The following is a 53155-nucleotide window of genomic DNA, read 5'->3' on the forward strand; positions in this document are numbered from 1 at the left end:
CGGGTCCTCGGCCGGCTCCTCCACCGGCTCCTCGGTCAGCTCGTCGTCGCCGAGTGGGTGGCCGACCAGGCGCTGGTCGCGCAGCTTGCCGGCGGCGTACGCGCCCCGGGCGGCGGCGAGCATGCCGACCCCGGCGGCCACGGCGATGCCCAGCCGGCCCTCGAAGGGGACCAGGCCGAGGGCGCCGCCGGCCACGAAGGCCAGCATCAGCGCCGTCTCCGAGTGGGCGAACGAGCTGGCCCGCAGCCGTTCCGGGATGCGTTCCTGGATGGAGGCGTCGACCGCGAGCTTCGCCACGCCGCTGGACAGGGCGGTGACCAGGCAGAGCAGGGCCACCATCGGCAGCGAGAACTGGATCGTGGCCAGGACGGCCGTGCCCGCCACGATGATCGTGCTGCTGGACTGGATCGCGGCGGGGCGGTGGATGCGCAGCCGGGTGCCGACCGCGGTGGCCAGGAAGCCGCCCACCGCCAGCGCCCCGCCGACCAGCCCGAGCGCCATCTCGGCGCTCAGGTCGCGCCCGAAGAACTCGGTGGTCAGGTCGCCCTTCTTGAGCGCGAACGCGAGGAAGAGCAGCAGGAAGCCGAAAACTGCGCGGAGCAGCGCCGCGCCGAGCAGGCTGGCGATGACGAGGCGACCGGCCGGGCGTCCGCGCCCGAGCGGGCGGTCCCCAGCGGCCCGCCGGCCCAGCGCCCGCAGCGGGCGGGGGACCCGCTCGGGCGGCTCCGAATCGGCCCGGGGCGGCAGCCGCAGCGCGATGACCATGCCGACCAGGAAGATCACCGAGGCGACCCGGAGCGGCCACTGGGGGCCGAACCAGAACGCGGCCAGCCCGATCGGGGCGACGAGCCCACCGGCCAGCGTGCCGTAGACGCTGGCCCGCGCGCCGATCTGGGACAGCCCGACGCCCTCGGGCAGCAGCCGGGGCACGGCCGCCGAGCGGGCCACCCCGTACGCCCGGGAGAGCGCGAGCACCCCGAAGGCGGCCGGGTAGAGGCCGAAGCCGTGCATGTAGTCGGAGATCAGCCAGGCCAGGAAGGCGCGGCCGAGCATGGTGGCGGCGAGCGCGTACCGCCGGCCGTGCCGGAAGTGGTCGAGCAGCGGGCCGACCACCGGCGCGAGCATCGCGAACGGCACCATCGTGACCAGCAGGTAGAGCGCGACCTTGCTGCGTGCCTCGCCGAGCGGGACGTTGAAGAAGATCGTCCCGGCCAGGCCGATCGCGATCAGCGTGTCCCCCGCGCAGGAGAGGGCGTGCAGGTCGAACAGGCGCACCATGCCGATCTCGCCGCCCGCGCCCCGGGCCCGGGCCGAGCCGGCCCGGCGGGTCATCCAGCGCCCGCCACGCGCGGAGCCGCGCAGCAGGAGGCGGACGGCGCGGATGCCGGTGCCGACGGTCCGCCCCAGCACGGACCGCTCGGAGCGGGAGAACAACGGCATGTGCACCATCCTCGCCCATGCACCCCACCCCCGCGCCAGGGCCGCCGCAGAAACGACCCCCGGGAGTGCCTGTCGGTCTTTGTCGCCCATGGGGAACAATGGTTGCGTGACCAGGCCCGCCTCCGCTCGTGCCGCCCGCCTCGACCAGGTCTGCGCCGCCGCCGTCGAGGCGGCCCGCGACGCCATCACCGAGGTGGAGCCGTCCGACATCGGTGACCACCTCCAGGTCGTCGCCGAGGGTGACCGGGTCGTCACCCACTACTTCGACTGCCGGCTGTCCGGTTACCGGGGCTGGCGGTGGGCGGTCACCGTGACCCGGGTGCCGCGCAGCCGCAAGGTCACCGTCTGCGAGACGGTCCTGCTGCCGGGCCCGGACGCGTTGCTCGCGCCGGGCTGGCTGCCCTGGCAGGAGCGGCTCCAGCCGGGTGACCTCGGCCCCGGCGACCTGCTGCCCACCCCACCGGACGACGAGCGCCTCGCTCCGGGGTACGTCCTGTCCGACGACCCCGCCGTCGAGGAGACCGCCTGGGAGTTGGGCCTCGGCCGGCCGCGGGTGCTGTCCCGGGAGGGGCGCAGCGAGGCCGCGCAGCGCTGGTACGACGGCGACCACGGCCCGTCCGCGCCGATCTCCATGGCCGCCCCGGCCGCCGCCCGCTGCGGCACGTGCGGCTTCTACCTGCCGCTGGCCGGCGCGCTGCGGCAGTCCTTCGGCGCGTGCGGCAACTTCTACGCCCCGGACGACGGCCGGGTGGTCAGCGCCGACCACGGCTGCGGTGCGCACTCGGAGACGCTGATCGAGACGCCCGAAAGCCCGGTCGACGAGCTGCCCACGGTGTACGACGACAGCGCCGTCGAGGCGGTGTCGGTGAGCCGCGCGCCGGGCTCGGTGGAGGCGGCGGAGCCGGGCGAGCCGTACGGCCACCCCTGAGCGGGCGGGGTCAGTGGCCGGTGTCGGCCGGTTGACCGGCGCGTGCGGCAGCACGGCGGCGACGCCGCTTGGCGTCGTGGCGCATCATCACGGCAAGGCCGGGAAAGCCCCAGAGGAAACCGGCTAGGCAGGTCCAGAGCCAGTTCTGGTGCCCGTGCTCGGTGAGCCAGCCCCGGAAGAAGATCAGCAGCACCAGGCCGGCGACCGCCCAGGCGACCAGCCCGGCGACCACGAATGGCACCATCGGCGGGTCGAGCGGCTCAGGCCGCGGCGGTTGCTCCTGTCGCACGGGGGCAAGCGTACGCGACCAACCTTCCCAGCTGGCCGTGTGATCTGCGACGATGCGCGGACCAGACGGATGATCACCTGCGAGGACCTGATGGCCATTGCGCCGCCGGACAACGGCACTCCACCCGATCCCGCTCACCCCCGCAATGCCTTCGACCGCTTCTTCGAGATCACCGCCCGAGGTTCGACTCCGGGTCGGGAGGTCCGGGGCGGCCTGGCGACCTTCTTCACGATGGCGTACATCGTGGTGCTCAACCCGCTGATCATCGGCAGCGCTGCCGACGGTGACGGAAAGAAGTTGGCCATTCCGGCGCTGGCCGCCGCGACGGCGCTGGTCGCCGGCCTGATGACCATCCTGATGGGGGTGGTCGGCCGGTTCCCGATGGCGCTGGCCGCCGGGCTGGGCGTGAACGCGCTGGTGGCGTACGAGATCGCCCCGCAGATGACCTGGGCCGACGCGATGGGCCTGGTGGTGATCGAGGGTGTGCTCATCGCGATCCTGGTGCTCACCGGCCTGCGTACGGCGGTGTTCCGCTCGGTACCCACGCAGCTCAAGACCGCGATCGGCGTCGGCATCGGCCTGTTCCTGACGATCATCGGCCTGGTCGACGCCGGCTTCGTCCGGCGGGTCCCGGACGCGGCCAACACCACCGTCCCGGTGGGGCTGGGCATCGGCGGCAAGATCGTGAGCTGGCCGATGCTGGTCTTCGTGGTGGGCCTGCTGGTCACGATCGTGCTGGTGGTGCGCCGGGTGCGGGGCGCGATCCTGATCGGCATCCTCGCCTCGACCGTGCTGGCGATCGTCGTGGAGGCCGTGGCGAACGTCGGCCCGTCCTTCGTCGACGGCAAGCCCAACCCCAAGGGCTGGTCGCTGAACGTGCCGGAGTTGCCGAAGACGGTCGTGGACGTGCCCGACCTGTCGCTGCTGGGCAACTTCAACGTGCTGGACTCGTGGACCCGGGTCGGCTGGCTGGTCCCGCTGATGTTCGTCTTCACGCTGCTGATCACGGACTTCTTCGACACGATGGGCACGATGGTCGCGATCGGCCAGGAGGGGGACATGCTCGACGAGCGGGGCACCCCGCCGCGGGCCAAGGAGATTTTGCTGGTCGACTCGATCGCCGCGGCGGCGGGTGGCGCGGCGAGCGTCTCCAGCAACACGTCGTACATCGAGAGCGCCGCCGGTGTCGCGGAGGGTGCCCGCACCGGCGTGGCCAACCTGGTCACCGGCGCGTTGTTCCTGCTGGCGATGTTCCTCGCGCCGCTGGCGGTGGTGGTGCCGTTCGAGGCGGCGTCGACGGCGCTGGTGGTGGTCGGCTTCCTGATGATGACCGCGGTGCGCACGATCGACTGGACCGACTACGAGATCGCGATCCCGGCGTTCCTGACGATCACCCTGATGCCGTTCACGTACTCGATCTCCAACGGCATCGGCGCGGGCGTCATCACGTACGTGATGATCAAGCTGGCGAAGGGGAAGGCCCGGGAGGTCCACCCCCTGCTGTACGCGGTGGCGGTGCTGTTCGCCCTGTACTTCCTACGCGGGCCGATCGAGTCCGCCGTACTCTGACGCCCCACACGCGTCCCGGGTCGGGGTGCCGAATCGGGTACCCCGACCCGGGAGGGGCAAACTCCCTGGTGAGCATGGTCATATCGGCTGTCGTTAGCCAGGCTCATTAGTTAGGCTAACTATCGTGACGGAGCGGACGGTGACGGCGAACAGCGTGCCACCGGCGCAGCTGGCTCCCCAGTTGCGTGATGCGATCACCCGGCTCAACCGACGGGTCCGCCAGGCCCGACCGGTCGGCGACCTGACGGTCACCCAGCTCTCCGCGCTCACCAGCCTCGTGCTGGCGGGCGCGCTGACGCCCCGGGAACTGGCCGACGTCGAACGGGTGCAACCGCCGACGATGACCAAGATCGTCGCGAAGTTGGAGGACCGCGGCCTCGTGGGCCGCACCCCCCACCCGACCGACGGCCGGCAGGTCATCCTCTCGGCGACCGAGGGCGGCCGGGCCGTGCTCGACCAGTTCGAGCGGGCCCGCAACGAGTGGCTGGCCCGCCGGCTAACCGAGCTGCCCGAGTCCGACCGGGAGACCCTGCAACGGGCCGCCGAGATCCTTCAGCAGCTCGCCCGCGCCTGACCGCGCCCGCGCCCACCGGGGTGCCGCCGCCTGGCCCGCGCCGTCCGCCGTCGATGAGGCGTACGACCGCGAGGAGGCGCACCCAGGGTGCAGGCGAAGCTGAGCACGATGTTCCAGTCACTACAGGTCCGTAACTACCGGCTATTCGCATCCGGGCAGCTGATCAAGCTGATCGGCGTCTGGATGATGTTCATCGCCCAGGACTGGCTCGTCCTTGAGCTCTCCGACGACTCCGCCACCGCCCTCGGCGTGGTCACCGCCCTCCAGTTCACCCCGGTGCTGCTGCTCACCCTGCTCTCCGGGCGGCTCGCCGACCGGTACGACAAGCGCCTGCTGCTCTTCGTCGCCAACGCGTTCTGGACGGTGCTGTCGTTCGGGATGAGCCTGCTGGTGCTCACCGGCCTCGTCCAGCTCTGGCACGTCTTCGTCTTCGCCGTCCTGCTCGGCGTCGCCAACGCGGTGGAGACGCCCGTCCGGCAGGCGTTCGTCTCCGAACTCGTCGGTACGTCGCTGCTGCCCAACGCGCTGTCGCTCAACGCGGCCGTGTTCAACTCGGCCCGCATCGTCGGCCCCGCCGTCGCCGGCCTGGCCATCGCCGCCGTCGACGTCGGACCGGTCTTCCTGTTCAGCGCGCTCAGCTCGCTGGGCCCGCTGGCCACCGTGGTCCGGATGCGCCCCGCCGAGCTGCACCGCAAGGATCTCCTCCCGGTCGCCGAGCGGGACTCCGCCCGGGTCGTCGACGGCCTGCGGTACGTCGCCCGCCGCTCCGACCTGCTGCTGCCGATGGTGGTGATGTCGGTGATCGGGATGAGCCTGTTCAACTTCCAGCTCACCCTCGCCGCCCTGGCCAAGACCGTGTTCAACACCGGCGCCGCCTCGTTCGGCCTGTTCAGCACCGCCCTGGCCGTCGGCGCGCTCGCCGGGGCGCTCGCCGGCACCGGGCGGCGCAGCCGTCCCTCGGTGTGGGTGGTGCTCGGCGCGGCGATCGGGTGCGCCGTCTTCGGCACCCTGGTCGGGCTCGCCCCGGCGTACTGGATGGTGGTGGCGCTGCTGCTGCCCGCCGGGTTCTTCATGGTCTTCTTCGCCCAGGCGGCCAACCAGCGGGTGCAGCTCGGCACCGACGCCGCGTTCCGGGGCCGGGTCATGGCGCTGTGGGTGCTGGTGTTTCTCGGCACCAACCCGGTGGGCGCCCCGGTGATCGGCTGGGTCGCCGAGACGTACGGCGCGGGGGCGAGCATCTGGATCGGCGGGCTGATCTCGCTGGCCACGGCCCTGCTGGCGCTCACCTGGCAGCTTCGCCGCTCGGGTGCCCGGCTGCGCCTGCGGATGCTCCCGTCCCCCCGCTTCTACGTCGCCGAGTAGCGCAAGGAGGGGCCCCCTGTTAACGCATTCTGTATGGCAGGGGCCCCTTCTTAACCCCGCTGGGTGGCTCGCGGCCTGCCCGGCGGCTCCTGCGGGGCGGCGCGAAATCGAACAGAATGAATGTCAACAAACCGGTGGCGGTGAGGCTCGCGGGGACATAGCGTCGATACGTGGAGGTAGGCCGAGCGATGCTTCTTGCCCTGGCGGTCGTCGCTGTCGCGAGTCTCCCGGTCGCCTTCGCGCTGGTGTTCTGCGCCGACGAGATCATCGACCGGGTCGCCTGCGGCTATGCCGAGTGGCGCGAACGACGCCGAGAACGCCGCACCATCGCCCGGCTGGACCGGGCCGTCGACGCCGATGGGCTGACCCGGGGCATCGACCTCACCGAGTTCGACCGGGAGGAGCGCCGGTCCCTCCAACAGATCGCCGCCGACCTGCACCGGTTCGCCGAGCATCGGGTCAACCCGGGCGGCCGGGCCGTGATCTGGCACGCCGCCGTCGTCGACGCGTACGACGAGCACCTGCGGGCCGCCTGCCGCTGCCTCGGGCTCACCGAGCACCTGGGCGAGCTGGAGGGCGTCGACCGGCAGATCGAGCGGGTCAGGGTCGAGGGGATGCTGCACGCCGCCGGGCTCACCCTGCCGGCCGCCCGCCCCCGGCACCGCCAGCGGCACCGCTGACCGGCCGGGCCCACCGTTGACCGGGGCCACCGCACCTGACCCGCCGGGGGCATCGGCGACCGGAACCGCCGCACCCGGCGCGAGCGCCGGCCTGCGGCTCTTCGTCGCCGTCCACCCGCCGCCCGAGGCCGTCGCCGACCTGAGCGCCCGGGTGGCCCGGCTCCGGGTCGCCCGCGCGGCGGCGGCCGGCACCGACACCCGGCTCACCGACCCGGCGCAGGCGCACCTCACCGTCGCCTTCCTCGGTACGGTCGACACGGGCCGCCTCGTGAAGGTCGAGAGCGCCCTCGGCCTCGCCGCCGAGACGTTCCGCGGGGGCCGGTCGGCGCAGCCCGTGCTGCGGCTCGGCGGCGGGGGGAGCTTCGGCCAGGGCCGGTCCACGGTCCTCTGGGTCGACGTGCGCGGGGAGGTCGAGGCGCTGCGGGTCCTGGGCCGGCTGGTCCGGTCCGGGCTGCGCCGGGGGCGGCTGCCGTGCGACGAAAGGCCCTTCACCCCGCACCTCACCGTCGCCCGCCCCGGCGACCGGATCGACCCCGCCGACGTGGCCGCCGACCGGGAGGCGTTGCACGGCTACCTGGGGCCGCCGTGGCCGGCCACCGAGTTGGTGCTGGTCCGCAGCCGCCAGGGCCCCCGGCCGGCGTACGACCGGGTGGCCGCCTGGCCCCTCTAGGCTAGGTGTCGTCGACGGCTGAGTGCGCGACAGTGACCGTGACGACGCCGTTGGCCGTCCCATGAAGCGCCGACGCCATGGCGATCTCATGGGCCTTCTGGAGCAGGGGTGCCCTGAAGGGGAAGCCTCGCCGAACCGATTCGCTCTCCACGGTGGGGTGGCCCACCTTCGATGCGAGGGGGATGTCCCGGCTGTGACGTAGCCGCTTCCGCCTGGCCTGCGACAGCGCCGGTCCGGTCCGGTCACAGTGGCCCTGTGGTCAGCGAATCGAGTTGTCGAATCGGTTCGTCAAACGCTTGTCTTCAGCACGCCGCGGGAGCCTGTCGAGTCACCGGCTGGCCGACGCCATGCCGGTCGGCGGTCGTGCGGCGGTCTCCAGGGCGCGTGGGTCGGTGGCCGTGGTGTCGGGGGGCCGGTGTGGTGCGGGCGCGGCGCTGATGCCGAGGGCACAGCAGGGAGTTGCCTCTCACGATGCCGGCACGGGTGAAGCGCCGTGGGCTGCCGGCCGACGCCGGCAGCCCACGGCGGGGCTCAACTCACGGAACAGGTCAGCGTCGGGGTGGTGCCGGCTCCGCCAGCCACGAGCATCCCGAAGGTGGTGCTGGCTCCCGGTGCGAGACTCCCGTTGTACGAGACGTTGGTGACCGTGGCGGTCCCGCCGCTGGTCGTCAGCGAACCGTTCCACACCTGGTCGATGGTCTGTCCGGACCCGATTGCCCAGCTCACCCGCCAGCCCTTGGTGACCGTCGAACCGCTGTTGGACACCGCCACCTCGGCCTGGAAGCCGCCGGGCCAGCTGTTGATCACCTGGTAGGAGGCGCCGCACCCCGAGCCGCCCGGGTCGGGGGTGGTCGTCGAGGGCGACGGTGTCGGGGACGACGGTGAAAGCGTCGGCGTCGGCGTCGTTGTCGGCGACGGCGGCAGAACGGTGATGGTGTACGCGTCGTTGATGTCGTTGTTGGCGATGTTCACGACGGTGCCGGTGCCGTTGAGGGTCACCACCTGGTCCTGGACGGTGGTGGGGCCGGTGACCGCGCCGCCGTTGTTGTAGGGAATGCGCTGCACCAGGATGCGCGCCCGGTTGTCGCTCACGATGCCGCTGGTGCTGTTCAGCCCCTGCAGGTTGACGGCGATGTTGCCGGTGGTCCGGCCGCCGCCGACCAGGACCTTGGCGTTGCCGGCGTCCTTGGTGGCGTACGCGTCGTACCCGGGGGACGCCGTGGTGGCGACGGCGATGCCGGTCTGCTGGGCGTAGAAGCGGTAGACCCACCACTCGCCCTTGGGCTGGTATTGGCCGGCCGAGTTGTGGGTGAGCAGGTTGCCCAGGTCGTTGTGCAGGTTGCCGCCGCTGGCCCAGTTGGCGCGCAACCCGTCGGCACCGGCCCGTTCCAGCCGGGTGATGTACCAGGCGCCGTCGCCGGGGTTCTGCTCGTTCGAGGCCCCGTACTCGTTGATCTGGTAGGGCCGGGGGTGCGGAATGCCCCGCGAGTCGAGCGTCGTGTTCGCCGCGGCGACGTTGGCCACCGGGTCGCCGGGCAGGGAGTGCCAGCTCACGATGTCTGGCACCGCGTTGTTGGCCTTGACGTAGTCGAGGTACTGGTTCCACCAGCCGCCGGAGGTGGTGGGTACGCCGGCCAGGCTCGGACCGACGATCAGGGTGCCCGGCATGTCCGCCCGGAGGCGCTGATAGGTCCGCCGCCAGAGCTCGAAGTACTGGGCCTGGGGGCGATTCCAGAACAGGGTGAGGTTTGGTTCGTTCCAGATGTCCCATTCGACCGGGACGCCGGTGGCCTTCACATCGTTGATCACCCGGGTGAGGAAGTTGTTGTAGTCGGTCCAGTTGCCGTTGTCGCCGGGGAAGCGGGAGATGGGGGCACCGTCGGCGCCCCAAAGGTCGTGGGCGAGCAGGACGAACTTGCCGCCGAGCGCCTTGGTGCGCAGCATCTGGGCGCGGGTGGCGTTCCATCGCCGGTCGTATCCGCCGCCGACCCAGCCGCCGCCCGGCAGTTGGGCGCCCCCGGCCCGCATGGCCTGGTATTTGATGTCGGTGAAGAAGTGGTCGGGCGGTGCGGTGCCGTTCTCGGTCATGCCGTAGATCCACCCGGATGCCCGGTAGGTCGGCGCAGTGGTGGTGGCGGCGAAGTTCACGCTGAGGCTCTGGTTGTCGGCATGGGCCACGGTGGGTGCGACCAGCAGGCCGGCGGCGGCCAGCGCGCCGGCGAGGAGGTAGCCGGCACGAAGGCGTGGCCGGGACAGAAAACTCACGGGCTCTCCAGGGACGGTAGGGGTGGGGTGTGGGCGGCCCGGGGGCGTCGCCGTCAGGGCGAGGCCGGTGCCGTGGCGCAGCGAGATGGACGAGCGGGCGCAGCGGGTGGCGGCGATCTCGGCCCGGGGCCCGGCGTGGTGCGGTCCGGTTTCTGGGTCGACACTGCTTCGAATCGATTCGAAAGTACGGTAGACACCGATTCTCGTCGATGTCAACGTCGCGTTGTCCGAGTGGGCGTCGTGTTCTGGGCGCAGCGAAGGTCGCCGGGCCCGTGCTGGTGGGCGAGGTGGCCTTCCGCTGAACCCGGCCCGCCTGCCCCGGCCCCCACCCCGCTGGCGGGGCGGGGACCGGGAACGTCAGCCCGGGGTCACCAAGCCCATGCCTCCGGGCCGGGGCCGCCCTTGCCCACCGGCGGAAGCGCCACGTCCGCCGGGTCGTGACCGAGGTCGGCGCAGAACTTCTCGTACGCCTCGATGGTGGGCCGGTGCGCGGCCAGGCTTTCGGCGGCGTGGCCAGAGGTGCTGCGGGCGGCCCCGCCCTCGGCCATCTTGCGCAGCACCCCGGAGAACAGGCCGCCGTGCAGGGGTGACCAGGGGATGATGCCGAGGCCGTAGTGCTGGGCGGCAGGTATCACCTCTATCACCTCCAACTCGACGTGCCGGGTCAACAGGTTGTAGATCGACTGCTCGGAGACGAGGCCGAGGAAGTTGCGCCGCTGCGCCGCCGCCTGCGCCTGCCCGATGTGCCAACCGGCGAAGTTGGACGATCCAACGTAGACGACCTTGCCCTGGGCGACCAGGGTCTCCATCGCCTGCCAGATCTCCTCCCACGGGGTGGCCCGGGAGACGTGGTGCATCTGGTACAGGTCGATGACGTCGGTCTGGAGCCGGCGCAGCGAGTCCTCGCAGGCCCGGACGATGTGCCGGGCGGACAGGCCCTGCTCGTTGGGCCAGTCGCCCATCTTGCCGTAGACCTTGGTGGCCAGCACCACCTTGTCCCGCCGCCCTGGGCGAACCAGCGGCCGATGATCTGCTCGGTGATCCCCTCGCCGGTCTGCGAGCCGTACACGTTGGTGGTGTCGAAGAAGTTGATGCCATGCTCGATCCCACCCTGCCACGGGGCGGCGTAGGGCGCCTCGCCGTCGCCGGGCAGCGCGCGGGGTGCGCCGCCCGGCAACGGGGGGTGGATCAGGAGGACTCGCGGGCCGCCGGGCCGCTGCCGAACAGCACGTCGTCCCAGCTCGGCAGGCGCTTGCGCGGCTTACCGGAGGCGTCGGTGGACTCGCCGCCGGAGGCTGCCGCAGCGCCCGTGCGGCGGGGCCGGAGCACCGCCAGCGACGGCACAGCCGGGACCTCCTTCGGCGCGTCCGAGTCGTCGTCGAACGCGGAGCCCTGGCCGCCGCCGAGCAGGGCCGCCGCCCCGCCGCCGACCGGCCGCTGCCGGGGCGCGTCCGACCCGGCCAGCGCGGCCGGGGTACGCGGCTCAAGGCCCCGCCCGGACGTCGAGCCGAGCGGCCGGTCCAGCGAGGCGAGCAGGGCGTCGCGCCCGGCGCGGATCGGGTCCCGACCCGGGCGGCTGTGCTCGCCGGCCGCCGCCGGCACCCCGTGCCCGCCCCGGCCCGGCTCGGCGCGCGACGGGCCGGGCAGCGCGTGGCCGCCCCGCTCCGGGGCCGGCTCCTGGCCGAGAATCGGGGTGGGGCGCTCGGCGCAGAGGTATTGCGCCATGTCGTCGTGCGGGACGACGTGCTGCCGGGTCTTGTCCAGGTCCCACACCGCCTGCGCGGTGGCCTTGCCCGACGGCCAGGTGGCGATGATCCGCCAGGTGCCGTCGTCGCGGCGGTACGCGTCCCAGGAGATCTTCTCGGTGTCGATCCCGTGCTGGGCAAGCCGGCCGTTGACCACCTCGGCCAGTGAGGTCGGCTTCTCCGCGCCCTTGAGCCGGGTACGCCGGGCGTGCTGGGCGAGCATCGCCCGCTCCTGGAGCACCGGGCCCGCGTACCGCAGCACCCGGTCGACCGGGACGCCCGCGACGCGGGCCACGTCCTCGGCGGACTCGCCGGAGCGGATCTTGGCCTGGATGTCACGCGGGGACAGCGACGGCAGGGGGTCGGCGGCGTTCGGCACCACGGCGAGCGGGGGTGCGCCCGGCTCGTTGTGCAGGGCACCGGCGATGCGCTCGTCGATGGGCAGGGCGAGCAGCCGCCCGACCTCGTCGGCGAGCACCAGAGCCTGGCCGTCCTCCGAGAGGGCGACGAAGCGTACTGGGCGCATGAGCGTTGCCTCCGTCCCGCTTCGCTGGCCGCGCGCCACGGGTCGGCCACCCGGGCGTCCCGCACCACGGTACGCCCATCCGCAACCAGGTGGGGGACGCGACACCCGCATGTCGCGGATGAGCTGCGAAGATGATCACACTGGGTGGCTGCCGGCGCTGCGGCGGCCACCCAGTGTGACGATGCCTAGAGTCGCTCGACGACGTAGTCGATCGAGGCGGTCAGCGCCTCCACGTCGGCCGGCTCGACGGCCGGGTAGAGCGCGATCCGCAGCTGGTTGCGGCCCAGCTTCCGGTACGGCTCGGTGTCGACGATGCCGTTGGCGCGCAGCGCCTTGGCGATCGCCGCCGCGTCCACCCCGTCGGCGAAGTCGATGGTGGCGACCACGTTGGAGCGCAGCGCCGGGTCGGTGACGAACGGGGTCGCCACGGCGGAGCGCTCGGCCCAGCCGTACACGATGCCGGCGCTCTCGGCCGTGCGCTTGGCCGCCCAGGCCAGGCCGCCCTGCTCGTTCATCCAGTCGGTCTGCTCGGCGGCCAGGAAGATGGTGGCCAGCGCCGGGGTGTTGTACGTCTGCTCCAGCCGCGAGTTGTCGATCGCGGTGACCAGGTCGAGGAAGGCCGGGATGTACCGGCCCGACGCCTTGATCTCGGCGGCCCGCGCCAGGGCGGCCGGCGACATCAGGGCCAGCCAGAGGCCGCCGTCGGAGGCGAAGCACTTCTGCGGGGCGAAGTAGTAGACGTCGGTCTCGGCGACGTCCACCGCCAGGCCACCGGCCGCCGAGGTCGCGTCCACCAGCAGCAGCGCACCCTCGTCGGCCCCGGCGACCCGGTTGATCGGCACCGCGACGCCGGTGGAGGTCTCGTTCTGCGGCAGCCCGTACGCGTCGACGCCGGCCTCGGCGACCAGCGCCGGGGCGCTGCCCGGCTCCGACTTGCGCACCGTGGGTTCGCCGAGGAACGGCGCGTCCTTGACCGACTTGACGAACTTCGCGCCGAACTCGCCGAAGCTGGCGAACTGCGCCCGGTCCCGGATCAGGCCGAACGTCGCGACCTCCCAGAATGCGGTGGTGCCGCCGTTGCCGAGGATCACCTCGTACCCCTCGGGGAGGGAGTAGAACTCGGCGATGCCGCGCCGCAGCCGGGCGACCTGGTCCCGGACGGTCTTCTGCCGGTGCGAGGTGCCCAGGAAGCCGGTCGCCGCGTCGGCGAGGGCGGAGACGGCCGCCGGACGGACCTTGGACGGCCCGCAGCCGAACCGCCCGTCGGCGGGCTTGATGTCGTCGGGAATCCGGATGGTCGGTGCGTCAGCCACGGTTGTCGAGATCCTTCCGCGTGGGCGGGGCCCGGTCAGGTGGTGGGTGAGCGGGCGCGGAGGATGGACGCGTGCGTGGGCGCACGGGCGGCCGGATCCGAGCCCGGTCCGGCGGCACTGCCGAGCCCCCATCCTCGCACCCGGGCGGGCCCGGACACCCGGGGGTCCCGCCGTCGGAGCTGAGGCGTTTGACACATCCGCCCGGTTACGCCGCCACCTGACGCCCGGTCCCGCAGCGTCGCCCGCCTCCCGGTCGGGGACCTTCCGCACCCGGTCCCGTGGGCGTCGCCCGCCTCCCGGTCGGGGACCTTCCGCACCCGGGTACGCGGAGGGGCCCCGCCGAACCGGCGGGGCCCCTCCCGTCGCTGCGTCGACGGATCGGACGGGCGTCGCGCACCCAGGTGGTGGGTGTTAAGAGGGGGCCCCTGCTATGCCGAAAGCGTTAACAGGGTGCCCTTCCTACACGCCGTGCGGGATGGCGTCCCAGCCCTCCACCTGCTGCGGCTTGCGGCTGCCCGGGCCGACGTACCGCGCGGACGGGCGGACCAACCGCTGGAGCTTCACCTGCTCCAGGATGTGCGCACTCCAGCCGCCCATCCGGGCGCAGGTGAACATCGAGGTGAACATGTGCGCGGGCACCTCGGCGAAGTCCAGCACCACGGCCGACCAGAACTCGACGTTGGTGGCGAGCACCCGGTCCGGGCGGCGGGCCTGCAGCTCGGCCAGGGCCGCCTTCTCCAGCGCCTCGGCGATCTCGAAGCGCGGCGCGCCCAGTTCCTTGGCGGTGCGGCGCAGCACCCGGGCGCGCGGGTCCTCGGCCCGGTAGACCCGGTGACCGAAGCCCATCAGCCGCTCGCCCCGGTCCAGGACGCCCTTGACGTACCCCTCGGCGTCGCCGCTGCGCTCGACGGCCTCCAGCATGCTCAGCACCCGCGACGGCGCCCCGCCGTGTAGCGGGCCGGAGAGCGCGCCGATGCCGGAGGAGATGCAGGCCGCGGCGTCGGCGCCCGTGGAGGCGACGATCCGGGCGGTGAAGGTGGAGGCGTTCAGGCCATGCTCGGCGGCCGAGATGAAGTACGCGTCGACGGCCTTGACGTGGCGCGGGTCGGGCTCGCCTCGCCAGCGCTTCATGAAGCGCTCGACGATCGTCTCCGCCTTGTCGATCTCCTTCTGCGGCACGGCCGGCAGGCCCAGGCCGCGCGCGGACTGGGCGACGAAGGAGAGCGCGGTGACCGAGACCCGGGCGAGGTCCTCGCGGGCCTGCTCGTTGGAGATGTCGAGGAGTTGGCTGAGCCCCCAGTACGGGGCGAGCATCGCGACGGCGGACTGCACGTCGACCCGGATGTCGCCGGAGTGCACGGGCACCGGGAACGGCTCGGCCGGCGGCAGGCCGGGGCCGAAGCGGCCGTCGACCAGCAGCGCCCAGACGTTGCCGAAGGAAACCTGACCGATCAGATCCTCGATGTTCACGCCGCGGTAGCGCAGCGCGCCCCCCTCGCGGTCCGGTTCGGCGATCTCGGTTTCGAAGGCTACGACGCCCTCCAGGCCCGGTTTGAAGTCGGCCATGTCGCTCTCTCCTGGATCTGCTCGGTGCGCCCGCCTGGGCTCATCCGGCCGGCCGGCCGAGCGCCTTTAGGCGACCCTCAGGGATGTGTTCGTGACATCTTGCCTGCTGGGTAACCGAGTCCGCGACCCACTGCGACTGTGCTGCACACGACATCCTCGCCGGTGGACAAGCGTGTGAGCTCGGTGAGACTGGGCGGGAGGGGCTGGCCAGCGTCGCCGAGGGTAACGAGGCCACCGAGGGGGAGGTTAGCTGTGACGGGTGACACACCGGTTCCGGCCGGCATGCGTAACGAGTACGCCGCCGACCTGGGCCTTTCCGAGTCGGACCTGGCCGCCGACTGGCACGCCCAGTTCGGGCGCTGGTTCGCCGACGCCGTGGCGTCCGGCCTGCCCGAGCCGAACGCGATGGTGCTCGGCACCGCCGACGCCGCCGGCCGCCCCAGCGGCCGTACCGTCCTGCTCAAGGGGTACGACGCGCAGGGCTTCGTCCTGTTCACCAACCACGGCTCGCGCAAGGGCGTGGAGGCGCTGGCCAACCCGTACGCCAGCCTGGTCTTCCCCTGGTTTCCCATCCAGCGGCAGGTGGTGGTCGCCGGGCGGATCGAGCCCGTCGACCGGGCCGAGACGGAGGCGTACTTCGCCATCCGGCCGCGCGGCTCGCAACTCGGCGCCTGGGCCAGCGAGCAGTCGCGGGTGATCCCGGATCGGGCCGCGCTGGACGCCGGCTACCGGGCGGCGGCCGAGCGGTTCGCCGACGTGGACCCGGTGCCCGCGCCCTCGCACTGGGGCGGCCTGCGGGTCCGCCCGGAGACGGTGGAGTTCTGGCAGGGCAGGGCCAGCCGGCTGCACGACCGGCTGCGGTTCCGCCGCACCGCGCCCGTCCCCGGCCCGGCGGACGACGGCCGATGGGTCGTGGAGCGGCTCGCCCCGTGACCGCCGTCAAGGAGACCCGGGCGCGCGGGGCGCGCCGCTGGGCGATCGACCTGCGTCCGCTGCGGGTGCCCGTGTACCGGCGGCTCTGGCTCGGCAGCAGCGTCGCGATACTCGGCTTCCAGTTCACGGCGGTGGCCGTGCCGGTGGAGATGTTCGCGCTGACCCGGGACTCGTTCTGGGTCGGGCTCCTCGGCGTGGCCGCGTTCCTGCCGCTGCTGGTCTTCGGGCTGTGGGGCGGTGCGGTGGCGGACGCTCGGGACCGGCGCGCGGTGCTGCTGGCGAGCCAGCTCGTGCTCTGGATGTCGATGCTGGGGCTGCTCGTCCAGGCCGTGTTCCGGGTGGGCAGCCCGGTGCTGCTGCTGGCCCTGGTGGCGTTGCAGTCGGTCGGCTTCGCGATCAGCGGGGCGGCCTTCACCGCGAGCATCCCCCGGCTCGTCCCGGCCGAGCTGGTCCCGGCCGCGACCACGCTGAACTACACCACGCACACCGCCACGTCCGTGTTCGGGCCGCTGCTGGCCGGGCTGATCTTCGCGGCCTGGGAGACTGGCGTCGCGCTGCCGATCGCGTACGGCGTGGACACCGTCTTCTTCACGGCGGCGCTCTGGGCCACGCTCCGGATGCCGGCCCTGCCGCCGGAGCCGGACCCCGACGGCGACGGCTCGCCCCGCCGGGCCGGCCTGGCCAGCGTCGTCGACGGGCTGCGCTACCTGACCACCACGCCGGTGCTGCTGCTCTCCTTCGCCATCGACCTGATCGCGATGGTGCTGGCGATGCCCCGGGCCCTCTTCCCCGAGGTCGCCGAGGAGCGCTTCGGCGGCGGTGCGGCCATCGGCTGGCTCTACAGCGCGATCGCCATCGGGTCGATGCTCGGCGGGCTCACCTCGGGCTGGATCGGCCGGCTCCGCCGGCAGGGGCTGGCGCTGGTGTGCGCCGTGGTCGGCTGGGGGGTGGCCGTCGCCGCCGCCGGGCTGGCCCGCCAGTTGTGGCTGGTGGTCGGGCTGCTCGCCGTGGCCGGCGCAGCCGACCTGGTCAGCGCCGTGCTGCGGCAGACGATGCTGTTGGTGCACGCGCCGGACCGGATGCGGGGCCGGCTCCAGGGCGTGAACACGGTGGTGGTGGCGGGCGGGCCCCGCCTCGGCGACCTGCGGGCGGGCGCGATGGCCGCCGGCTTCGGCACCGGCGTCGCCTGGGTCGGCGGCGGCCTCGCCGCGGCGGTGCTCGCGGTGCTGCTGGTGGCAGTCTTCCCGGCCCTGGTGCGCTACCGGGCCGTCGCGTCCGGTGCGCCATCCGAGGCGCGGGGGTGACCGACAGCCGCGTGGTGCGGGGAGTGGCCGACCGCGCACCGCGTGCGCAGAAGTGACCGACTAAGGTCACCGGCATGCAGAAAGCCGCATCCCGCCCGCCATCAGGCGCACAGTGGACCATTTCCGCCGCCGGCCACGAGGCCGTCCTCGTCGAGGTGGGTGGCGGCCTGCGGACGTACCGGCACGACGGTGTCGACTACCTCGACGGGTACGCCGCCGACGAGCTCTGCCCCGGCGGGGCCGGGCAGGTGCTGGCCCCCTGGCCGAACCGGATCCGCGACGGCCAGTACGCGTTCGGCGACCGGTCGTTGCAGCTCACGCTGACCGAGCCGACCCGGGGCAACGCCCTCCACGGCCTGGTCAACTGGGTGCCGTGGCACCTGATCGAGCAGGCCGACGACGCCGTGACCCTCGGGTACGACCTGCCCCCGCAGCCCGGCTACCCCTGGGCGCTGCGGCTGCGCAACCGGTACGTGGTCGGCCCGGAGGGCCTGCGCGTCGAGCACGAGGCGACCAACGTCGGCGGGGAGCGCTGTCCGTTCGGGTACTCGATGCACCCGTACCTGCAACTGCCCGGCGTGGCGGTGGACGACCTCGCCCTGCGGGTGCCGGGGAAGCTGCGGGTGCAGGTGGACGGGCGGCTGCTGCCGGTCGGAGCGACCCCGGTCGCCGGCACCGAGTACGACTACACCAGTCCCCGGCGGATCGGCGACGCGGTGCTCGACACGGCGTTCGGCGACGTGGTCCGCGACGCCGACGGCGGCTCCTCGGTGACCCTGGCCGCCCCGGACGACGCGGCGGCCGTGACGGTCTGGGCGGACCGGGAGTTCGGCTGGTGGCAGGTCTACACCGGGGACACCCTCGGCGGGGAGCGGCACCGCCGCTCGGTGGCGATCGAGCCGATGACCTGCCCGCCGGACGCGTACCGCTCGGGCAAGGACGTGATCACGCTGGAGCCGGGCGACACCTGGCGGGGCACCTGGGGCATCCGGCCCGGGGCCCACTAGCGGCAAGGGGGGCGGCGTGGAGTTCGCCGAGGTGCTCCGGCGGCGGCGGATGGTGCGCAACTACGACCCGGATCGCCCCGTCCCGCCGGAGGTGGTGCGGCGGCTGCTCGACCACGCCGTCCGCGCCCCGTCCGCCGGGTTCGCCCAGGGCTGGGGATTCCTGGTGCTGGAGGAGCCGGCGGACCGGGAGCGGTTCTGGGCGGCGACCACCCCGGACGGCGGCGGTCGCGAGCGGTGGCTGGCCGGGATGCGACGGGCCCCGCTGATCGTCGTGCCGCACGCCAACCGCGCGGCGTACCTGGAGCGGTACGCCGAGCCGGACAAGGGCTGGACGGACCGCGCGAAGGAACGCTGGCCGGTGCCGTACTGGTACGTCGACACCGGCTTCGCCGCCCTGCTGATGCTGCTCACCGCCGTGGACGAGGGGCTGGGGGCGTGCTTTTTCGGCATCGCGGCGCAGCGCAGGCAGGCGTACCGGGAGGCGTTCGGGGTGCCGGCGGAGTACGACCCGGTCGGCGCGGTCACCGTGGGCTACCCGGCACCGGACCACCGGTCGTCGTCGCTGCGGCGGGGGCGTCGCCCGGTCGACGAGGTGGTCCGCTGGGGCCGCTGGAGCTGACGCCTGACGGCGTCGATCAATCGGCCGGTTCGCGTCGGCCCGGTCGGGGTGTCGACGGTCGCGAAAGCGACATGAGGGAGTAAAACGCGGTGTGGCGGGGGCGGCTACGCTGGCACGGTCATCGGTGCCGTGGTGCGCGGTGCCACGCCGTGAGCCGATCCGGCGCGGTGGATCGGCCCGGTCAGGGGGAGGGGAGCGTGCCGTCGTGATCTTCAGAGCGGTCCGGGACGGGCGTCCCTATCCGGAGCACAACCTGACGCTCAAGCAGTGGGCGGAGATTCCGCCGCGTCCGCTGCGGCTGGACCAGTTGATCACCACCAAGCGCGAGTTGGCGCTGGACAAGCTGCTCGCCGAGGACTCCACCTTCTACGGGGACCTGTTCCCGCACGTGGTGCAGTGGAACGGCGGGCTCTACCTGGAGGACGGGCTGCACCGCGCGCTGCGCGCCGCCCTCCAGCAGCGCAACCAGATCCACGCCCGGGTGCTGGTGCTGTCCGGTCAGCTCGAGTGATCCGCTCCTCGACCTTCGTTAAGGTTGCGGAATGACTCCTGTCGACCTGCTGGACCTGGACTCCCTCCTCGACGACGAGGAGCGTCAGATCCGGTCCGTCGTGCGCCGGCTCGTCGACGACCGGGTCCGGCCGCACGTCGCCGAGTGGTACGAGCAGGGCCAGGTGCCGGCCCGGGAACTGGCCCGCGAGTTCGGCCGGCTCGGCCTGCTCGGCATGCACCTGACCGGGTACGGCTGCGCCGGTTCCACCGCCGTCGCCTACGGGTTGGCCTGCCTGGAACTGGAGGCCGGCGACTCCGGCGTGCGGTCCCTGGTCTCGGTGCAGGGCTCGCTGGCCATGTACGCGATCTGGCGCTACGGCAGCGAGGAGCAGAAGCGGCGCTGGCTGCCCCCGATGGCGACCGGTGAGGCGATCGGCTGCTTCGGGCTGACCGAGCCCGACCACGGCTCCGACCCGGCGTCGATGGCCACCCGCGCCCGCCGCGACGGCGACGACTGGCTGCTGCACGGCGGCAAGATGTGGATCACCAACGCGCCGGTCGCCGACGTCGCCGTGATCTGGGCCCGCGCCGAGGAGGGGGTGCGCGGGTTCGCCGTACCCCTGGACGCGCCCGGGGTGTCGGTGCGCGAGATGCGGCGCAAGATGTCGCTGCGCGCCTCCGTCACCGGCGAGATCGCGCTCGACGACGTCCGGCTCCCGGCCGACGCCCTGCTGCCCGGCGCGGCCGGGCTCAAGGCCCCGCTGAGCTGCCTCACCGAGGCCCGGCACGGCATCGTCTGGGGCGCGCTCGGCGCGGCCCGCGACTGCCTGGAGACCACCCTGGGGTACGCGACCACCCGCACCCAGTTCGGCCGGCCGCTCGCCGGCTTCCAGCTCACCCAGGCCAAGCTCGCCGACATGGCGGTCGAGTGGCAGAAGGGCTTCCTGCTGGCGCTGCACCTGGGTCGGCTCGCCGACGCCGGGAGGCTGCGCCCCGAGCAGGTCAGCGTCGGCAAGCTGAACAACGTCCGGGAGGCGCTGGCCATCGCCCGGCAGTGCCGGACCATCCTCGGCGCGAACGGCGTCTCCGGGGAATATCCGATCATGCGGCACGCCAACAACCTGGAGAGCGTGCTCACCTACGAGGGCACCTCCGAGATCCACCAGTTGGTCATCGGGCAGCGGCTGACCGGGCTCAACGCGTTCGCCTGACCTCGTCCTGCGGGGGTGGGGGTTCGCCGGGGCCCGCCCGCTCCGGGCGGTCAGGCTTGATCCCTGCGCGGGCAGGCCCCGGCAAACCCCTGACGTGGTCCCGGTCCGTCCGAGCGCGCACGCTCGGGTCATCCCCGGGCGCGGGCCCAGGCCAGGAAGCGGTCGGTCAGGTTGACCGGCGGGGTCGCCGGGGTCAGCTCCGTGAGCTGTGCGGCGGCTTCCTCCTTCAACGTCGCCAGATAGATCAGCAGGGCGGTGCGGTTGCCCCGGTACTCGACGAGCAGTGTCAGCCGTGCCGCGCCGCACGGCCATGGGTGGCCGCAGGCACGGCACAGCCAGATCGGGCGGACCGGGAGGTGTGGGTTGGCGTGTGGCATCAGCGGTGCCGCAGTGCGACCGCACGCGCCTCGTCGTCGGTCATCGGCAGGAACCACAGGAACCGCTTCACGATCTGCGGCGGGGTCGGGCCTTCCGGGCGGCCTCGGAGATCACGGATCGCCCGGCGCAGGAACAGCGTGAAGCCCGCGAGCAGCGCTCCGCGCAGGTGGTCGTCCATCGGCAGGTTCCGCCAGGTCGGGCAGGGGAACGGCTCGCCGTCGGATTCGCACAGCCAGTCTGGTCCTTCGGCGCGGTGCAGCTCCAACGCCAGCGGGACGGGAGTTTGCCTCATCACCGGCCCCCGTTCCCTCGCCAGCGCTGCGCCGGGGTCAGGTTGCCGACCCGCCCCGGGCCCTTCGTCGGGAAGACCTCGGTCGGCTGAGTCGCCCAGCTCGGCCGCCTGTTCGGCGGGGTGCGGCGGGGCTGTGGTGGTGGGACGGGTGGGGCCGGCTTGCAGCGCCAGAACCGGAAACGCATGGTGGGGCCTCCTTCGCGAGGTTGGGAGGGGCCGCCCCTGCCTGCGCGCAGCGGGGCGGCCCCGACAGGCGCGACCGCCGGGCTTCGGGTCGCCTCCACCGGCCGCGCCGCTTGTCCTTCCACCCTGGACGCAGCCCCCGTACGTTCGGAACAGTCACCGCCCGATCGCGGAGCGCGGCGACCAGATCCGGGCCAGCGGGGAAATCGTGTGGAGAGTCGTGGAAGGACGTGGAAGCTGTGGGAATCTCGCCTTCTGAGTACCTGACTCGTGAGCTGAGGCGACGCCGGGTGGCCGCCGGGCTGACTCAGGCCCAGCTCGGCGAGCTGGTCTTCTGTTCGGACTCGCAGGTGAGCGCGATCGAGACCGGGGCGAAGCCGCCGACGCTGGCCCACCTGACCGCCGTCGACAAGGCGTTGCACACCGGCGGGTACTTCGCGACGCTCTGGGACGAGCTGGTCAAGGGCGACGCCGCGCCGATGCGCGAGTGGATAGAAGAGATCGAGCGGGAGGCGACCGCGCTGCGCTGGTACGAACACAGCTTCGTGCCGGGGCTGCTACAGACGGAGGCGTACGCCCGAGCGGTCTTCCGCGCGGCGCGCGTGCCGGTCGCGGAGCTTGACCAGCACGTCGCGTCGCGGCTGGAACGGCAGGTGGTTCTCGCTCGCGACCCGAGCCCGCAGCTCTTCGTGGTGCTGGACGAGATGGTCGTCCGCCGGGCCTGCGGCGGCCCCGACGTGATGGCCGAGCAGGTCGAGCACCTGCTGACCTGCGCGGAGCAGCCGCATATCCAGTTGCACATCGTGCCGTTGTCCGCTGGCGTCTACTCAGGGCTCGCCGGGGCGTTCATCCTGGCCGACCTGCCCGACGGATCACGCGCCGGGTGCGTGGACCACCAGCTCAAGTCGCAGACCACAGGGCAGCCCGACCCGGTCGTTAGCCTGGGAGTGCGGTGGGAGGCGGTCCGGGGCGAAGCCCTCCCGCTCGGGCAGACGCTCGACGTGCTCAAGGAGGCAGCGAAGACATGGACGACCTGACGGGTGCCCTGTGGCGCAAGTCGACCCGCTCGGGCACCAACGGCGGCACCCTTGTCGAGGTCGCCGACAATCTTCCGGGCGTCGTCGGCGTACGGGACTCGAAGGACCCCACCGGGCCGGCGCTCGCCTTCGGGCCGCTCGCGTGGCGCGCGTTCGTCGCGCACATCCCCAAGCGGGCCTGACCCGACACGGGCAGCGGAAGGTCAGTGAATCTTGGACGATTCCGGCCCCTCCAGGGGCCGTGGGTTTCCAAGATCCGCTAGCTTCGGAGCGTTTCGGGCTGGTGGTGTTCGGGGGAGCATCGTCGGCCGGGTCCTGGCCCGCAAGATCGAGCGCTACCGGCGGGGTCGTTCACCACTGGCGGCGCGTGGTCGCCTTGGGGCCGGTCACCAGGGTCGCCGGCGGAACGTCGTCGGCCACGACCGCGCCGGCGGCGACCACGGCGTCACGGCCGATGCTGACGCCGGGCAGGATCGTCGCGCCCGCGCCGATCCACACGTTCTCCGCCACGTCGATGGGCGCGCCGGTGAGGTACAGCCGCCGCTGTTCGGGGTCGACCGGGTGGCCGCTGGTGATGAAGGTGACCTTCGGGCCGACCATCACGCGCTCGCCGAGCCGGATGCCGGCGTAGTCCAGGAACGTGCAGTTCTGGTTGATGAACACGCGCTCGGCAAGGTCGAGGTTGAGGCCGTGGTCCGTGTAGAAGGGCGGATAGATGGTGACTCTCCTCGGCAGCGGCCTGCCGAGGATCTGTGCGAACAACTCCGCCTTGCCCGCCTCGTCCTCGAAGGGCAGCACGTTCAGGCGGGAGGTCAGCTCGGTGACCCGCAGGACCCGGGCGGCCATGGCCTGGAACTCGGCGCTGTGGATGCGCATGAGACGGCCGCTGGGCATGCCACGACCTTATGGCGTGCCGGAGACCGGAAACGGCTCAGGGCCTCCTGCGGCCGGCTCGCCGTAGTGACGCTGGCAGGTGGCGATCTCGACGGCTGTCGCTCATGATCTCTGTGTACGACGAGCCGACCAGTGCGGTCACGACTGCGGCGACGGCGATGCGGAGGCCGCCAGCCGATGTGCTTGAGCTTCCGGTTCTCGCCGCCGGCCAGCCGAAGGCGGTCCGCGGCCACGCGGGGCTGTCACGCCCCGCGCAGCCAGCCGGAAAATTTTCCACATCAGTTCTCAGGATTTCTGCCATGCCGCCTCCGCGCGTGCATCTCCTTGACCAGAGATCGGCGAGATGCCGATGGCGCGTGAAAGGTCGATGCAGATGTACCAAGAGATGAGATGCGATGGTGGCCGCCGCGATGGGCGGGAACCAGGCGGCGGCGTGCTCGTGGCGGCATGCCCGACGTTGGCGTACAACATCGTCGGCCGGTCGATGGGCGGGTACGCCGATGCCGATGACGTCGTGCAGGAGACTAGGCTGCCTGCGGTGCACGGCTAGGTCGACCAGGTCGTCGCTCGCCTCAGCGCCAGCCTCAGTCACAGCTTCACCCACACTCGTCCGCCCTATCTGACCATGTAGGAGATCTTCCCGCTCAGGACCGTCACAAGAGAGCTCCTAAGCCGACACCCTGTGACCTTGCCGTGCCTGTGGAACGCCGGCGCGGGGGAAGTCTGCTATAAATCGTCACCGTTTTCCGCGCCAGCGCACCGCGTTCCGCAGTTTCATTTCCAGTTGCTGGTGATTATCCGCAATACGATCGAGAGGCTCTTCTTCATGCGATATCTGTCTGGAATCGCCGTGCGCCGTGCGGGGGCCGTGACGGTCCTTGCCGTCGCCGGGGTCGCCCTGGCCATGGGCGTTCCCACGGCTGCCTCGGCCGCCGACAGCACGGTCGACATGGTGGCGTTGGGGGATTCCTACGCGGCCGGCGTGGGGGCCGGGGCCGAGTCCGGCGCCTGCCGTCGTACCGGCGGCGCCTATGCGACGCTGTGGGCGAAGACGGCGGAGGACCGGGTGTCCCAGGTCCTCGCCGCCTGTAGCGGGGCATCGTCGGCCGACGTGCTGGCAAAGCAGATGGACAAGCTGAACGACGGGACCGACCTTGTCACGGTCACTGTCGGCAGCAACGATCTGGGGCTCGTCGAGGCGCTGAAGATGTGCGCCGACCCGAGCCAGGCGCAGGCCTGCGCGGTCAAGCTTGCTGAGATCCAGACCGCTGTCGGGACGACGCTGCCAGCCGGTCTCGCTAAGATGTTCGCGGGCATCGCTGCCAAGGCCCCCAAGGCGAAGCTCGTGGTGACTGGCTACCCACTGCCGTTCGCCGCCGGCGCCGACTGCCCCGGCCTGCCGCTGTCGCCGCAGGCACGGGCGGCCGGCAACGGGCTTGTCGGCGCTCTCAACACCGTCCTGGCGGCGCAGTCGAAGGCCCTCGGCGCGACGTACGTGGACGTGTCCGCGATCTTCGCCGGCCACGAGCTGTGCACCACGGCTCCCTGGCTGGTCGGCGTGGAAGGCCTCACCGCGCAGACAGTGCTGCACCCAACACTGAAGGGGCAGACCGACGGATATCTGGCCGCCATCGTGTCCCAGGTCGGCACCCCGCAGGACATTCTCGAGTGGATCGACGGGCGCGACCGGCCAGCACCGTCGACGAGCCCGGCCTCGCCCGTTCCCGCGCCCTCGCAGACCTCCGCGGTTGCCGCCCCCGGCACTGGCGGCGGCGAAGGCCTGCCGGTGACCGGTCCGAACATCTGGTTGGTGGTGGGTGCCGGTGTGCTGCTGATCGCGCTGGGCACCCTCGTATACCGAATGCTGCGCCCCACCACGATCCGGGTCACCGCCGAGTGAGACTTCTTCGCCTGATCTGATCCGGGATCGCCGGCGCTCCATCCCTGGGGATGGAGCGCCGGCCGCGCCACCAGCCGCGCTCGATGGGCAGCAGCGGCTGTGTGCGGTCGAGGGCCTGGATCTGGGTCTTCTCGTCGATGCTGAGGACCACCGCGCCGCCGAGCGGCTCCAGGTATAGGCCGACGATGTCGGCGACTCGCCCGCGAACTGGGGATCCTTGCTGAGCTTGTACGTACCGGACCGGTGCGGTCTGAGCCCGTGCTCACGCCACAGCTTCGCCACCCAGTAATGGGAGACACCGGCGTAGCGGCCCAGCCACAGGTCCACCGTGGGCCGCGACACCCCAGCCAGCGTCGCGATGTCCTACTTCCTACGCCCTTCGGCACGCAACACGATCCGCGCCCGCGTACCGACCACCGCCGACACTTCCGGGCCCTTGATCAACGCCCGCAGTTCGGCCCGCTCGTCCGACGACAGCTCCACCGGCACAGCCAACCACAACCGCCTCAGGTAAACACAACGGGATCAGAGGCACTAGCAGGATAAAAGGGATCAGGCTGTTCGCATGGGTCGCTCCGAAAAATCCTGATCGGTCGAATATGGCAGCTTTATGTGATTCATGTACGTCGAATTCTGTGAATTCCATGTGGAGATCGTTCGGGTTCTGTGGAAAGTGAGTCGCCCAATCGTGCCCGCATCGACATCTCAAGATCGTGATGTGACTTTCCGGGGTGCTGAGTGCTGGCCACGAGGGTCCTGGGGTCGGCTGGTCGAGGGTGGCGCCGGCCCCGCCACCTGCGGCGATGTCGGCGGTGCGACACATGATCCGCCCGTGGCGTCGAGGGCGTCCGGGCCGGTGTCGGTGTGCGCCCCGGGGCGCTGGCCGCGACGGGTGGCCCGGCGGCGGGGGTGCGGCCACCGATGTGGCCATTTCGCGAGTCGCGGCCATTCGGCGATCTTGAAATAGCGGTTTCTTCAGCCATGTTGCCCATTCACTCGCTGCGTTGCTATCATTACTTTCGGCTGTGGTGACCGGTTATTTCCAGTTTGTTTCGCCGGTTCTGGCGCGGCTCGCACGTGGTTGTGGCTGCCTGCTCGCAATATCGCAACCGGAGGTACGGATGCCACAAAAAATGGGCTGCGCTTTGCCTGGTCGCGTAACTACCGGCGAGAATTGGCGCCCGTTCTGCCATGCCTGAGCCCGTACCGCTGCGGGGCCTGCGCTTCGGCATCCTGGGCGCGTTGGAGGTGTTCCGCGACGGCGAGCCGTGCGCCCCGACCGCCCCGCTGCAACGCGCGTTGCTCACGCTGTTGCTGCTGCACGCCAACGAGCCGCTCCCAGTTTCCAGGATCGTCGACGGGCTCTGGGACAACCGGCCACCTCGGTCGGCCGTCGCCGCGCTGCAGATGTACGTCAGCGCGGTGCGCCGGATCCTCACCCCGAACTGGGCCGGGTCCGGCCCCGGCCGGCAGCACCCGATTCTGCTGACCAGGCCGTTCGGCTATGTCATCCGGGTCGGCAACGACCAGCTGGACGTGCACCGGTTCCGGTCCCTCGCCGCCGAAGGGCGTCGCCAGCTCAGCGAGGGCCGATGCGCCGAGGGCGGGGAACTGTTCCGGCGAGCCCTGGCGGTCTGGCGGGGGCCGGCGCTGTTCGACGTCGGCCGGTCCGACGCGATCGGACGGCACGCCGTTCGCCTGGAGACCGAACGGCTCGCGCTGCTGCAGGAGCGGATCGGCGTGGACCTGTGCCAGGGCCGGAGCTTGGAGTTGGTTGGCGAGTTGGAGGAGCTCTGCGCCCGGTACCCGTTGCGGGAGAGCTTCCATCAGCAGCGGATGCTGGCGCTCTATCTCTCCGGGAGCCGGGCCGAGGCGTTGGGCGCCTACCAGTCGGCCCGCCGGACGATGGTCGACGAGGCCGGGATCGAGCCCGGGCCGGGACTGCGCGCCCTACAGCGGGCGATCCTCACCGGATCGGCAGCCCCGTCGCTGCACTGCTCAGCGATCCGGTGCGCGACCTGCCTGGCCCGCAGCGATGCGCACCGGCCGCAGACCGGCCGCGGCGGCGAGATGACGGGCTGCCGGGCCAGCCACGGACACCCCGCTGACCTCGGCCGGGCCACCGGCGGTCAGGGTGACGGGGTCGGCCCGGCGAAGGTCAACCGCCAGTCCAGGGCCCGTCGGTAGTAGACCAGCGGTTCGCCGTCGGCGAGACCGCCCCGGGTGACCTCGCCGATGACGACCGCGTGGTCGCCGTGCTCGAAGACCCGCCTACGCAGGCAACGCAGGTAGACGGGCATCCCGTGCAGTCGCGGCACCGTTTCCTCCCAACCCCAGTCCAGCCCGGCGAACTTGTCGTCGCCGTGGCCGGCGAACACCCTCGCGACCTGACAGTCCTCGGCACCCAGCAGGTGTACGCCGAACTCCGCCTCACGCAGGAGCGTGCGGTACGAGCGCGACTTCCGGCCGATGGACATCAGGAGGGAGGGCGGACGGACGCTGTAGGAACAGATGGACGAGACGAGCAGGCCGCCCGGTGTGCCGTCCGGACGACGGACGGTCACCACCGCGACCCCGGAGACGAGTCTTGCCATCGCCTCCGTGAACACCTCAGCAACCGGCGGGGCAGCCCGCTCCCGGGTGGTCATCGACGCCTCAGACCGTGGCCGGCGTGGACATGGCGGCGAGGCAGGCGTCGAGCCGGTCGGCCGCGTCGGCGTCGTCGGCGACCGCGAGCACCGCGCGGTAGTCCCCAGCGGCCTCCGCGAACCGGCCCGCCGCTTGGTGCACGAGCGCCCGGTTGTACCGGATCTCCGGTGTGTCGAGCAGCTCCAGCGCACGGTCGAGGTCCGTGATCGCCGTTGTCAGGTCGCCGGAGCCGTAGCGGAGACCGCCCCGCAGCGCCCACGCCTCGGCCAGCCCGGCGTCGACCCCGAGCGCGGCGGTCAACGCCTGGTGGGCCGCCTCGGTCTCACCCCGCTCGGCCAGCACCCGGCCGCGCAGGCAGAGCAGGTGGGCGTTGTCGGGCTCGATGGCCAGGCCGGCGGTGACGTCGGCCCAGGCCCCGTCGAGGTCGTCCAGGTCGCACCGGAGTCCGGCCCGGTTCACCCACGCCGAGACATGCTCCGGATCCAGTTCGAGCACCCGGTCGAGGTCGGCGAGAGCACCCTCGGCGTCGTCCAGTTCGAGCCGGGCGTCGGCCAGGTTGTAGTACGCCTCCGGGAACGGTGGGGAGAGCAGCAGCGTCTGCTGGTAGTCCTCGATCGCCTCCGCGTTGCGGCCCAGCCGGCGCAGGACGTTGCCCCGGTTGAAGTAGTGGTCGGGGAAGTTCGGATCGGCGTCGATGACGAAGTTGTAGTCGGCGAGGGCCTCCTCCAGCCTTCCGAACATGCCGTACACCTGGGCCCGGTTGTAGCGCAGCCCGGTCCGGTGCAGCATCTGCTCCTCGGGTTCGAGTTCCCGGTCGAGCAGGGCCATGCCCTCGTTCAGCAGCCGCAGAGCCTCCTCGGGCCGCCCCTGCCGGGTTTCCACCAGAGCGAGCCCGTTGCGCTGGAACGCGGACTGGAAGGCGCGCTCCTTGGGGTCGGGCAGCAGCGATGCGATGGCGACCGCCTGGTTCAGCCAGCGGCGGGCCCGCTCGGGATCGCGCCGTTCGTCGTCGTAGTGCCGGGCGAAGAGCATCGAGGTGCCATACGCCGCGTGCATGTGGATGGCGGGATCGATGGAGATGGTGCGGGCCTCGTCGTACAGCGCCTCGGCCTCCTGGGCCCGGCTCGTCGCTGCCAACGAGGTGGTCACGTCACCGGTGAGATCCCACCAGAGGTCCGGGGCGTCCGCCAGGTCCAGGACCGCCCGGCCCCGCATGCCGAGTTCCACCGTGGCGTGGTACAGGCCACGGTTCTTGCAGTACACCTGTGCGTCCCGCAGTATCCCGGCGATCTCGGCCGGCGAACCGGTTCCCCGCTCGGCGTGGAACGGGACCGCGCCGAGCAGCAGCGACGGCTCGTTGCGGGAGACGAGGACGGCCTTGCGCTCGTCGTGCAGCGCGGCCCGGTCGGCGGCGGAGATGCTCCGGTACGCGGCCAGTCCGGTCGGATCTTCGTCGAGGCATTCGGTCGCCACGTGCGCGTGGGCCAGCTCGCGGATCGCCGCGTCATCCAGGCCGGCCAGGGTGGCCCGGTCGGCTTCGGTGTCCCCGCCGCTGGGCGTCTCCCCCACCTCGCGGGTCGCGTTTCCCTCCTGGCCGGTTGTGGCCCCGCCCGCCAGGGCAGTGTGGTGGATTGTCCGTTCTCGTAGGGTGGCCGGCAGCGAGACGCTGACCGGTCCGGGCGGTTCCAGCATCGGGTCGGTGCCCGTCTCCACCACGACGGTCAGCCGCGCCGCGTCCAGCCGCCGGAGCATCACGGCGACGAACTCGCGGTCGGTCGGGTCGGCCTCCTGCATGTTGGCGAACACGATGGTGCGTGGTGCGCCGTCGAGGGCCGCGAGGTAGTCGCGGATGAACTCGGTCAGCCCGTGCGCGATCCGCAGAGTGTGCAGCCGCGCCTGGTAGCGGGTCCGCGCCTCCGAGGTCGGCCGATGCTCCAGGGTGGCGCGGATGTGCGGCACCGCCCCGTCGAACTCGGGCGCGGCGGTCAGGATCTCGATGTGGTGCCGGGGCCCCAACTCGGGACAGCGCGCCAGCGCGTCGGTGCCGATCGCGCGCACGAGCTGACCCGCTGCCGTGTAGGGACCCCGGAGCCGGCGGTGGGCGTCGATCCGGGCGAGCAGCGGGGGAAGCTCCAGCCTCCCTCTGAGCCGGTCGTGGTCGGCCCGGCGATTGGCGGCGATGCAGTGATGGCTGCCCATGATGACGCCCCTTTCAGGTGATGACGTGCTGGAACTCCTGGGCTCTGCGCTGCCGCCGCTCCCGTGCCGCCAGCCAGACGGTGAGCAGGATCTGTGACAGGTTCAGGCCGAGGAACAGCATCGAGTCGATGAGCTGAGCGCCGGTGGACCCGGAGAATCGACCGATCGCGCCGGCGAACATCCGATAGATGGCCGGGGCCACCGCGACTACGAAGAGCGCCAGCGAGAAGGTGTAGCCGGCGACGATCAGCCAGGAGTACCAGCCGGCGGCGCGGCGGTCGACGGGATGCCACTGCGCCTCGTCGGCCATCCGTTCCCGGCGTCCCACAGCGGCGAGCACGCGGTTGCGCAGCAGCCGTTTGGCGGTGGTGTGCAGGTCGACGCAGCCGAGCAGGGTCGTGACCAGGACGTACAGGTCGGTACGCAGGTAGAAGAACAACTGCCAGGCGAGCCGGAGCAGAGTCGCGAATGCCAGCGCGAGGCAGACCCGGCCGACGGGGGAGAACGCGCCGTCGGAGGACCGGGTCAAATCGGCGACCAGGGTGAGGGTGCTCAGCGCCAGCCCGTCGAGCAGCATTCCGGCCAGGATCGGCAGGTAGCGCTGCCGGCGGGGCACGGTGACCAGCCCGTCGAGGTTGGTCTCCAGGACGACGTAGTAGAACCGGCGTCCGACGCTGACCCGCGATCGGAGGCCGAGTCGGCGGGCGGCCAGGACGTGGAACACCTCGTGCAGGACGATCAGGGGGATCGCGCCGGCGGCCAGGGCCAGCTCGATCACGGTGAAGTACTCGGTGAAGAAGAGATGCCGGTAGGTGGGCACCAGATCCGGCGAGCGGATCATCGCCAGGACCGCCCAGGCGACCAGGAGGCCATATCCGACGAGGGCGGGCGGGGAGAAGAGCACGGCGCCCAGCCGCTGCCCGCGTACCGGGGCTGGGTCGTCGACGACCCCGGCCTGCGCGATGAAACCCAGCTCGTCCAAGGCGGCTAGCACGTGTTCGATGTCGGCGCTCTCGCCGTACTCGCTGCGGTACCACCGGTCCACCTCGTTGGGTGTGTCACCGGCTGCGAGCCGTCGGACCAACTCCGCGCCGTCGCTCGGAAAGATGCCGTACGAGTCGGTGTCCCTCCGGCCGATGGTCACCTCGTCGCCGTCGGCGAGATAGACCAGCGGGTGGAGGAGCACTCTGCTGTCCTGGTCGTACCCCACTGCGGTCTCCACCGGTCCCACCCTTCCTCGGCTGGCCATGGAAAATGGTGTGACGTCGGGCGTGGGCGTCCAGTCCGCGCCCACGCCCGACGTCGTACCCCGTCAGAGCTTGCTGGGGTACGTGGTGCAGGCGGCGGTGGTCAGCCGGACCGGACCCGCCTTGCGGATCTTGATCTTCTTGAGCTCCTTCTTCTCCATGGTGTGCCTCCCCTCTGTGACTCGGATCTGACTCGATCCACGTTGGCGGGTGCCGCCAAAGCCCCGCCAATACGCCCCCAAACGACGGCGGCACGGCCAGCCAGGGGCGGATATGGGAAGGACAGCCCGGCTTGGCGGGCGGGTGTCGCAGGGGGGCCGTACCGTCATCGTCAGAGGATGTTCGATCGAGGATGGTGAGCGATGTCCCACGACGGTGAGGTCGACCGGCCCGCCCCCCGGGGTCCCTCCGGGGCCACGCGGGGGTTGCTCGTGGTGCTCGGCGCGGCGGCGGTGGCCGTTGTCGTGCTGCTCGGCGCGCAGGCCACCGGGGTGTTCCCCGACTTCCGCAACCCCTTCGCCAAGGAGCAGACCGACCGCAGCCAGCCGCCGCTGCTCAAGTCGATCCAGGATCTCAGCCGCTACGTCGCGGCCGAGGGCAACTTCCAGGTCGTGGTCGACCTACAGAACGACCGCGACAACGTGCCGGAGTTCCTGCTCAACCAGCGCACCCTCTTCGTCGGGGCGGGCAGCGTCGAGGCGTACGTCGACTTCACCAAGATCGGCGAGGGCGCGGTGGTCGTCTCGCCCGACGGCAAGTCCGTCGAGGTGAAGCTGCCCGCGCCGCAGCTCGGCCAGACCAACCTCGACATGGAGAAGAGCTACGTCGTGGCGGAGCAGCGCGGCCTGTTCAACCGGATCAACGACCTGGTGAAGGGCGACCCGAACCGTCAGCAGCAGGTTTACAAGCTGGCCGAGGACCGGATCACCGCCGCCGCCCGCGACAGCGGGCTGACCGCCCGAGCCCAGGAGAACACCGACAAGATGCTGGAGGGCCTGCTGCGCTCCCTCGGGTACGAGAAGGTGACCGTCACCTACACCGCCCCCTGACGCCAGCGCGAACCGGAAGAGCCCGCCCCGCAGGACCGGGGCGGGCGTGTTCGGGTGGCGGGTCAGTAGCGGGTGGCAGCGGCGTAGCGATCCTCGTTCGGCATCAGCACCCACAGCACCAGGTAGACGATCACCTGGGTGCCGGGCAGCAGCAGTGACAGCAGGAACAGCAGCCGGACCATGTTGGCGGACGTGTTGAACCGGCGGGCCAGGCCGACGCAGACGCCGGCGATCATGCGCCCCTCGCGGGGCCGGACCAGTTTGCGACTCATCGTCGTACTCCCACTCTGCGGCGTGCCCGCCGCCTCTGACTCAACGGTAGGAACCGCCGTTGCACCCGCCCTCCGTCCCGAGGGGGATCCCGGAACCTCTCACCCGTAGGTACTTACCCGGGCGGGCCCGCTCCGACGCGATCGCCGAGGCCGCGCAGGGGGAGGGCGTGAGCTGGCGGCGGGTAGGCTCGCCGGTCGGATCCGTACCAGGGCGTACGACGGCGAGGAAGTGCACGTGATCAGCGTTTTCGACCTCTTCAGCGTGGGCATGAGCATGACCTGGGGCTCACCTGTGACCCGGTCGGTGGCCTGGTGCAGATCCCCTGCCTCGAGCGGAACGCGGTGGCTAGCATCAAGGCGATCACTGCGGCCGGGCTGGCGCTGCGCGGTGATCGAGTGCTGAGCGGGTCGAGTGCGGTGAGCGGATCGGGCTCGGCGCGGATCGGGCGCGGAGCCGGCGAGGAGGCGCGGTGACGTCTGGCGTCGGGGCGGCCGGCCCGCGAAGGCCCGCCGCCCGCCTGTGGGCGCACCGCAACTCGCTGCGCATCCTCGTCCGCCGCGACCTGGCCGTGAAGTACCAGCAGTCGGTGCTGGGCTACTTCTGGTCGCTGATCGAGCCGCTCGGCATGGGCGCGATCTACTGGTTCGTCTTCGGGGTGCTCTACTCCGGCGACACGAGCCGGCACCTGGGGCAGGCCGCCGGGTCGTACCCGCTGTTCCTGATCACCGGCATCTTCGCCTGGATGTGGGCCAGTTCGGCGCTGAGCGAGGCGACCAACGCGCTGACCGGCCAGGCCCGGCTGATCACCACGATGAACGTCCCGCGCCAGGTGTTCCCGATCGGTCGGATCACCGGCCGGTTCGCCGAGTACGCTGCCGGCCTGCCGATCCTGGTCGCCATCGCCGCCGGGTACGCGGTGCGCGGCGAGGTGCGCCCCGGCTGGTCGGTGCTCGCCCTGCCGCTCGCCGTCGCCGTGCAGGCGGTGCTGCTGGTCGGGCTGGCGCTGCTGCTGTCGGCGCTGAACGTGCTGATGCGCGACATCGAACGGTTCATGCGGCTGGTGATCCGGGTGCTGTTCTACGCCACCCCGATCATCTACCCGCTGAGCCTGGTCCGGTCCTCGACGCTGCCGGGCTGGGTGAAGGCCGCGTACGAGCTGAACCCGCTGGTCGGCATCTTCCAGCTGCACCACGCCGTGTGGTACCCGGACCAGTTCCCGGATGCCCGGCTGCTGGCCACCACTGTCGCGGTGAGCGTGCTGGTGCTGGTGGGCGGCTGGTGGGCGTTCCGGCGGCTCGAACCCGCTGTGCTCAAGGAGCTGTGATGGCGGCGGATCCCATCATCGAGGCGGACGGCCTCGGTATCCGGTTCGTCCGCAACCGGCGGCGGCAGTTGCGGCTGCGCGAGTTCTTCATCCGCCCCGGCGGCCGGTCCGCCGCTGGTACGGGCCAGGCCGCCGGCACGGGGCGGTCGGCCGACGCCGGGCGGTTCTGGCCGCTGCGCGACGTGTCGTTCGCCGTCGCGCCCGGCGAGACGGTCGGGGTGGTCGGCCGCAACGGCACCGGCAAGAGCACCCTGCTGCGGCTGATCGCCGGGGTGCTCATCCCCGACGAGGGGAGCATCCGGGTACGCGGCGACGTGGCCCCGCTGCTGGAACTCTCCGCCGGCTTCTCCAACGACCTGACCGGGCGGGAGAACCTTTACCTCGTCGGCGGGCTGCACGGTCTGTCGTCGCGCTACCTGCGGAAACATTTTGATGAGATCGTCGCCTTCGCCGGCGAGCAGGTGGAACGGGCCATCGACACGGCGGTGCGCCACTACTCGTCGGGGATGAAGGTCCGGCTCGGTTTCGCGATCATTTCCCACCTGCCGCACCCGATCCTGCTCATGGACGAGGTGACCGCGGTCGGGGACGCGGAGTTCCGCGAGAAGTGCTATGCGACGATCGAGCGATTGCTGGGGGAGGGACGCACACTGGTGCTGGTGTCACACAACGAAAAGGATCTGACCCGGTTCTGCCGTCGGGGGCTCTACCTCGACGCCGGGCGGCTGACCGTCGACGGGACGATCGCCGAGGCGCTCGACGCGTACCACGCCGCGGTCGCACGGTGACCGTCGCGATCGTGCTCGCCGCCGGTGCGCCGGCCGGGAGCCTGCCGACAGGAGCCGGGGCGACGCCCGAGGGGGCGGGGCACGTCGGGGTGACGCTCGCCGATCGGCTCGCCGACCAGTGGCACCGGGCCGGGGTGACCCACGTCCGGCGGGCCGCGAACCTGACCGAGCTGGCGACCCTCGTCGACGCGGCCACCGGGCCGGTGATCGTCAGCGGGACGGACCTGGTGGCGCACACCGCCGTACTGCGGCACCTGGCCACCAGCCCGGTGGGGCCGACGGTGGCCCTGGTGCTGACCGACCCGCCGGCCCCCGGTCAGGCCGTGGTCCGTGAGGAACGCGGCCAGGTCGTCGACGCCGGCCCGGACGGGCGGCTCGACGGCGGGCAGACCGGGGTGTTCGGCGGCGCGCTGCGGGTGGGCCGGGACGACCTGCCCGCGCTGGCCGCCGCCGCGCGGGCCGCTGTGGCGGGCACGCCGATCGCCGGCACGGATCCCGCCGCCGTCGCCGGCCCGACGCCGTCCCCCGGGCCCGGCCCGGCCGGGTCCGCCGTGGACCGGCTGTTCACCGGCCTCACCGCGCTGGGCACGCTGACCTTCGCCCATCGGGTACGCCTGCTCGTCGCCCACCGGGTCGCCGACCCGGCCGGGTTGGCCGCCGCCGAGGCCGCCCTCGGCGCGGTCGACGAGGACCGGGCCGAGCTGCGGCTGTCGGTGAAGGAGAAGGACGACTTCTTCACCACGTTCTTCGTCAGCACCTGGTCGCCGTACGTGACGAAGGCGTCGGCGAAGCTCGGCCTGACCCCGACCGGGGTCACCGCGATCTCGGTGCTCTTCGCGGCGGTCGCGGCGGTGCTGTTCGGCGTCGGCGGCCGGTCGGCGCTGGTCGCCGGCGCGGTGCTGCTCTACCTCGGCTTCGTGCTGGACTGCGTCGACGGGCAGCTCGCCCGCTACACCCGGCACTTCAGCGCGTGGGGCGGCTGGCTGGACACCATGGCCGACCGGGCCAAGGAGTACCTGGTCTATGCCGGCCTCGGCTACGGGGCGACGGCCGCCGGGTTCCGGTACGGCTGGGCGCTGGCCGTCGCCGCGATGACGTTGCAGACCGTCCGGCACATGACGGACACCTGGTACGGGGTGCTGCACGACGAGGCGGCCCGCCGGCCGAAGACGGTCGGCGGTGCAAGTGGCGGGGGTGGCGGGATCGGCGACCGGCTCAACGCCGCGTCGACCCGGGTGCAGGCGGACACGGGTTCGCTGTCGTACTGGCTCAAGCGCACGGTGGTGTTCCCGATCGGGGAGCGGTGGGCGCTGATCGCACTGACCGTTGCGCTGTTCGGCCCGCTGGTCAGCCTCGTCGCGGTCCTGACCTGGGGGGTGTTGGCGTTCGCGTACACGGGTGCGCTGCGTACCCTGCGGGCCCGCTGGATGTGGGTGCCGGTGCTGGACACGGTCGACGCCACCCTGCACCGCGACGACGGGCCGATCGCGGCCCGGTTCCCGGTGCTGCGGCCGATGGGGCCGCTGACCCTCGCCGTGCTCGGGGCGCTCGGCCCGGCGGCGCTGCTGGTCGCGGCGGGCCTGCGGGTGCGTACCGGCGGCGAGGCGGGCGGGCTGGCCTGGGCGGTGCCGGTGGCGCTGCTGGTGCTGCTGGTCGCCGCGCTCGGGGCGGGGGCGGCGCACAACGGCCCGCTGGACTGGCTGGTGCCGGCGGCGCTGCGGGCCGGGGAGTACCTGTTCGCCATCGCCGCCGGCGTGGTCGGCGGGGCCCCGGCGTGGGTGGTCTTCGGGTACGTCTTCGTGCTCACCCTGCAGCACTACGACCTGACCGCCCGGCTGGAGAAGCGGCAGGCGGCCCCGCCGTTGCACGGTGCCACGCTGGGCTGGGAGGGGCGCTCGGCGGTGCTGGCGGTCGCGGCTTTCGCCGGATTCGTGGGGTTCGCCATGGCTACACTCGGTGCGTACCTGCTCGTGGTTTTCGTCGGGAGTGTGGTCCTGGCCTGGGTCGTCCTGCCCGCCCGCGCCCGGCGGGCCGTGGGTGTCCCGACGGGTGGAGAGGTCCGCCAGCCGGGCTGACGTGAGGGGCCGGCCGATGACGCTGATCAGCTTCGTCGTACCGGCCTACCGGGTGCAGGCGTACCTGAGCGAGTGCCTCGACTCGATCCTCGGCCAGCCGTTCGACGACGTCGAGATCATCGGCGTCGACGACCACTCGCCGGACGGCGGCGGTGACATCCTCGCCGACTACGCCGCCCGGGACCACCGGGTCCACGCGGTCCGGCTCGACGACAACGTCGGCCTCGGTCCGGCCCGCAACGTCGGGCTGGACCGGGCCGGCGGCGAGTACGTCTGGTTCGTCGACGGCGACGACTGGCTGGCCCCGGACTGCCTCGCCGAGGTGGCCGCCCGGCTGCGCCGGACCCGCCCGGACGTGCTGCTCGTCGACCACGTGCGGGTGCGCTGGGACGGCCGGGTCACCCGCAGCGCGATGGCCGAGGTCTTCCCGGCCCCGCCCGGCGAGGAGACGTTCCGGCTGCGCGAGCGGCCGGAGGCGCTGCGGCTGCTGCACACCGCCTGGAACCGGCTGGTCCGGCGGGAGTTCCTGGTCGACCTCGGGCTGCGCTTCGAACCCGGCTGGTACGAGGACGTCGCGTTCAGCTACCCGGTGTTGATGGCCGCCGAGCGGATCGGGGTGCTCGACCGGGTCTGCCTCAACTACCGGCAGCGCCGGGCCGGGGCGATCACCCGTACCCGGGGGGACCGGCACTTCGAGGTCTTCGAGCAGTGGCACCGGGTGTTCCGGTGGATGGACGAGCGGATTCCGGCCGTCGACGGACTGCGGCCGGCGGTCTTCGAGCGGATGATCTGGCACTACCTGACCGTCCTCGGCAACGGCGAGCGGATCGCCCCCGAGCTGCGGCCGGCCTTCTTCGACCGGATCACCGCCGACTACGTCCGCTGGCTGCCGCCCGGCGGCTACCCGGCCCCGCCCGGCGTGGAGGGGCTCAAGCACCGGCTGGTCGCCGCCGGCCGGTGGCGGACGTTCAGTGCGCTGCGGGCCGCCAACCAGGCCCGACAGGCCGCCGCCCGACAGGTCCGCCGGGGCAGGCCCGTTGCCCGTCGGGCTGCCCGGCTGGGCCGCGACGCCGTGCTACGCGAGTACTACCTGGCGGAGCTGCGCCGTCCGCTCGACCGGCACCTCGCCGTCTACGCCGCCTACTGGTACCGGGGGTACGCCTGCAACCCGGCCGCAATCTACGAGGCGGCCCGCCGGCTGGCGCCGCAGGTGCGCGGGGTGTGGATCGTCCGGCGGGACCGGGTCGAGTCCCTGCCGCCCGGGGTGGAGTACGTCGTCGCCGGCAGCCGCGAGTACCACCGGGTGCTGGCCAGGGCGTCGTCCTGGCTTGGTCCAACAACCGGTGAACTTCCCCGACTTCGTCCGCAAGCGCCCTGGCGCGGTGCACGTGCAGACCCACCACGGCACCCCGTGAAAGTGATGGGGCTGGACCAGCAGCGGTACCCGGGTCGGCGCGGTCGGGATGGACTTCGCGAAGCTGCTGCGCCGGGTGGACCGCTGGGACTACAGCATCTCGGCGAACAGCTTCTCCACCCAGATGTGGGAGCGGGCGTACCCGGCCGCGTACACCACTTTGGAGGTGGGCTACCCGCGCAACGACCGGCTGGTCACCGCGACCTCCACCGAGGTACGCGAGGTGCGCGCCCGGCTCGGCCTGGCCCCCGACGACCGGGTCGTGCTGTACGCGCCGACGCACCGCGAGCACCTGCCCGGGTACCGGCCGCCGTTCGACCCGGAGCTGCTGTGCGACGCGCTCGGCCCCACCGGCCGGCTGCTGGTGCGCAGTCACTACTTCGCCGACCGCGATCGGCGGCGAGCCCCCGCCCCCGACCCCGGGCCGGGCTCCGGCCGGGCGCGGGTGCTCGACGTCAGCGACCACGACCGGGTGGAGGACCTCTACCTCGCCGCCGACGTGCTGGTCACCGACTACTCGTCGGCGATGTTCGACTACGCCGTGCTGGACCGGCCGATCGTGGTCTACGCGCCGGACTGGGAGGCGTACCGGTTGGCCCGGGGCGTCTACCTCGACCTGCTCGCCGAGCCGCCCGGCGCGGTGACGACCAGCTTCCCCGGCCTGCTCGACCTGTTCCGCTCCGGCGCGGTCGATGCCGACCCCGCGACCACGGCCCGCCGCCGGTTCCGAAACCGGTTCTGCGCCTTGGACGACGGGCACGCGGCGGAGCGTGTCGTCCGCCGGGTGTTTTTCGGGGAATCGAACTGAAACAAGGATCATGTAATAGGTCTGTCACGAGCCGAACATGGCACGTTTACCCGATGCGCGGCGTCCATGATCCTGGTCACATTCATTCGGGGTTCAACCGAGGAGCTGGGGAGGAGACGGTGACAACCGTCGCGCTCAAGGATGTGACCAAGGTTTTCCAGGATGGGACGGTAGCCGTCGACAGAATCAATTTGGATGTAAACGGCGGGGAGTTCATGGTGCTGCTCGGCCCGTCGGGTTGTGGAAAGTCGACGGTGCTGCGGATGGTCGCGGGGCTGGAGGACCCGACCGCGGGCGCGGTGCTGCTCGACGGCGAGCTGGCCAACGACCTGTCGCCCCGGGACCGGAAGGTCGCCATGGTCTTCCAGGACTTTGCTCTCTACCCGCACATGACGGTGGGCGACAATATCGCCTTTCCCCTGCGGCTGGCTAAGGTCGACCCGTTGCCACGCGGGGAACGGGTCGCCGACGTGGCCAGCGCGCTGGGCATCGGCGACGTGCTGGGCCGCAAGCCCAGCCAGCTTTCCGGCGGGCAGCGCCAGCGGGTCGCCATGGGCCGGGCCATCGTCCGCCGGCCGGGCCTCTTCCTGATGGACGAGCCCCTGTCGAACCTCGACAGCGGGCTGCGGGCGGAGCTGCGGGCGGAGATCTCCGGCCTCACCCGCGAGCTGGGCGTCACCACCATCTACGTCACCCACGACCAGGCCGAGGCGCTGACCATGGCCGACCGGGTGGCCATCATGCGCAAGGGCGTCCTCCAGGACGTCGGCACCCCGACCCAGGTGTACGGGCGTCCGGCCACCCTCTACGTCGCCGCGTTCCTCGGCAGCCCGAGAATGAACCTGCTGGAGGCGTCGGTCTATGTTCACCTCGACCGGTACGTCGCGCTGAACCTGGGCGACCAGTCGCTCTATTTGCCCTGGGACGACATCCGCAGCCGGGTCGTCGCGCACTACCACGGCGAGCGGATCGTGGTCGGGATGCGGGCCGAGGCGCTCACCCCGGTCGCCCCGGACACCCCCGGGCACGTCCTCCAGGGCCGGATCCGCTATCTGGAGCACCACGGCCACGAGTCGCTGGCCTTCCTCGACATCGGCGCCACCGCGATCGTCGTCGACGAGATGAGCGGCCCGGCGGAGGGTGCCGGCGGCGGCCAGCGCGGCCTGCGCCGGTTCGGGCAGGTCATGCAGCGGTTCACCGGCCGGTCCGGGGACGCCGAGGAGGCGTCGACCGAGCAGGCGCAGGGCGGCAACAACCGGAACAGCGTGCTCAACGACCCGGGCCGGCACCACCGCCGCCCTGCCGAGTTGGCGGTACGGCTCGCCCCGTACCCGGCGGTCAGCTCCGGGCACCCGCTGGCCGTCTCCGTACGCATGGACGCCCTGCACTTCTTCGACGAGCGCGGCGACCGGATCGACGTGGGCTGGCGTTGAGCGGAGCGGTCCGGTTCGGTTTTGATCCGGAGCGGGGGTGGCGGGCGGGCCGGTCGGTGCCCTACGGTCAGCGGACCTCGTCCACTGAGCACAGTGTGAGAAAGGGGTCAGCCCGTGTCGGGTGACCGTCCGAGCCCGCTCGTCATCGAGCGTATCCTGCGCGACCGGCAGGGGGTCTGGCAGCAGATCGTGGCCGATCGCGACCTCAACGGCCTCACGCTGCGCATGTTGGCCAGCTCGGGCATCGCCCTGGCCTGCTACGGCGCGGTGCTGGGCTCGTTCCACAGCGTGTTGATGGCGCTGACGTCGGCGGTGAAGCTGCCTCTGCTGTTCCTGGTCACCCTCACCATCTGCCTGCCCACGCTCTACCTGTTCAACCTGGTGTTCGGGGCGCGGCTGTCGGTGCGGCAGTCGCTGGCGCTGGTGATGGTGGCGATCACCGTCACCTCGATGCTGGCTGTGGCGTTCGCGCCGATCAGCCTGTTCTTCCTGATCACCGCCCCGGACTACGGCTTCTTCAAGCTGCTCAACGTCGCCATCCTGACGCTGAGTGCGGTGGTCGGGCTGCGTTTCCTGACCGGCGGGATGCAGGTGCTCAACGCCCACGGCCTGCTGGCCCCGGCCGCTGCCCCGGCTTCCCCGGCGGCTGCCCCCGCTGTTCCGGCCGTCCCCGCTGTTCCGGCCCAGGCGGTGCCGGCGACCGTCGGTCAGCCGGCCGCCGAGCCGGTAGCGGTGGGCGCGAACGGCGCGAGTGCCGTCGCGGTCACGACGACTGCGGTGACCGCGCCGTCGGACCCGGTCGCGACGACAGCCCCCGCTGCCCCCGGGCCTGTTGGCCTGCCCGCCGTGGGCGCTGTCCCGCCGGCCGGGCCGGGCCTGCTGCCGCCCGGGTACCCGGCACCGCAGTACCGCCAGTGGCCGGACCAGGCGGCCCGCCGCACCGCACCCGAGGCGCAGCGCCCGGCCAGCATGACCCTGCTGTACGTGTGGATCCTGCTGTTCGGTTTCGTCGGCACCCAGCTCGCCTGGACGCTGCGCCCGTTCTTCGGCAGCCCCGGGGAGGGCTTCGCGCTGTTCCGTAGCATCGAGGGCAACTTCTACGCCGAGATAGTTCGCACCATCGGCAGCCTCTTCTGACGCCCGTCCGGTAGACCCGCGCGACGGGCGGCGCAGCTCGCCTGAATTCACCGTGCGTCTGGTCGCTTTCCATGACTTCTGCGGGAGCTGTCCACGGCCTTCGGTCGACATCGACCTTCGCCGTGATCTTCTGACCTCGTCCGCCATCCCACGCCCCTTTGCTCTGCACTCATATCCGCGACACCCGACTGAGCTGGGCATTTGCGCTATCGCTTGATCGCTGGGGTCTGCTGGCCCATTGCTGCGTGGCCGTCGTGGATGTGGGTGCAGAGCAAAGGGCGATGGGGGGCCGGGTGGAGCAAAGGGCCGCTGAGGCACGCGAAGCGTTTTCAGGGCGGTTCCCCAGGTCGTCGCCGTTCAGGGTCGGCCGAGAGCGCGGACGACGGGACCCACGACTTCGGCAGCGCCGACCGGCCCCCCTGCGCGACCATCCGAGCCTCGGCGGCGCTGAACAGGCGACCGGCTTCGGCGGAGGTGCCGCTGGCCGGTGGCCCCGTACGCGTCGGCTCGGTGGTCGCCGCCGGGCCGGCGGGGGCGGTCGGGGCGACGCCGGGGACCGGCGAAGCGGGTGGCGCGGTGACGTTACCGCTGCCGGCCGGCGGGACGGACGGGCCGGCGGTGAAAGTGTCCGATGAAGATCCGACTTGAACCATAAGTTACCGGAGAGTAGCGTGCGGGTGTGACCATTGACTCGCGCCAGGTCGCCGCCGGCATGCTGGAGGCGGTGCCGTTCGCCCGGACGCTCGGTGTCGAATTCGTGGAGGTGGCCCCCGAGGCCGAGGGCGGGGTGCGCGCCGTGGTCCGGCTGCCCGACTCGCCGGCCACCCACAACCACGTCGGCGGTCCGCACGCCGGCGCGATGTTCACCCTCGGCGAGACCGCCTCCGGTGCGGTGGTGCTGGCCGCGTTCGGGCAGTTCCTCGACCGAGCGGTGCCGCTGGCGGTGCGGGCCCAGATCGCGTACCGGAAGCTGGCGATGGGGCCGGTGCTGGCCACCGCGCGGCTCGGCCGGCCGGTGCCCGAAGTGGTCGCGGAGCTGGACGCCGGCCAGCGGCCCGAGTTCCCGGTCGAGATCGAAATCGGCACCGAGGACGGCACACCGACCTCGGCGATGACGGTCGTCTGGACGCTGCGCCCCCACCGCTGAGCCACTCCAACCGCCGATCCCCCTCGCCTCGTCGCCGCGCGCCTGGCGTGGGTGAGAGGGGTGACCTTCTATACCGTAGGCGTTAATAGGGGGCCCTTCCTTCTCGGCAATCGGGTTTGGCGGGTTCGGGGGGTGGATAGATTCGAACCGTGCTGGGCCTGCCTGCTCATGTGACCGCCTGTCTCTTCGACCTGGATGGTGTGCTGACGCAGACCGCCCGGGTGCACAACGCCGCGTGGACCCAGACGTTCGACGCGTTCCTCCAGCGCCGCGCGGCGGTCACCGGGAAGCCGTACCGGCCGTTCGACCCGGGGCCCGACTACAACCGGTACGTCGACGGGAAGCCCCGGGCCGACGGGGTGCGGTCGTTCCTCGCCTCCCGGGGCATCGTCCTGCCGGAGGGCTCGCCCGACGACCCCCCGGACGCGGACACCGTCTACGGGGTCGGCAACCGGAAGAACGCCATCCTGCTGGAGCGCATCCGCACCGACGGGGTCGAGGTGTACCCGGGCTCCGTGACGTACCTGAGGGCGGCGGCCGACGCCGGCCTGCGCCGCGCGGTCGTCTCGGCGAGCGCGAACTGCCGCGACGTGGTCGCCGCCGCCGGGCTGGAGCCGCTGCTGGAGGCCCGGGTGGACGGGGTGGTCGCCCGCGAGCGGGGGCTGCGCGGCAAGCCGTACCCCGACACGTTCCTGGCGGGCGCGAAGCTGCTCGGCGTCGACCCCGCGCAGGCGGCCGTCTTCGAGGACGCGCTGGCCGGCGTGGCCGCCGGACGGGCCGGCGGGTTCGGGTGCGTCGTTGGTGTCGACCGGGTGGGCCAGGCCGACGAGTTGCGCGCGCACGGGGCGGACATCGTGGTCGCCGACCTCGCCGACCTCGTCGGCGCGGGGGCCAACCGAACCATTGGCAACGACAGGGGGACCCTCGCATGATCCGCGAGCGCGCCTATCCGGTGGAGCCGTGGCACGTCCGGGAAACCCGCCTCGACGTGGACGTCCTGGCCCAGTCCGAGTCGGTCTTCGCGCTCTCCAACGGGCACTTCGGCCTGCGCGGCAACCTGGACGAGGGCGAGCCGCACGGCCTGCCCGGCACGTACCTGAACAGCTTCTACGAGCTGCGCCCCCTGCCGTACGCCGAGGCCGGGTTCGGGTTCCCCGAGTCCGGCCAGACCATCGTCAACGTCACCAACGGCAAGCTGATCCGGCTGCTCGTCGACGACGAACCACTCGACGTCCGGTACGGCGAACTCCTCGCCCACGAGCGGATCCTCGACCTGCGCGCCGGCACCCTGCACCGGGAGCTGCACTGGCGTTCCCCGGCCGGGCGCGAGGTCAAGGTCCGCAGCACCCGGCTGGTGTCGTTCACCCAGCGTTCGGCCGCCGCCATCAACTACGAGGTGGAGGCGGTCGACGGGCCCCTGCGGCTGATCCTCCAGTCGGAGCTGGTGGCGAACGAGACCCTGCCGGCGCAGAGCGGTGACCCCCGGGTGGCGGCGGTGCTGGAGTCGCCGTTGCAGGCCGAGGAGCAGTTGACCACCAACGACGGCGGGCTGCTCATCCACCGGACGAAGGTCAGCGGACTGCGGGTGGCCGCCGCCATGGACCACGACGTGTTCGCCCCGGAGCACACCACCGTGGACACCGAGGGGTACGAGGACTGGGTTCGTACCACCGTCGGCTGCGTGCTGAAGCCCGGCGAGAAGCTGCGGGTGGTCAAGTACCTGGCGTACGGCTGGTCGAGCCGCCGGTCGCTGCCGGCGCTGCGCGACCAGGTCGGCGCGGCCCTCACCGCGGCCCGCCTCGACGGCTGGGACGGGCTGCGCCGGGAGCAGCGGGAGTACCTCGACGAGTTCTGGGACGCCGCCGACGTCCGGGTCGAGGGCGACCCGGAGGTGCAGCAGGCGGTGCGGTTCGGGCTGTTCCACGTGCTCCAGGCCGGCGCACGGGCCGAGCGCCGGCCGATCGCCGCTAAGGGCCTCACCGGCCCGGGGTACGACGGGCACGCGTTCTGGGACACCGAGATGTTCGTGCTGCCGGTGCTCACCTACACCCAGCCGGGCGCGGTGCGCGACGCCCTGTACTGGCGGCACTCCACCCTCGCCCAGGCGCAGGAGCGGGCCCGGACGCTGAGCCTGACCGGGGCGGCCTTCCCGTGGCGGACGATCGGGGGGCCGGAGTCGTCGGCGTACTGGCCGGCGGGGACCGCCGCGTTCCACATCGCCGCCGACGTCGCCGACGCGCTGCGCCGGTACATCCTGGTCACCGGGGACGAGGTGCTGGAGCGGGAGATCGGGCTGGAGCTGCTGGTCGAGACGGCCCGACTCTGGCGTTCGCTCGGACACCACGACCGGCGCGGCCGGTTCCACATCGACGGCGTGACCGGCCCCGACGAGTACACGGCCGTGAAGGACGACAACATCTACACCAATCTGATGGCGCAGCGGAACCTGCTCGCCGCCGCCGACTGCGCGATGCGCTTCCGGGACGAGGCGATCGACCTGGGGGTGACCGAGGAGGAGGCGGCGGCCTGGCGGGACGCGGCGAACGCGATGTGCGTCCCGTACGACGAGGGTGTCGACGTGCACGAGCAGGTGGAGGGGTTCACCCGGCTCCAGGAGTGGGACTTCGAGAACACCCCGGCCGAGAAGTACCCGCTGCTGTTGCACTACCCGTACTTCGACCTGTATCGCAAGCAGGTCATCAAGCAGGCCGACCTGGTGCTCGCCATGCACTGGCGGGGGGACGCGTTCAGCGACGAGGAGAAGCGGCGCAACTTCCTCTACTGCGAGCGGCGGACCGTACGGGACTCGTCGCTGTCGGCCTGCACGCAGGCGGTGATCGCGGCCGAGGTCGGCTACCTGGAACTGTCCCACCGGTACCTGCGCGAGGCCGCGCTGATGGACCTGCACGACCTGAACGAGAACACCCGGGACGGGGTGCACATGGCGTCGCTGGCGGGGGCGTGGATCGCCCTGGTCGCCGGATTCGGCGGGCTGCGCGACCACGACGGGCTGCTCGCCTTCACGCCCAGGCTGCCGAGCCGGCTCGACCGGCTGGAGTTCTCGTTGCAGTGGCGAGGGCTGCGGCTACGGGTCGACGTCCGGGCGCACCAGACGACGTACGCGCTACGGCACGGCCACCCCGACGACGTGATGGAACTCCGGCATCACGGCGAGAAGGTCCGGGTGACCTTCGCCGAGCCGGTAACCGTGCCGGTGCCGCCCCTCACGCCGCCCTCCATCGAACCGGAGCAGCCGCCCGGCCGGGCACCTCTGCTCCGGCTCCCGGAGCAGCTCGGCTGAGCCCGGGGAGGCTCAGAACTGTCTCCCGTTGGAGGGGCGACCGGCCGCGTCGTGCGGGGCCACGGCGCGCGGGTCGTCGGCGGTACGCGCCTGCGCCGCCTCGTCCGCCCAGTCCCGGCCGCGCTCGGCGTCCCGTTCCCGCTGTTCGTCCCGCTCGGCGGTCTGCTGCCGGGACCTGTCCTGCTGTCGGGCCATGACGATCCTCGCGATCTGTCGGGGCGCGGCTGCGCCGGTGCTGCGGTCACCCCGGGCCTTCCCGCTCGGCCGGAGTGCAAACGACGCCGTCCAGGGCTCCAGGCTGGCCAGGTCCGCCAGGGCTACAGGCTGGTCAGCACGACCACCGAGTCCGGGCAGACGTCCCCGGAGGCGTGGCCGGCCCGCAGACAGGCCACGAACGGGCGGATGTCGTCCAGGCCGAAGCCCACCGCGAGCAGGGCCCGGATCTCGTGTACGACCCGCAGCTCCGCCTCGTCGTAGACGCGGTAGCCGTTGGCGGAGCGCCGCTAGACCTTGCCGTCGATGTCAAGGCAACGGCGAATCCCGGTTGCCGGGGCGGGTAAGGCAACCGGCGGACGGCCGGCTCCGATACCGGGGCCCGGCGGCCGGCCCGGGACACCGGGCCTGGCGGACGACGGGGGAAGGATGTGCGATGGCGAGGCGCGGACAGGTGGGCACGACGACCCGGGGTCGCGAGGTCACGATCCCGGCGGGGGGCGCCGGGCTGCCGGCCGACGTGCTGGTCCCGGCCGGGGCGACGGGCGTGGTGCTCTTCGCGCACGGCAGCGGCAGCTCCCGGCACAGCCCTCGGAACGTCGCCGTGGCGAAGGTGCTGCACGAGCGGGCCCTCGGCACGGTGCTGGTGGACCTGCTCACCCAGGAGGAGGACCGGGTCGACGCCCGTACGGCCGAGCTCCGGTTCGACATCGGTCTGCTCGCCGACCGGCTGGCCGAGATCGTGGACTGGATGGCGGCCGAGCCGACGCTGGGCCGGCTACCGGTGGGTCTGTTCGGCGCCAGCACCGGGGCCGCCGCCGCTCTGGTCGCTGCGGCGGCCCGCCCCGATCAGGTCCGTGCCGTGGTCTCCCGGGGCGGCCGGCCGGACCTGGCCGGCACCGCCCTGCCCCAGGTGGCCGCCCCGACGTTGCTACTGGTCGGCGGGCTGGACGAGCAGGTGATCACGCTGAACGAGCAGGCGATGGCGGAACTGGGCGAGGTCGGCGAGCTGCGGGTGGTACCCGGCGCGACCCACCTGTTCGAGGAACCGGGCGCTCTGGCGCAGGTCGCCGACGCGGCGGCCGACTGGTTCGCCACCCACCTGCGCCCGCCCGCCTGACGGCGGTGGGTCAGGCCGGTCGAGCGGTGGCGGCCTGCCGGTGCCGCTGCACGGTGTCGATCACCCGGTACGCGACCGCCGTGATCGGCACCGAGACGAACGCCCCGGCGATCCCGGCGATCAGCGTGCCGGCGGTCACCGCCACCAGGATCACCGCCGGATGCAACTGGACCTGCCGCTTCATCACCAGCGGCTCCAGCAGGTTCCCCTCGATCTGCTGCACGGCGATCACCGCGGCCAGGGTGAGCAGCGCGATGGTCGGCCCCTTCGCGGCGAGCGCCACCAGCACCGCCACCGCCCCGGCCACGGTGGCGCCGATGATGGGGACGAAGCCGCCGAGGAAGGTGATCAGGGCGAGCGGCAGGGCGAGCGGCACCCGTAGCAGCACCAGGGCCAGGCCGATCCCGAGAGCGTCGATCGCCGCGATGATCATCGTGCCCCGGCTGTACGCGCCGAGCGTCCGCCAGCCCACCCGGCCGGCCTCGGCGGCGACGTCCCGGTTCGGGCCGGTCGTGCGGCGCAGCACCCAGTGCCACATCGACCGGCCGTCCTTGAGCAGGAAGAAGAGCAGCACCAGGGAGAGCAGGACGGAGCCGGCGACCTCGGCGGCCGTACGCGCCCCGCCGACCGGGTCGGGTGCGCCACCGCCCAGCCCGTCCCGGGTCTGCCTGATCAGCTTGTCGAGCTGGGCGTCGGTGACCGGGAGGGTGGAGGTGGCGAAGTCCCGGGTCCGCTGGAGCCCCTGGTCGAGCTCCTGGCTCAGCTCGCCGAACTGGCTCGCGGTCAGGTTCCACACCAGCGCCCCGACACCGACCAGGATGCCGAGCAGGAACAGCACGGTGAGCAGGGCGGCCAGCGCCGCCGGCAGCCGGAGCCGGCGCAGCAGGAGCAGCACCGGGTCGAGCAGGGCGGTGAGGAAGAGCGTCGCAGCCAGCGCGATGGCCAGCGGCGCCAGCAGCACGGCGATCTTTCCGACCAGGTACAGCCCGGCGACGACCACCACCAGGCAGGCGCTCCAGAGCACGGCGGAGCGAACCAGCCACGGAAGCCCCGCCCACGCCTGCCGCGGCCCCGCGCGGCTCCCGTCGTCCGTCGTACCCCCGGCACCATCGTCGACCACGTCAGCCCTCCCGCCTCCCGGCGACGTCCATACCCGTACGCCGACTCTCCGACACCACACCGCACCACGCGCGAATCTTGGACAAGCTGTCGTTCGGACGGAGCGACAGCTGTCCAAGGTCGGCCGCAGGGTTGGCGGTTTGTGGGTGCTGGGGCAGGGAAGGCCCTTGGGAGGAACGAGTGGAGGAGGAGACCGTGAGCGATTTCCTGGACAAGGCCAAGGACTTCGCCGACAAGCATGACAAGCAGGTCGACCAGGGCATCGAGAAGGCCGGTGACATGGTCGAGCAGCGCAGCGGCGGCAAGCACGACAACCAGATCGACAAGGGTGTCGACATGGCGCAGCGGCGTACCGGCGAGGGCGACACCTCGCCGCGCTGACCCCGACCCGGCTCCCGGGCGTCGCCCAGCGGCGGCCGGGACCGTCGTGTCGCGTGTTTCGCCGGGAGCGAACCGGAAATCCATCCCGGCTCACTGGCCGATCATCGAACTCTCTCGCTACGATCCGTATTCGGGGTATGACCCCAGGTGGGGCCCTTCCCGGCGGACCGGGCGGCCCGCCGGCAGGGTCGCAGACGAGAGGAAGTCATCCGGTGACCGACACATCCGAGGCGACGATCCAGCGCTATCCGTTCAGCGATCCCGACCGGCTCAACCTCGATCCGTGCTACGCCCGGCTGCGCCGCGACGAGCCGCTGATCCGGGTCCGCCTGCCGTACGGTGCGCCGGCCTGGCTGGCCACCCGGCACGCCGACGTGCGCATCGTGCTCGGCGACGCCCGGTTCAGCCGGGCCGCCGCCGTCGGGCGGGACGAGCCGCGCAACACCCCACGGCAGATCAAGGGCGGCATCCTGTCCATGGATCCGCCCGAGCACACCCGGTTGCGCCGGCTCGTGGCCCGCGCGTTCACCGCGCGCCGGGTGGAGGAGCTGCGGCCCCGCACCCGGCAGGTGGCCGACGAGCTGGTCGACAACCTGCTCGCCGCCGGGCCAGCGGCCGACCTGGTGGCGCACGTGGCCACCCCGTTGCCGATCCGGGTCATCTGCGACCTGCTCGGCGTGCCGGTCGCCGACCAGGACCGGTTCCACACGTGGTCGGAGGCGATCGTCTCGATCACCACGCTCAGCGAGGAGCAGATCGAGCAGTACATGGGCAACCTGTTCGCCTACATGGGTGAGCTGATCGCGCGGCGGCGCGAGGAGCCGACCGACGACCTGCTCAGCGCGATGGTCCGGGCCCGCGACGCCGACGACCGGCTCAGCGAACAAGAGATGGTCGAGCTGGCCGCTGGGCTGCTCGCGGCCGGGCACGAGACCACCGTCACCCAGATTCCCAACTTCGTGTACGTCCTGCTACAGCATCCCGACGAGTGGGCCCGGCTGCTGGCCGACCGGACACTGGTCCCCCGTGCGGTCGAGGAGCTGATGCGGTTCGTCCCGCTCGGCGCGACCACCGCCTTCGCCCGCTACGCGAAGGAGGACATCGAGGTCGGCGGGGTCCTGGTACGCGCGGGTGAGCCGGTGGTCGTGTCGATCCCGTCGGCCAACCGGGACGAGACGGTCTTCGCCGACGCCGACCGGCTCGACCTCGGCCGGGAGATCAACCCGCACCTGGGCTTCGGGCACGGGGTGCACCACTGCGTCGGCGCCCAGCTTGCCCGGATGGAGCTTCAGGTGGTGCTGGAAACCCTGCTCGACCGCACCCCCGGGCTGCGCCTGGCGGTGCCCGAGCCGGAGCTGACCTGGAAGAGCGGTCTGCTGGTACGCGGCCTCACCGCGATGCCGGTGGCTTGGTGAGGGGGAGGATCAGGTGAGCGCGGAGGAAGAACGGCCCGGCCTCGGGTGGCGGCTGCACGTGGACCCGACCCGGTGTATCGGTTCGGGCATCTGCGCCGGGACGGCACCCGAGCACTTCGAGTTGGTCGACGGGCTGTCCCGCCCGATGGCCGAGCGGGTGGCACCCGCGCAGGCGGTGCTCGATGCGGCCGACTCCTGCCCCATGGAGGCGATCCTCGTCTCCGAGGCGGAGAGCCGCCGGCAGATCGCCCCAGAGCCCTGACCGGCGGCGGACCGTCGACATCAGACCGCGCGGGCATCGGATGGCCGACATCGGCCGGTCGGCATCAGAGCGCGGCATCGGAGCGCGGCAGTGGGGCGCGGCAGTGGGGCGCCGGCATCGGAGCGGTGACCGGCGCCGCCTGCCGAGCCCTCGGCGATCGGCACTGCGGCATGTCCCGCCCCTGTCCAAAGATCCAGCCCCGATCATGAGACGGCTCAGGCGACCGGGCGTTGGGTCCTTCCCTGCCGGGGGTCGGGCTGACCGGGGAGCTGACGCTGGGCGGCGCGGTGCTGCCGGACGAGCCGGTTGAGGTAGAGCAGGGCGGCGGCGAGCACCCCGATGTCGTCCAGGTAGATCGGGTCGGGGAGCACGTCGATCGGGAGGATCGTGTAGGCCAGCGCGCCCCAGAAGGCGACCTTGCCGCCGACGCCCAGCGTGCCGAGCAGCTTGCGGGTGCGGACCACCCGCACGGCGAGCACGACAGCACCGACGAGCGTCGCCGCCAGGACGAGGCCGACGACCACCAGCAGCCAGGTGCGCTCCGTCATGCGCCCACGCTAGCCGACGGGGTGCAAGGAAGGGCCCCTTGTTAACGCCTGCGGTATAGAAGGGTCCCCTTCTTACCCCGGAGCCGGGTGGGCTGGTTCAGGCCGGTACGGCGGCCCGGCCCCGGGCCACGGTCGGCGCGGAACGGGCGACCGCCGGCATCTCGCGGGTCTGCTCGACGCCCGGCGACGGCTCGTCGGTCACCCCGGGCAGCAGCGACGCCTGCTCCTGTTTGGCGGGCGCGGTCGCGGCGAAAGCCTCGTCGCGTAGGCTGCGCGCGGCGACGGCGGCCTGCTCGGCGGCCTGCCAGGCGGCCTGCTCCCGCTCCCGGGCGGCCTCCTGCCGGGCGCGCAGATGGTCCCGGACGGCCCGGCGCAGCACCAACTCCTGGTCGACCGGGTGCAGCCGGGGGTCCCACCCGTTGCGGTGCGCGAAGACGTCGCTGAGCTGCTCCTCCGACAACTCCCGACGCCAGTACGCGTCCAGCGCGGCCCGGTGCAGGTAGCGCTCGCGGTCGGCGTACTCGGCGGGAGTGCGCTCGGTGTGCGGACGGGGCAGGGCCGTGGTGGCCGACAGCCGGCGGACGTCGGCCTCGGCGGCCTCGTACGCCTGCCACGCCGCCTCGACCTCCTCCTGGGCGGACAGCCACTCGGCCCGCATCCGGCGGGCGGTGGTCGCCGCCCGTTCCGCCGCGGTCGCCACCTCGTCGGCGTAGCGGCGGCGGGCCCGTTCCTCGGCGGCCTCCTCCAGGAGGCTGGGCACGGCGGCCGCGCGGATCCGCCCGCCGATCACGGAGCGAAACAGGTCGGGCCGGGCGACCAGGCCGGCGACGGCGACGACGGCGAGGCCGAGCAGGGCCAGCCAGATCGCGGCGGCCCGGGGTACGTCGAGCAGGACGGAGGAGAACGCGGTCGGCATGAGGGGCACCTCGGATGGACGACGTGGACTTATGGTCGGGGCCCGCGATGCGGGCGGGGGCGGCGCGCCGACCGGTGCCGGACGGGACCCCCGCCGGGCCGTCGGCGTCGCGAATGACGGTGGGCGGGTCGTCGGCGGCCCGGCAGGGGCGCGGCCATTGCCGGTTCGCGGCGAGCCGATGCGGTGCCGGGCCGGCGAGGTACGGTGCCGGGCGGTCCGGATCGGCGGGTAGCGGCCCGGGTCAGTGCCGGGGCGGACCGCGCCGGACGACGGTGCCACCGGCCGGGTCGACGGCGGGACGGTCGACCGGGTCGGTCACCACCGCGACACCCGCCGGGGCGGGAGCCGGCCGCCGTGCGTCGGCGGGGACCAGCCGGGCCTGCTGCGGGGCGGCCGGATCGGTGCGCGGCGCGGTCTTCGCGCCGGGGCCGGGGCTCAACGAGTCGACCCGACTGGAGACGACGACGGGGCGGGCCAGCCCGGTGGCCGCAGACGCCGTGGCGGGGGCGGCGGCCGTCAGCGCGGAGACCCCGCCGAGACCGACGGCGAGGACCAGGGCGGTCAGCGCAAGGCGACCCAACTCCCCGATGCGACGCACCGTCGACTGCCACGGAAGGCGTGACCCGCGCAGCGTCGCCGGCCGGGAGCGGCGGACGAACGCTGCGGACTGCACCACACCAACCTATCGCCGTTCCGGGCCGCCCGCAGCTTCGGCCGGGTGACCCGGGCCACGACCCGTCGCTGTGGACGAACGACTCCCCATCGACAGCCAGGCTGGAAAAGGATGCGGGGCCCTCCCCGGAAAGGAGGGCCCCGCACCGTACGACATGGCGAGCGTCAGCCCGCGCCGAGCACCGGCGGGACGCCCGGGTCGCCGTCCTGCCAGACCATCTCGTCCTCGGTGAGCCAGGTCAGCCGCTCGTCGGACTCGTCCTCGTCGGTCCGCCCGTGCCCGCCGAGCACGCCCGCCCGGCCGCCGCCGGCCCCGTTCGCGCCCATCCGGCCCACTCCCGTGGCGGCCCGGTGCTCGGCCCCCGCCAGGCCGCCCGCTGGCCGCGCCGCCACCGTCGCGCCGGCACGGGCCGACCCGGCCAGCGAACCGGTGCCGCCGCCGAGCACACCGACCGGTGCCCCGGCCGGCAGCGCCGAAGAGCAACCCC

At 72.3% G+C, this 53155-nt stretch carries 47 protein-coding genes and 6 pseudogenes; 31 read left to right on the forward strand and 22 right to left on the reverse strand.

Features of this window, described 5'->3' with window-relative positions; genetic code table 11:
• The coding region (locus MCAG_RS17045) for an MFS transporter (RefSeq protein WP_036373837.1) at positions 1-1440 on the reverse strand (1440 nt) is incomplete at its 3' end.
• An 88-nt stretch (positions 1441-1528) separates the two neighbouring features.
• Between MCAG_RS17045 and MCAG_RS17050 the strand changes: the two genes are divergently transcribed.
• Complete coding sequence (locus MCAG_RS17050; protein ID WP_007074227.1) at positions 1529-2368, forward strand: DUF3027 domain-containing protein; 840 nt, start codon at positions 1529-1531, stop codon at positions 2366-2368.
• A 10-nt stretch (positions 2369-2378) separates the two neighbouring features.
• Here MCAG_RS17050 and MCAG_RS17055 read toward each other — a convergent pair whose 3' ends face one another.
• The gene (locus tag MCAG_RS17055; RefSeq protein WP_036373840.1) at positions 2379-2657 is read right to left on the reverse strand and encodes a DUF2530 domain-containing protein; all 279 of its coding nucleotides are present in this window, start codon (positions 2655-2657) and stop codon (positions 2379-2381) included.
• Positions 2658-2747: 90 nt separating this feature from the next.
• On the opposite strand from MCAG_RS17055, the gene MCAG_RS17060 reads away from it, so the two are divergent.
• The 5 genes from MCAG_RS17060 to thpR all read left to right on the forward strand — a co-directional run bounded on the left by MCAG_RS17060 (position 2748) and on the right by thpR (position 7512).
• Complete coding sequence (locus tag MCAG_RS17060; protein ID WP_007074229.1) at positions 2748-4226, forward strand: NCS2 family permease; 1479 nt, start codon at positions 2748-2750, stop codon at positions 4224-4226.
• 124 nt (positions 4227-4350) lie between these two features.
• Complete coding sequence (locus MCAG_RS17065; RefSeq protein ID WP_198141576.1) at positions 4351-4800, forward strand: MarR family winged helix-turn-helix transcriptional regulator; 450 nt, start codon at positions 4351-4353, stop codon at positions 4798-4800.
• An 87-nt stretch (positions 4801-4887) separates the two neighbouring features.
• A complete protein-coding gene (locus tag MCAG_RS17070) occupies positions 4888-6162 on the forward strand; it encodes an MFS transporter (protein ID WP_007074231.1) in 1275 nt (424 codons plus the stop codon).
• Between the two features lie 170 nt (positions 6163-6332).
• Complete coding sequence (locus MCAG_RS17075) at positions 6333-6842, forward strand: hypothetical protein (protein WP_007074232.1); 510 nt, start codon at positions 6333-6335, stop codon at positions 6840-6842.
• 91 nt (positions 6843-6933) lie between these two features.
• Positions 6934-7512 (forward strand): RNA 2',3'-cyclic phosphodiesterase, encoded by a 579-nt coding sequence (thpR, locus tag MCAG_RS17080; RefSeq protein ID WP_036377325.1) that lies wholly within the window; start codon positions 6934-6936, stop codon positions 7510-7512.
• Between the two features lie 531 nt (positions 7513-8043).
• On the opposite strand, the gene MCAG_RS17085 is transcribed toward thpR, so the two are convergent.
• The 5 genes and pseudogenes from MCAG_RS17085 to MCAG_RS17105 form a co-directional block, all read right to left on the reverse strand.
• On the reverse strand, positions 8044-9777 hold the full coding sequence (locus tag MCAG_RS17085; protein ID WP_007074234.1) for a cellulose-binding domain-containing protein: 1734 nt from the start codon (positions 9775-9777) through the stop codon (positions 8044-8046).
• Between the two features lie 368 nt (positions 9778-10145).
• Positions 10146-10873: pseudogene (locus MCAG_RS17090) on the reverse strand (aldo/keto reductase); the annotation flags it as partial.
• 92 nt (positions 10874-10965) lie between these two features.
• Complete coding sequence (gene sepH, locus MCAG_RS17095; RefSeq protein ID WP_007074236.1) at positions 10966-12048, reverse strand: septation protein SepH; 1083 nt, start codon at positions 12046-12048, stop codon at positions 10966-10968.
• Positions 12049-12233: 185 nt separating this feature from the next.
• Entirely contained in the window at positions 12234-13361 is a 1128-nt protein-coding gene (gene serC / locus MCAG_RS17100; RefSeq protein WP_007074237.1) for a phosphoserine transaminase, read from the reverse strand.
• A gap of 459 nt (positions 13362-13820) precedes the next feature.
• Positions 13821-14927 (reverse strand): citrate synthase 2, encoded by a 1107-nt coding sequence (locus MCAG_RS17105; RefSeq protein ID WP_007074238.1) that lies wholly within the window; start codon positions 14925-14927, stop codon positions 13821-13823.
• A 282-nt stretch (positions 14928-15209) separates the two neighbouring features.
• Here MCAG_RS17105 and pdxH point away from each other — a divergent pair, with 282 nt between their 5' ends.
• From pdxH to MCAG_RS17135, 6 genes are all read left to right on the forward strand, one after another.
• Positions 15210-15860: a pyridoxamine 5'-phosphate oxidase gene (gene pdxH / locus MCAG_RS17110; protein ID WP_050778197.1), complete on the forward strand. Its 651-nt coding sequence runs from the start codon at positions 15210-15212 to the stop codon at positions 15858-15860.
• Positions 15833-17164, forward strand: a complete 1332-nt coding sequence (locus MCAG_RS17115) for an MFS transporter (protein ID WP_369751325.1) — start codon at positions 15833-15835, stop codon at positions 17162-17164. The genes pdxH and MCAG_RS17115 overlap by 28 nt, the downstream gene beginning before the upstream one ends.
• Before the next feature lie 74 nt (positions 17165-17238).
• Positions 17239-18171 (forward strand): aldose 1-epimerase family protein, encoded by a 933-nt coding sequence (locus MCAG_RS17120; protein ID WP_007074241.1) that lies wholly within the window; start codon positions 17239-17241, stop codon positions 18169-18171.
• Between the two features lie 16 nt (positions 18172-18187).
• Positions 18188-18790, forward strand: coding sequence for a nitroreductase family protein (locus MCAG_RS17125; RefSeq protein ID WP_007074242.1), 603 nt, complete (start codon positions 18188-18190; stop codon positions 18788-18790).
• A gap of 205 nt (positions 18791-18995) precedes the next feature.
• A complete protein-coding gene (locus MCAG_RS17130; RefSeq protein ID WP_036373846.1) occupies positions 18996-19301 on the forward strand; it encodes a type II toxin-antitoxin system VapB family antitoxin in 306 nt (101 codons plus the stop codon).
• Positions 19302-19332: 31 nt separating this feature from the next.
• Complete coding sequence (locus tag MCAG_RS17135; RefSeq protein ID WP_007074244.1) at positions 19333-20493, forward strand: acyl-CoA dehydrogenase family protein; 1161 nt, start codon at positions 19333-19335, stop codon at positions 20491-20493.
• 128 nt (positions 20494-20621) lie between these two features.
• Here MCAG_RS17135 and MCAG_RS17140 read toward each other — a convergent pair whose 3' ends face one another.
• A complete protein-coding gene (locus tag MCAG_RS17140) occupies positions 20622-20870 on the reverse strand; it encodes a hypothetical protein (protein WP_036373849.1) in 249 nt (82 codons plus the stop codon).
• The gene (locus tag MCAG_RS17145) at positions 20870-21163 is read right to left on the reverse strand and encodes a hypothetical protein (protein ID WP_036373852.1); all 294 of its coding nucleotides are present in this window, start codon (positions 21161-21163) and stop codon (positions 20870-20872) included. The genes MCAG_RS17140 and MCAG_RS17145 overlap by 1 nt, the downstream gene beginning before the upstream one ends.
• A 413-nt stretch (positions 21164-21576) precedes the next feature.
• Here MCAG_RS17145 and MCAG_RS17150 point away from each other — a divergent pair, with 413 nt between their 5' ends.
• A complete protein-coding gene (locus MCAG_RS17150; RefSeq protein WP_007074247.1) occupies positions 21577-22383 on the forward strand; it encodes a helix-turn-helix transcriptional regulator in 807 nt (268 codons plus the stop codon).
• A complete protein-coding gene (locus MCAG_RS17155; protein WP_007074248.1) occupies positions 22371-22565 on the forward strand; it encodes a DUF397 domain-containing protein in 195 nt (64 codons plus the stop codon). Before MCAG_RS17150 ends, MCAG_RS17155 begins: the two co-directional genes overlap by 13 nt.
• A 169-nt stretch (positions 22566-22734) precedes the next feature.
• Here the strand turns inward: MCAG_RS17155 and MCAG_RS17160 are convergent, their stop codons facing one another.
• A complete protein-coding gene (locus MCAG_RS17160) occupies positions 22735-23277 on the reverse strand; it encodes a DapH/DapD/GlmU-related protein (protein WP_007074249.1) in 543 nt (180 codons plus the stop codon).
• Positions 23278-23959: 682 nt separating this feature from the next.
• Here MCAG_RS17160 and MCAG_RS17170 point away from each other — a divergent pair.
• Positions 23960-25177: an SGNH/GDSL hydrolase family protein gene (locus MCAG_RS17170; protein ID WP_007074251.1), complete on the forward strand. Its 1218-nt coding sequence runs from the start codon at positions 23960-23962 to the stop codon at positions 25175-25177.
• Between the two features lie 73 nt (positions 25178-25250).
• Here the strand turns inward: MCAG_RS17170 and MCAG_RS34930 are convergent.
• A pseudogene (locus MCAG_RS34930) lies at positions 25251-25477 on the reverse strand (IS630 family transposase); the annotation flags it as partial.
• A gap of 891 nt (positions 25478-26368) precedes the next feature.
• Between MCAG_RS34930 and MCAG_RS17180 the strand changes: the two are divergent.
• Positions 26369-27364 (forward strand): AfsR/SARP family transcriptional regulator, encoded by a 996-nt coding sequence (locus MCAG_RS17180; protein WP_007074253.1) that lies wholly within the window; start codon positions 26369-26371, stop codon positions 27362-27364.
• On the opposite strand, the gene MCAG_RS17185 is transcribed toward MCAG_RS17180, so the two are convergent.
• From MCAG_RS17185 to MCAG_RS17195, 3 genes are read right to left on the reverse strand one after another with little or no spacing between them, the layout of a single operon-like run.
• Positions 27307-27825, reverse strand: coding sequence for a flavin reductase family protein (locus tag MCAG_RS17185; protein ID WP_050777988.1), 519 nt, complete (start codon positions 27823-27825; stop codon positions 27307-27309). The two genes, MCAG_RS17180 and MCAG_RS17185, sit on opposite strands and share 58 nt — an antisense overlap.
• Before the next feature lie 7 nt (positions 27826-27832).
• Positions 27833-30025: a tetratricopeptide repeat protein gene (locus MCAG_RS17190; protein ID WP_007074255.1), complete on the reverse strand. Its 2193-nt coding sequence runs from the start codon at positions 30023-30025 to the stop codon at positions 27833-27835.
• Between the two features lie 13 nt (positions 30026-30038).
• On the reverse strand, positions 30039-31247 hold the full coding sequence (locus MCAG_RS17195; protein WP_198141577.1) for a hypothetical protein: 1209 nt from the start codon (positions 31245-31247) through the stop codon (positions 30039-30041).
• Between the two features lie 387 nt (positions 31248-31634).
• Here MCAG_RS17195 and MCAG_RS17200 point away from each other — a divergent pair, with 387 nt between their 5' ends.
• On the forward strand, positions 31635-32321 hold the full coding sequence (locus MCAG_RS17200; RefSeq protein WP_007074257.1) for a DUF4230 domain-containing protein: 687 nt from the start codon (positions 31635-31637) through the stop codon (positions 32319-32321).
• Between the two features lie 62 nt (positions 32322-32383).
• Here MCAG_RS17200 and MCAG_RS17205 read toward each other — a convergent pair whose 3' ends face one another.
• A complete protein-coding gene (locus MCAG_RS17205) occupies positions 32384-32593 on the reverse strand; it encodes a PspC domain-containing protein (RefSeq protein ID WP_036373861.1) in 210 nt (69 codons plus the stop codon).
• Between the two features lie 264 nt (positions 32594-32857).
• Here MCAG_RS17205 and MCAG_RS31835 point away from each other — a divergent pair.
• From MCAG_RS31835 to MCAG_RS17250, 10 genes and pseudogenes are all read left to right on the forward strand, one after another.
• Positions 32858-32992, forward strand: a pseudogene (locus MCAG_RS31835) (L-serine ammonia-lyase, iron-sulfur-dependent, subunit alpha); the annotation flags it as partial.
• Positions 32993-33063: 71 nt separating this feature from the next.
• Complete coding sequence (locus MCAG_RS17210) at positions 33064-33918, forward strand: ABC transporter permease (RefSeq protein ID WP_369751326.1); 855 nt, start codon at positions 33064-33066, stop codon at positions 33916-33918.
• A complete protein-coding gene (locus tag MCAG_RS17215; protein ID WP_007074259.1) occupies positions 33918-34706 on the forward strand; it encodes an ABC transporter ATP-binding protein in 789 nt (262 codons plus the stop codon). The genes MCAG_RS17210 and MCAG_RS17215 overlap by 1 nt, the downstream gene beginning before the upstream one ends.
• Before the next feature lie 41 nt (positions 34707-34747).
• The gene (locus tag MCAG_RS17220; RefSeq protein ID WP_050778198.1) at positions 34748-36781 is read left to right on the forward strand and encodes a CDP-alcohol phosphatidyltransferase family protein; all 2034 of its coding nucleotides are present in this window, start codon (positions 34748-34750) and stop codon (positions 36779-36781) included.
• A 16-nt stretch (positions 36782-36797) separates the two neighbouring features.
• Positions 36798-39003, forward strand: a pseudogene (locus MCAG_RS17225) (CDP-glycerol glycerophosphotransferase family protein).
• A gap of 119 nt (positions 39004-39122) precedes the next feature.
• Positions 39123-40436, forward strand: a complete 1314-nt coding sequence (locus MCAG_RS17230) for an ABC transporter ATP-binding protein (protein ID WP_007074262.1) — start codon at positions 39123-39125, stop codon at positions 40434-40436.
• A gap of 114 nt (positions 40437-40550) precedes the next feature.
• Complete coding sequence (locus MCAG_RS17235; protein WP_007074263.1) at positions 40551-41573, forward strand: hypothetical protein; 1023 nt, start codon at positions 40551-40553, stop codon at positions 41571-41573.
• Between the two features lie 679 nt (positions 41574-42252).
• Positions 42253-42720 carry a DUF4442 domain-containing protein gene (locus MCAG_RS17240; RefSeq protein ID WP_036373866.1) on the forward strand — a complete coding sequence of 156 codons (468 nt, stop codon included), beginning with the start codon at positions 42253-42255 and terminating at the stop codon, positions 42718-42720.
• A 149-nt stretch (positions 42721-42869) separates the two neighbouring features.
• The gene (locus MCAG_RS17245; RefSeq protein WP_007074265.1) at positions 42870-43652 is read left to right on the forward strand and encodes a beta-phosphoglucomutase family hydrolase; all 783 of its coding nucleotides are present in this window, start codon (positions 42870-42872) and stop codon (positions 43650-43652) included.
• The gene (locus tag MCAG_RS17250) at positions 43649-46021 is read left to right on the forward strand and encodes a glycoside hydrolase family 65 protein (protein WP_007074266.1); all 2373 of its coding nucleotides are present in this window, start codon (positions 43649-43651) and stop codon (positions 46019-46021) included. The genes MCAG_RS17245 and MCAG_RS17250 overlap by 4 nt, the downstream gene beginning before the upstream one ends.
• Positions 46022-46033: 12 nt before the next feature.
• Here MCAG_RS17250 and MCAG_RS17255 read toward each other — a convergent pair whose 3' ends face one another.
• Both MCAG_RS17255 and MCAG_RS35750 read right to left on the reverse strand, forming a co-directional pair.
• Positions 46034-46216 carry a hypothetical protein gene (locus MCAG_RS17255; protein WP_007074267.1) on the reverse strand — a complete coding sequence of 61 codons (183 nt, stop codon included), beginning with the start codon at positions 46214-46216 and terminating at the stop codon, positions 46034-46036.
• 122 nt (positions 46217-46338) lie between these two features.
• Positions 46339-46509 (reverse strand): annotated as a pseudogene (locus MCAG_RS35750) (MerR family transcriptional regulator); the annotation flags it as partial.
• Positions 46510-46670: 161 nt separating this feature from the next.
• Between MCAG_RS35750 and MCAG_RS17265 the strand changes: the two are divergent.
• Complete coding sequence (locus tag MCAG_RS17265; protein WP_050777989.1) at positions 46671-47354, forward strand: dienelactone hydrolase family protein; 684 nt, start codon at positions 46671-46673, stop codon at positions 47352-47354.
• A 10-nt stretch (positions 47355-47364) separates the two neighbouring features.
• Here MCAG_RS17265 and MCAG_RS17270 read toward each other — a convergent pair whose 3' ends face one another.
• Positions 47365-48474 carry an AI-2E family transporter gene (locus MCAG_RS17270; RefSeq protein WP_050777990.1) on the reverse strand — a complete coding sequence of 370 codons (1110 nt, stop codon included), beginning with the start codon at positions 48472-48474 and terminating at the stop codon, positions 47365-47367.
• Positions 48475-48668: 194 nt separating this feature from the next.
• On the opposite strand from MCAG_RS17270, the gene MCAG_RS17275 reads away from it, so the two are divergent.
• From MCAG_RS17275 to MCAG_RS17285, 3 genes are all read left to right on the forward strand, one after another.
• Positions 48669-48854, forward strand: coding sequence for an antitoxin (locus MCAG_RS17275; protein WP_036377354.1), 186 nt, complete (start codon positions 48669-48671; stop codon positions 48852-48854).
• 212 nt (positions 48855-49066) lie between these two features.
• The gene (locus MCAG_RS17280; protein ID WP_007074271.1) at positions 49067-50269 is read left to right on the forward strand and encodes a cytochrome P450; all 1203 of its coding nucleotides are present in this window, start codon (positions 49067-49069) and stop codon (positions 50267-50269) included.
• 13 nt (positions 50270-50282) lie between these two features.
• On the forward strand, positions 50283-50531 hold the full coding sequence (locus MCAG_RS17285) for a ferredoxin (protein ID WP_007074272.1): 249 nt from the start codon (positions 50283-50285) through the stop codon (positions 50529-50531).
• A 215-nt stretch (positions 50532-50746) separates the two neighbouring features.
• Here the strand turns inward: MCAG_RS17285 and MCAG_RS17290 are convergent, their stop codons facing one another.
• From MCAG_RS17290 to MCAG_RS33730, 4 genes and pseudogenes are all read right to left on the reverse strand, one after another.
• Positions 50747-51079, reverse strand: coding sequence for a YkvA family protein (locus MCAG_RS17290; protein ID WP_007074273.1), 333 nt, complete (start codon positions 51077-51079; stop codon positions 50747-50749).
• A gap of 97 nt (positions 51080-51176) precedes the next feature.
• A complete protein-coding gene (locus tag MCAG_RS17295; RefSeq protein WP_036373870.1) occupies positions 51177-51995 on the reverse strand; it encodes a hypothetical protein in 819 nt (272 codons plus the stop codon).
• A gap of 241 nt (positions 51996-52236) precedes the next feature.
• Entirely contained in the window at positions 52237-52668 is a 432-nt protein-coding gene (locus MCAG_RS17305) for a hypothetical protein (RefSeq protein WP_157548105.1), read from the reverse strand.
• Positions 52669-52832: 164 nt separating this feature from the next.
• Positions 52833-53155 (reverse strand): annotated as a pseudogene (locus MCAG_RS33730) (hypothetical protein); the annotation flags it as partial.

Source organism: Micromonospora sp. ATCC 39149 (assembly GCF_000158815.1).
In the GTDB taxonomy this organism is placed as follows: Bacteria; Actinomycetota; Actinomycetes; order Mycobacteriales; family Micromonosporaceae; genus Micromonospora.

What these genes read in the sequence shown, in the direction of transcription:
- MCAG_RS17050 (WP_007074227.1), top strand. Translation starts at nt 1,529, where the DNA reads ATGGGGAACAATGGTTGCGTGACCAGGCCCGCCTCCGCTCGTGCCGCC.
- MCAG_RS17060 (WP_007074229.1), top strand. Translation starts at nt 2,748, where the DNA reads ATGGCCATTGCGCCGCCGGACAACGGCACTCCACCCGATCCCGCTCAC.
- sepH (WP_007074236.1), bottom strand. Translation starts at nt 12,048, where the DNA reads ATGCGCCCAGTACGCTTCGTCGCCCTCTCGGAGGACGGCCAGGCTCTG.
- MCAG_RS17105 (WP_007074238.1), bottom strand. Translation starts at nt 14,927, where the DNA reads ATGGCCGACTTCAAACCGGGCCTGGAGGGCGTCGTAGCCTTCGAAACC.
- pdxH (WP_050778197.1), top strand. Translation starts at nt 15,210, where the DNA reads ATGCGTAACGAGTACGCCGCCGACCTGGGCCTTTCCGAGTCGGACCTG.
- MCAG_RS17115 (WP_369751325.1), top strand. Translation starts at nt 15,833, where the DNA reads ATGGGTCGTGGAGCGGCTCGCCCCGTGACCGCCGTCAAGGAGACCCGG.
- MCAG_RS17120 (WP_007074241.1), top strand. Translation starts at nt 17,239, where the DNA reads ATGCAGAAAGCCGCATCCCGCCCGCCATCAGGCGCACAGTGGACCATT.
- MCAG_RS17135 (WP_007074244.1), top strand. Translation starts at nt 19,333, where the DNA reads ATGACTCCTGTCGACCTGCTGGACCTGGACTCCCTCCTCGACGACGAG.
- MCAG_RS17140 (WP_036373849.1), bottom strand. Translation starts at nt 20,870, where the DNA reads ATGCCACACGCCAACCCACACCTCCCGGTCCGCCCGATCTGGCTGTGC.
- MCAG_RS17145 (WP_036373852.1), bottom strand. Translation starts at nt 21,163, where the DNA reads ATGAGGCAAACTCCCGTCCCGCTGGCGTTGGAGCTGCACCGCGCCGAA.
- MCAG_RS17155 (WP_007074248.1), top strand. Translation starts at nt 22,371, where the DNA reads ATGGACGACCTGACGGGTGCCCTGTGGCGCAAGTCGACCCGCTCGGGC.
- MCAG_RS17160 (WP_007074249.1), bottom strand. Translation starts at nt 23,277, where the DNA reads ATGCCCAGCGGCCGTCTCATGCGCATCCACAGCGCCGAGTTCCAGGCC.
- MCAG_RS17180 (WP_007074253.1), top strand. Translation starts at nt 26,369, where the DNA reads ATGCCTGAGCCCGTACCGCTGCGGGGCCTGCGCTTCGGCATCCTGGGC.
- MCAG_RS17185 (WP_050777988.1), bottom strand. Translation starts at nt 27,825, where the DNA reads ATGACCACCCGGGAGCGGGCTGCCCCGCCGGTTGCTGAGGTGTTCACG.
- MCAG_RS17190 (WP_007074255.1), bottom strand. Translation starts at nt 30,025, where the DNA reads ATGGGCAGCCATCACTGCATCGCCGCCAATCGCCGGGCCGACCACGAC.
- MCAG_RS17200 (WP_007074257.1), top strand. Translation starts at nt 31,635, where the DNA reads ATGTCCCACGACGGTGAGGTCGACCGGCCCGCCCCCCGGGGTCCCTCC.
- MCAG_RS17205 (WP_036373861.1), bottom strand. Translation starts at nt 32,593, where the DNA reads ATGAGTCGCAAACTGGTCCGGCCCCGCGAGGGGCGCATGATCGCCGGC.
- MCAG_RS17215 (WP_007074259.1), top strand. Translation starts at nt 33,918, where the DNA reads ATGGCGGCGGATCCCATCATCGAGGCGGACGGCCTCGGTATCCGGTTC.
- MCAG_RS17250 (WP_007074266.1), top strand. Translation starts at nt 43,649, where the DNA reads ATGATCCGCGAGCGCGCCTATCCGGTGGAGCCGTGGCACGTCCGGGAA.
- MCAG_RS17255 (WP_007074267.1), bottom strand. Translation starts at nt 46,216, where the DNA reads ATGGCCCGACAGCAGGACAGGTCCCGGCAGCAGACCGCCGAGCGGGAC.
- MCAG_RS17265 (WP_050777989.1), top strand. Translation starts at nt 46,671, where the DNA reads ATGGCGAGGCGCGGACAGGTGGGCACGACGACCCGGGGTCGCGAGGTC.
- MCAG_RS17290 (WP_007074273.1), bottom strand. Translation starts at nt 51,079, where the DNA reads ATGACGGAGCGCACCTGGCTGCTGGTGGTCGTCGGCCTCGTCCTGGCG.
- MCAG_RS17295 (WP_036373870.1), bottom strand. Translation starts at nt 51,995, where the DNA reads ATGCCGACCGCGTTCTCCTCCGTCCTGCTCGACGTACCCCGGGCCGCC.